The sequence below is a fragment of the Promicromonospora iranensis genome (genome assembly GCF_028994805.1).
GTDB lineage: Bacteria > Actinomycetota > Actinomycetes > Actinomycetales > Cellulomonadaceae > Promicromonospora > Promicromonospora iranensis.
This window is the reverse complement of sequence record NZ_JAJQQP010000013.1, coordinates 1-56,017: the sequence shown is the minus strand read 5'-3', so window position 1 is coordinate 56,017 and position 56,017 is coordinate 1. Positions and strand designations below refer to the sequence as shown.

Here is a 56,017-nt window from a genome sequence, read left to right as displayed (position 1 = left end):
CCGGTAGTCGGTCCGGTCAACGGGCTGCGACGGCGGCAGGACGTCCGGGTCGGTCATCGTGTGCCCTCCTGGCTCGGTGCGGTGTGCGTGATGGTGTCGAGGCGGTGTCGCCATGGCTCGGGTAGCGGCCCGACCCATTCGTGGGACGGGATCTGCCACCGGCCTTCGGTGGCGTCGGGTACGAGCAGCCAGAGGTCGGTGCGGCCGTCGGGTCCCACGGTCGCGGCCACCCGCACCAGCCCGCCGAGATCCCACTCGGTGGCGATGAGGACTTCCTGGTCCGGGTCCGGTGGTGTGCTCATGGCGTCTCCTTCGCGCGGTCGGTGGTGGTGCGCAGCAGCCGGGGCTCGGCGTCGGCTGTGTGGCCGGCGTCGGGCATCGCCTGATCGTCAGCACAGACGGCCTGCAGCCGCTCGGTGAGCCGGGCGACCCACGCCTTGGCCTCGGCTGGCGGTACGTGGACGGAAACCATGGGTGAGTTGCCCCAGTCGCCGGAGCATGGGAGCAGAACCTCCGGCGGCGCCCATGCGTGGCAGCCGGGCGTGTGGTGGTCGTAGTAGAGCGGCCCACAGCCGTGGCGTGCCCGGGTCGCGTCGAGGTCATCCAGGGATGCGGCCAGCACGCGGGCCAGTCTCCCGGCGGCCTTGCGTCGGGCGACCCATACCGGGCGGGCTGCGACGTCTCCGTCCAGCAGCTCGGACGGGAGCGGTTCGTCCGGCCACTCAATGGCCCACATCAGGGTGACCTCGCAGTGGCCGTCTCCGGTGTCGTGGGACTCGATTTCGATGTCGTCGAGGTTCACCACTCGTCGCCTCCGCCGCCCATGTTCATCACGTGTCGGCCGTCCGACGCGGTCCGCAACACCCCGACCTCTCCTGGCTGGAGCCGAGCGCCCGTAGCCCCAGCGGAGGGCGCGACAGCGCCAGCGTCCCTGCCCTCTGTCCCTCCCTTGGGGTCGGGACGGGACGGGCCGGGACGGGAGGGCGTCACGCGACGGTCGTCGTTGCCTCCTTCGTGACGGTGCCCGTTATGCGTAACGGCCTGCTTGCAGTACCGCTCGTCGCACTCGGAGTGGTCGCCGCTGTCGTGCTTGGATTTCCGGCGGCGGTACCGCTTCTGACGCTCGTTGCGCACGTCCTGCCTGGCGCGCACGGCCGCCGCCTCCTCCTGGTCCGACCAGTCGAGCTGCCAGCCGTCCGTCGTCTCCTCCCACAGCTCGGCGGCCACCAGCTCGGCCACGTCCGCGTCGAGATCGGGGCTATCGGTCAGCCGGGGTAGCGCCCCGCGTGGCACGGCCCCGTCGGTCAGCAGCCGGTTGCACCACACCAGCGCTTCGACGTGCAGCAGCCGGGCCGAGCGCCCCACAGCGAGCAGTGCGGGGCGGTCGTTGAAGTCGTCGTCCAGGCGCGTCCACGTCATCGCGTCACCGCCCGCAGCTCGGCGGCGACGACCTGCAGGGGCCCCCACGGCGTCATCGGCGGGTCGTGGTTGATCTCGGCTGCCCACGCGGCAGCCTCACCTGGATCAGCCACCACGTCCGCGGCCCCGTACAGGACCGGCGGACCCGAGGTGACGTCGAGCAGGACGTGGCCGAGGCAGGCGGCGGCGGTGCGGTCTAGATTGGTCATCGACCCTCCCAGGTCGTTCCGTTCGGGACCGAGGCCCGCACTGCTGCGCGGGCCTCGGTCGTGCTCAGGCAGGCGACGCTGCAACCGGAGTGGCGTTGCTCTCGCCGTCCCCGTCCAGTTCGCGCTCCAGACGCTCGTTCTCCGCGACCACGGCGTCGTAGGGGAAGTGCGCCACGCCACGCACGCCGTGCGTCACGGAGGCGACCACGAGCGTTTCAGCGACCTCGCTGACCGAGAGATGGATGCCCCGATACGTGGTGGTCATCGCCTGCATGAGGGCGCGGGCAACGGCGTTGCAGTACTCGTCAGGTGTGTCCGGATTGGCCTTCTCGAATTCCTCTGCCGCCAGGTCCAGGACCTGTTGGATCTCGGGCGTGGTGCGGATCGCGCTGCCGGGCATGACGTTTCCTCCATTGGTGGTGCGAGACTCCGGTTGTTTGTGGTGGAGCGCTGGGCGTCAGGCGGCGTCCTCGACCGGGGAGACGCGTGCAGGGACGGCGAACGTGGCCCGGGCGACCTCGATCTGGTCATGCACCCGGCGGGCCACGGGTCCCCAGACACGCAGCACATCCGCGCGGTTCTCGTCGGTCCAGGTGAAGCCCTCGGTTACTCGGGCGGCCCAGGCGTCGAGCCGGGCGTTCTGGTCAATGTCGGTCATGCTGCGCCGTCGCCGACCGGTCGCAGGAGCGCGGCCCGTACCTCGGCGAGGTTGACGCGCAGGTCTCGGGTGCCGAGGCGGTAGCCGGGCACGCGGCCTTCGTTGATCCACCGCCGCAGCGTCTTGACGTTCACGCGCAGGTCCTTGGCGGCTTCGTCGGCGGGGATCAGATCGGGCGGGATGCTGGTTCGTGTCACCATCGTGGGTCCCTTCTCGGGATCGGCCTGTGCTCACCACCCCAGCACCGGCTGACCCCGACCGCCACACAGCGCCACATGGCCAAAAATGCGGCATGACCTGGGGTTACGTCGGATCACGTACCGGAATTCCGGAACGCCGAGCTCGAAATTCGGACCGCTGTACTGCCCCAGGGGTCACTGTGATGTCCACATAGCGAGACGTCCCCGTCGCAATGGCGACGAGGGCGCCACATGGGTCAGGCGGCTACTTCCACTGGATAGACAGCCGCTGGTCCGGGTCGAACCCCTTCCGCCCGCGCCCGCCGGGCAGGATGACCACGGTCATGAGCGCGGCCACCAGGTCGCGCCGCTCACCCGGGTCCGAGGTCGCCCATGTCGCTTCAGCCTCACCGTCGAGCCACCGGGCCAGCTCGTGACGTGGCCCGGCCTGCCGCTTCCGCTCGCGGGCGTCGGCAATCTCGGCGTCGATGCCCGCCAGCAGGTCGGCATACTCCTCGTCCTCGTAGGCCCCGTCCGCGTACGCACGCGCCGTCCGGCGGCGCCGCTCGGCCAACCCCTCGATCCGGGCCTGCTGGGCGGCCACCTCGGCCGGGTCGCCCGACAGCATTGCGGGGGCGTCGGGACGCGTCAGCAACGTCAACACCGCCCGCTCCACCGCCGCCTCGGCCTGGAAGGTGCGGCACGAGGTGCCGTTGCAGCGTGGGCACGAATATGACTGATAGGTCGTCTGCTTCACGAGCTGGCGCTCGGGCGTCTTGGCGCGCCGAGTCGGCGAGTCGGTGCGCACCCTCATCCGCGCGCCGCATACTCGCGTGCCGTCCTCCAGCACCCTGACCCCCTCCTGGGCGGGCTTCCCGCAGAACGTGACACCGGACAGAAAGTGCTTGATCTCGCGGTGCCGCATCCCCTCCGGCCGCCGAGGCGCCCGCGACTCGTCACCGAGGATCGTCACCACCGCTTGGTACGTCTCCTCATCGAGGATGCGCGGGAACGTCGAAGGCACCAGCCGCCCCCCGTACGCGATTCGCCCGGCGTTCAGAGGCCGCAAGACCAGGGACCGGAGCGACGCGTGGGACCACTCGGGAATCTTCTCTCCGCGCCGGTACATATCCGCCACGATGCTCGTCAGACCCTCGCCTGCGACAACCCGGCTCCCGATTTCCTCGACCACGGGGTGAGGAATACCGCGTCGAGTCGGCTTCTTCCCGCGCGTCAGTTCGCCGGCCCGCGCCTTGCGGGCAATTTCGGCCATGTGGGGTGTCGGCACGCACCGAGCATTCAGGTCCTTCTTGACGGAGTTCATCGACTCGCCAGAAGCGACACGGCGGGCAATCTCCTGCACGACGTTCGCCTCTTCCGGGTTCACCTCCACCTGACGGGCCATTCCGCGACGCCACCCGTATTTCACGCCGTTGGATGGCTCACCCAGCACCTCGACCAGATGCTTGTTGGCACGGAGGATGCGCTCGCGAATCTCGTCGGGCTCACCAGCGCCAATCGCGTAGTTGATGCGCGTAATGCGCCGTCCGGCAGCGGTAGACAGATCGATGTCGCCCGTGACGACCGTGGCAATAGTCATGCCCGTCGCGCGATGCAGCTTAATCAGTTCTTCCCACTGATCCGGGCGGCGCGTGATGCGCTGGCTGGAGTAGGCCACGAGAACATCGGCCTTGTCCTCACGAATCATGGCAAGCGCCGCGTCGTAGTCCGGACGGGGTTCATCGCTGAATTCTGAGGCCGAGATGTCGTTGTCGCAGAACTCGCCGACGACGTCCATACCGCGACGAGCGCACAGCGCGCGGCCGTCGATGAGCTGTCGGTCTACGCCGACCTCGCGCCCCTCTGGGTCGTCGGAGATGCGTGTGTAGACCACCGCCCGGAGGCGCCGTGGAGCTGCCGGGTCGAGGTTGTCGCGGTGCGGGGTCATGCCCCCATCCTATTCCCCCTCTACAGTTATCGCTCATGCTTGCGGCACAGGGCGTGCAGGTTCTGGGCGCGGGTCTGCCCGGGTAGGCGGTCGTGCGTCCCGCTGCCGGCCGCGCTCCGATGGTGGTGGTCGAAGGGTTTGATGTGGTCGAGGTCGCAGCGGACCGCTGGAGTCTCGCAGCCCGGGAAGGTGCAGGTCTCGTCGCGGGTCTGGACCGCGGTGCGCAGGATCTTGCCGGGTTGGTAGGTGGTCGTGGAGTAGTCGGTCAGGATCCCGGTCGTGGGGTCGGTCAGCAGGCGTCGCCAGGTCGCGTCGGCCGCGATGATCCGGGCGGTCTCGGCGGGGACCGGTCCGTAACCGTCCAGGTGCCCGGGAGCGTCGTCCAGGCCGAGCAGGGCGCTGGCCGGGACGGTGACCCGGACCACGGGCCGGGCCGGGACGACCCGCACCGGTCGCACGACCTCCTGCACGATCTGCTGCACGGGCGCCCGACCCCCACACGTACACACCGGCGCCTGCTCGCCCCTAACGGCCTCGGTGTCGGCCTCGGTGCCAGTGCCAGAGGCTGCGTCGGGGTCCGTGCCGGCGTCGGTGAACCGGTCGGCGGGTAGGAGGCGGCCGGTGACGATCCCGGTCAGACAGTCCGCACGCAGCTGGCTCAGGGTCCGCTCCTCACCAGCGGCATGACGCAGCTGGTGGGCCAGGTCGTCGACCACGCCCCACACCGCTGCGGCATCCGTCGCGGGCAGGTACGCGGACAGCCAGCCCATGTCGTTCTCCGCCCGGTCCACCTGCACGCTCCGGCGCTGCGCCTCGGCCCGGGCGGTGGCCGCGGCACCGTGCAGGTTCTTCGCGAACGCGAGCATCCGGGCCTGCAACCACTTCCATGTCCGCCGCGGCGCCTGCGGCAGGAACCGGTCGATCGCCTCCGCCCGCTGCGCGACCGTCAGCTGGGTCGCGGAGCGCAGCAGGGTGTGGGCCTTACGGGTATCGATCCGCCCTGCGACCAACGCCGCGATCACCGACGGGTGCTGAATCCCGGACTCGGCACGGGTGACCACCTCGGTGGCTTCTCGTTCGGTGACCACCAGCTCGCTGGTGACCTGCCCGACCAGACTGTTGTGCGCCAACGGGTGCGTCTCCCTCCCGGCACGTTCAGCCACCACCCGGGCCTGCATACCCGCAGCCCACGACTGCAACCGCCCGCACGCCGCCACCAGATCACCCAGCGCATCATCCGACAGCTGCGCCAACGCACCCGAACCAGCACCAGCACCCGGAGCCGGAGCCGGAGCCGGAGCTACACCCGAGTCCTCAGCGACGAGCACACCACCATCCAGGCCACCGTCCAGGTTCCCGTCCAGATCGATCGCCTCCGCGACCACCCGCGCCAACCGCACCCCGGGCGCACCGGACAACGCCAGACGCAGAAAGTCCTCCGGCCACAACACCACCGGCACGGCATCAGGCGGCCAACCCGGTGGCATGTCCGGCGGCATGTCCGGCAGCCAATCCGGCGGCATGTCCGGCGGCGTGTTGACGGGCGCACCCTCATCCAGGAGTGCACCGGACACGCGGTCTTCGAACGGTCCCTCGTGCATACCAGCTCACCTCCACGTAGTTCATGACTCAAGAAGAGTAGTTGGCGCCTGCCATCGACTCGGACGTTTGTTCGATCCTAGGTCGAGCCAGTGACATGCGCGCATTCTTCTGCCCTCTGCGTAAGAACGCGCGAGCACCGCAGTTCGCCTCTACGCAGGCACGCATGCAGCTCGGCTGATCCACGGGCAGGCATTCCCGACAGGCCGCACGGCCCACATCCCTGCGGCCCCACAGCGGCCCGCGCCAGGCCACAGCAACCCGCGCCAGGCCACAACAGCCCACAGCGATCCGCACGAGCCCGCAGAGGCTCCCGCTCAGAACGCGCGGTAGTCCGCGATCGGCAGCTTGGGCCCGCGACGCGGCGCCTTGTGCCGCCCGTCGATCATGAGCAGCCGGACCACCCGGTGCCGGTGCGGGGCATAGGGCGCCAGCAGCCGGAGCATGCCGGCGTCGTCCGTGCGCTCGCCGGACAGCGCCCAGCCGACAGCGGCGGGCAGGTGGAAGTCGCCCACCGAGACGGCGTCCGGGTCACCGAAGGCACGCTGCGCCACCTCCGCCGACGTCCACACCCCGACGCCCTGCACCTTCTGCAGTCGCGCACGGGCCTCGGCGGGCGCCATCGCGCAGGCCTCCTCGAGGCGCGGCGCCACCAGGGCGCAGCGCGCCACGGTGCGGGCACGTCCGGGGTCGACGCCGGCGCGGTGCCAGTCCCACACCGGAACTCGGGTCCACGTGCGCGCGTCCGGGACGACCCGCAGCCCGCCGCGCACGCCGTCCGGCGTCGGACCCGGTGCCGGTGTGCCGTACCGCCGGACGAGCCACTGCCACGCCCGGTGCGCCGTCACGGTCTGCACCCGCTGCTCCAGCACCGCGGGCACGAGGGCCTCCAGCACCCGGCCGCTGCGCGCCATCCGCATGCCGACGGCGGCACGGCGGTGCGCGTCGCGCACCTGGGGTGGCGGCGCGAAGTCCGTGACGTCGTCGTCCTCGCCGAGCAGCGTCGGCAGCGTCTCGGCGGCCTCCCTGGCACCGTCGCCCCACAGGTGCACCACCACCTCGTGCGGACCGGCCGGCACGAAGCGCTGCGTCACCGGGCCGGTGGGCAGGAGGGACGTCCGCCAGACCGTCCCGTCCGGCGTCCGGCGGAACGTCGGGTCCGCGGGCCCGTGCCCCAGCGGCCCGAGCGTCAGGGCGACGTCGAGCCGGCGAGGCGAGCTGTGGCGGACGGTGAGCACCGTCCCAGTGGACCATGCGGGAGCTCGCGCGCCGGAATCCGGGGCCAGATTCTCGGCCAGATTCTCGGGGCAGAGTGTCGGGCAGAGTTCCGGGCCAGACTCTCGGGCCGAGAGCGCGGACCAGGACCACCGGCCGAGGTCACGTGACCGGGTGCTCGGCCTCCACCCGCGCCACCTCGCGCACGACGGTGTCGACGAGCAAGGGGTGACCGAGCGGCCGGAAGTGTCCCGACAGCGGGAGCTCGACGTTCCGTGCGCCCGCCAGGTGGCCGGTCTCGGGGATGTGCGGGTCGAAGTGCGGGTACACGGCGGTGATGCGCTCGTTGACGAGCAGCTCGCCCGCGAGCGCCAGCAGCACCGGGTCACGCGGGTCGAACGACCGCAGCGCCCTCGAGACCATGTACCGCGCCCAGCGGGAGCCGGTGAACGGCGTGGCGATGGCGACCATGCCGAGCACCTGGTCGCTCGCCGCCGAGAGCAGCACCCGCTTGCCGATGAGCCCGCCCTTGCTGTGCGCGACGAGGACGGCGTCGCACAGCCCGGTCCGTTCGAGGTGCTCGACCACCCTGTCTGCCGCTTCCGGAACGGGCCGTGCGTTGTAGCCGAGGCCGGGCACGGCGTGGACGGGGTGCCCCGCGCGGGCGAGCGCCGTCGCCACGGGACCCAGGAACTCCCACGTCTCGTAGATGCCGGGCAAAAGCACGACGGGCGCCCGCCCGCCTGAGCGGTCCCCCGTCGCGCCCCTCTCCGCTGCGGGCGCTGCGGGCAGTGCCGGGCGCCGGACGAGGTGACGCAGCTGCCGGTCGGCGGCCCATGCGTAGTCGGCGGCCCGGACGCCAAGGCGCGCGAGCGCGCCGCCGGGCGAGCGACGTCGTTCGGTCACGCGATGCCCCGTCCCGCCGACCGCCAGGTCTGGAGCACGATCTCCGCCACGCCGTCGGGATCGGCGTCCATGGCGTGGTGCCGGCCCTGGACCGTGCGTTGCTGGCCGAACGGCGCCGCCGCCGCGAGCTCCTTGGTCCAGCGCTGGGACGCCACCGCGTCGCGCACGCCGCGGACCATCACCACCGGGACGGTGGACCGGGGCAGCACGTCCTCCAGCCGGAAGTCGACGACGTGGCGCAGCTGCCAGAGGTAGTAAGGGATGCTGCAGCGCACGAGGGCGTCGACGAGCAGCACCCCGATGGTCCGCGGCGACTCCCCGACGGCGTCGACGGCCAGGCGTGCCGCCTGGCGCGGGATGGTTCGCGCGCCGGGTACCGCCGTCGGGCCGATCAGGACGCCGGCGGACGCCACGTCGGGGTGGTCCGCGAGCAGCTGGCCCACGACCTGCGCACCCATGGAGTGCCCGACGACGACGGGTGCCGGCAGCCCGGCGTCGAGCACGTGCTCCCGCACGTACCGGGCGACGGCGCCTGCGTGCTCCGGGATCGTGACGTCGCGGCTCAGGTGCGGTGACGAACCGAAACCCGGCAGGTCGACGGCGTGGACCACGCCGTGCGCCACGAGGTGGTCGGCGAGCCGCTGGTAGGCCCGCGACGACGAGCCCACGCCGTGCACGAGCACCACCGCCCGGTCGGCCTCCCGTGGCGCGCGGACGTACCCGACGATCGTGAGATCGCCGTCGCTCGACCGGTTCATACGGTGGACACTAGCGCCGGGCATACCGCCAGCATGGGGGCACGCGGCGCCGCCCGCACGGGCTTGCCCGCACGGTCCCGCCCGCGGTGCGGCGCCGGATGCGAGCGACCCGGCCCGGTGCGACGGTGTCTCCATGCGCGTAGCCGTCGTGGGAGCCACAGGGAACGCCGGGACCGCCCTCCTGCGGGCCCTGCACCAGGAGCCGCAGGTCACGTCGGTGCTGGGCATCGCCCGACGGCTGCCCGACCGGAGCGCCGACCCGTACCGGCATGCCGAGTGGGCACCGGTCGACGTAGCGGCCGAGGACACCGAGACGGTGGTCGCGCGGCTCGCCGAGCTGTTCGCGGGCGCGGACGCCGTCGTCCACCTCGCGTGGCTGGTCCAGCCGAACCGCGAGCGCGACCTGCTGCGCCGCACCCACGTGGAGGGCACCCGCCGGGTGGGCGAGGCGGTGGTCCGCGCCGGTGTGCCGCACCTGGTCGCCGCCTCCTCGGTCGGGGCGTACTCCCCCGTCGACGACGACGAGCCGAGGCGCGAGGACTGGCCCACCCAGGGGATCGGGACGTCGCACTACAGCGTGGACAAGGCCGCGCAGGAGCGGGTGCTCGACGAGCTGGAGGCCGCGCACCCCGAGCTGGCGGTGGCCCGCCTGCGCCCGTCGCTGATCTTCCAGGCGGACGCCGCGCAGTCGGTGGTGCGGTACTTCCTGGGGCCGCTCGTGCCGGTGCAGATCCTGCGTCAGGGCCGGCTGCCGGCGCTGCCGCTGCCCACGGGCCTGCGGCTGCAGGCCACCCACGCCGACGACGTGGCGGACGCCTACCGGCGCGTGGTCGTCGAGCGGGCCAGCGGCGCGTTCAACGTGGCCGCGGACGACCTGCTCCGCGGGGCCGACCTGGCGCGCATCGTCGGCCACGGGCGGCTGGTCGAGGTGCCGCCCGCCGCCGTCCGCGCGGCGCTGGTGGCCGCGTACGACGGCCGCCTGGTGCGGGCGGACCCGGGCTGGCTCGACATGGCGATGAGCGTCCCGGTGCTCGACACGACCCGGATCAGGACGGAGCTGGGGTGGGCGCCGCGCCGGACCGCCGCGCAGGCGGTCGAGGAGCTGCTCGCCGGGATGGCGGTCGGTCAGGGCACGCGGTCTGCTCCGCTGCGCCCGGCGAGCCCCCGACCGGCCGGCGGGTCCGTCATGCCGCTGCGGCACCGCGGCGACCTGCGGATCCCGGACTCGATGGACCGGGAGCTCTTCGCCCTGTACCTCTCCGACCACCTCACCGGCGCGACGGCGGCCCTGGAGCGCATGGAGCTCATGACCCGCAGCTACCGCGACACCCCGTTCCACGCCGAGCTGGCGGAGGTGACCGAGCAGCTGCGCGGCCAGCGCGAGCTGTACCGCGACCTGATGGACGGCCTCGGCGTGCCGTTCCGTCGGCACCGCCAGGTGGCCGCGTGGTTCGCCGAGAAGTCGGGCCGCCTGAAGCTGAACGGCCGGGTCGTCCGCCGGTCGCCGATGTCGCCGGTCCTGGAGGTGGAGCTCATACGGTCCGCGATCCTGGCCAGGATCGGCGGGTGGCAGACCCTGCGCGAGCACGCCGACGATATCGGGCTGGACCCCGATCAGCTCGACGGGCTCATCGACCTCGACCACCGGCAGCTCGAGCTGTTCGACCGGTTCCACGCGTACCTGCGGCAGCGGGCGTTCCGCGGCCGGCCGCTCGCTCAGCCCTCGGAGCGGTAGCCGTTCACCTTGTGCGTCCCGTCGCACCAGGGCGCGATCGCGGTACCTCCGCAGCGGCACAGCGCCACGGTGGCCCGACGGCGCGGGACGGGCTCGCCGTCCGGCCCCAGGATCGTCGCCGGGCCGCGGACCAGCAGCGGCCCGTCGGGGCACGCGGTGACGGTGACGTCCGCGGGGTGTGCCGTCCGTGTCTCGTCCGACGTCGTCATGCCGGCTCCCTCCAGGTTGGGTCAGGTCGGGTTGGTCGGGTTGGGTCGGGTTCCGGCCCCGGGGCCTGCGCTCTGTGCCCGGGCCCCGGGCCGGGCGCCGCTCAGGCTCGGTGGTCGGCCTGGCGGTCTGCGCGATGGTCGGCCCGGCTGCCCGCGCGGTCCCCGGCCTCCGTGCGGTCGCCGTCACCCCGCTCGTCATCGGCCGACCGCTGGGCCGCGAGACGCAGCTCCCGGCCACGCTCGACCTCCTTGAGACGCTTTGCCTCCCGCTTCTCGCTCGCACGGGCGTCCTTGGGCGGCAGCTGCACCGTCTCCTCGGCGGCGATACCGCCCTGGAGCTCCCGGCCGCGCTCGAGCTCGGCGTCCAGCTCGGCGCCGAAGAGCAGGGCGAGATTCGTGATCCAGAGCCAGAGGAGGAACACGATGATGCCGGCCAGCGAGCCGTATGTGGCGTCGTAGTTCGAGAACGTCGCGACGTACAGACCGAACGCGGCGGACGCAAGGATCCACACCAGGATCGCGACGAACGCGCCCACGCTGAGCCAGCGCATCTTGGGCTGTCGCACGTTCGGGGTGACGTGGTAGAGGATCGCCACGAGCACCACGACCAGCAGCAGTACCACCGGCCACTTGGCGATGCTCCAGACCGTCACCGCCGTCGAGCCCAGGCCGACGGCGTCGCCGACCGCCTGCGCGACCGGCCCGCTGAGCGCGAGCGCCGCCACGATCAGCGCGGCGATGACGACGGCCACCAGGGTGACCAGCAGCATCACCGGGCGGAGCTTCCACACGGGTCGCCCCTCGTCGATCTCGTAGACCCGGTTCATCGCTCGCCCGAAGGCGCCGACGTACCCGGACGCCGACCACAGGGCCAGTGCGACACCGAGGATCAGAGCGAACCCGGCCCGGCCGCCGCCCCCGGCGGCGTTCTCCACGAGCGGCTGCACCACCGCCAGCACGTCCGGCGGCAGGACGCCGTCCATCGTGCCGATGACGCGCTCGACCGCCTGTCCCCCGTTGCTCACGAGCCCGAGCACCGAGACCAGCGCCAGCAGTGCGGGTGCCGCGGCGAGCACGGCGAAGTACGTCAACCCCGCGGCCAGGTCGGTGCACTGGTCGCGCGAGAACTGGCGGACGCTGTTGCGCAGCACGTATGTCCACGTCCTGCCGTGCAGCGCCGGCGGTGTGTCCGGCTTGCGCCGGTCGTCGGGCGCCGGCACATCGGTGCGGTCCGCCGCGCCGGACCGGTCGTCGTTGATGTCGCTCATGTCATCTCCCCAGGACGAGGTCGGCGCAGGCCGGCAGAACCGGCGCAGGGTCGACCGGACAGGCAGTCGGCCGGTGCCGGCCGGCAGTTGCCGGCCGGCACCGGCCAACGGCAGGTCAGCCGTTGCCGGCCGCTCGTGAGCGGACGTCGTCAGCGGCCTCCCGACCGTGCTGGCCGACCGACTGCGCCGCGTCCTTCGCGGCGTCCCGGACGCCCTCCACGCTCTCCTTCGCCGGCTCCTCGAGGTCGTGCGCGACGTCGCTCGCCGTCGACTTGATGTCGTCGACGAGCGGTCCGGCCTTCTCCTTCGCCGCCGTCGCCGCGCGCTGCTCGGTACGGGTGGAGGGGATGAGGGACGCGAGCGCGAACCCGACCCCGAAGGCGACCAGGCCGACGGCCAGCGGGTTGCCCTCCGTCCGCTCCCGCACCGCGCGCGGGGCCGAGCGAACGGAGTCCGCCGCGGACGAGGCGCTGTGCCGGGCGGAGTCGGCGACCGATGCCGCCTTCTCGCGTCCCTTGTCCGCCATGTCGTGGCTCGTGTCGCCCGCGGAGTCCATGGTGTGGTGCGCCTTGCCCATCACCCGCTCCTTGACGTCGGTCACGCGGGACTTCACCTTCTCCTTCTGCCGCTCCGCGATGTGGCTGGGAGTCACTCGGTCGCCGAGCGTGTCGACGTCATGGCTCAGCTCCTCGCGCGTGCGCTCGATGTTCTCCCGGATCTCGTTGGGATCGCTGGTGCTCATGAGTTCCTCTCCTCGTGTCCTCGCAGTGCGTCGGGGATCTTCTTGACCGAGTCAGCGGTCTGCGGCAGCCCCTCGACCGACTTGAGCTCGCTGCGCCCGCGCATCGCGAGCACCGCGGCGATCACGGCCCAGACGCCGGCCACGACCAGCGCCGACCAGCCACCGCCCATGACCGAGCCCAGCGCCCACCACAGGGCGAGCGACAGGAACAGCAGGACCATGTGGCCCGCCACGCCGGCGCCGCCGAACATCCCGGCGCCCTTCCCCGCACGCTTGGCGGACTGCGCGGCCTCGGCCTTCGCGAGCTCGACCTCCTGGCGGATCAGCGCCGAGAGGTCGCGGCTGACCTCACCGACGAGCTCTCCCACGCTTCTGTCGTCACGGCCGGGAGCGGCCCCCGGTGCTGCGCTGGACGGTGCTGCGCTGGAAGCAGCGAACGGGTCACGGGTGCTCGACATCTCGCTCACCTCCGGTGGTCTGCGGTCGGACGCCGTCGGCCGTCGGGGGCGGGAACGCCGGCGGCGTCTCGCCCGCGGACGACGGCACCTGCGGGTCCTGCGGCAGGTTGCTGTTCGCGAGGGCCGGGAACGCACCGCTCCGCCCGATGTCCGGCTCACCGCCCTGCGCGCCCGATCCGACCGGGCCTGCGCCCGTGCCGCTCAGGCCGCCTGCGTTCGTCGGAGCACCAGCCGTGGGTCGGGACCGGTCGACGTCACGCCGGGCCTCACCGGCACCACGACCGCCGCCTCCACTGCCGTCCCCGCCACCGGGGGCGTCCTTCGCACCGCGCAGGAGCCGCCCGACGAGCAGGCCGGCGCCCGCCGCCATCAGGATGAACATGCCCGGCCGGCGCCTGGCGAAGTCCTCGACCTCGTGCAGGACGTCGCTCGGCTCCCGCTCCTCGAACCACTGCGCGACCTGACCGGTGGCCGCCCCGGCGCGCTGCACCAGGTCGGTCGCGTAGCCCGGGTCGTCGCTGCCGCTGGACATCTGGCCCAGCTCGTCGCCGAGGGCGCGCAGCCCACCCGCGAGGTGCTCCTGCTGCGAAGCCACCTGGGAGCTCAGCTCGGTCCGCGTACGGTCAACCAGCCCGCGCGTGCGGTCGGTCGCCTCGTGGGCGACGTCGCGCGCACGCTCCTTCGCCTCGTGCATCGTCTCGCGGCCTGCCTCGCCGGCCTGTGACGCTGCCGCGCTGGCACGTTCCTTGACGCCGGTCGACTCCGTGCCGGCGTTGCTCTCTTCGCGGCCGGGTGACCAGGATCGCGAACCGGCCCCCGTGCCGTACGGAATGTCCGTTCCACTCATGTCGGACTCCTGTCGTCGTCCTCCCCGCCCGGATTCCTTCCGGGCGGGGCGAGCACGAGCCTCGGTGGCTCGTGCTCCACCGGTGCGGCCTCTTCCTGACCTCGGCCCCAACGTAAGACGGCAGGTGGCACTCGCAACCCGACGCACAAACCGCCATGCATCCCGGCGCTCGTCCGGCACCCGTCCGGCACCTGTCCGACGCGGGTCCCGGCGCTGCACGCCTCGCGAGTCGGCCGCTTCCGGCGCACGATAGGCGCGGCGTCGAGGAGAGGCGCGGCCGGTGCACGATCAGGAGCCTCCACATGACCACGACCCCAGTGCGGGACCACACGTCCACGAACGACGCCGGCCGGCGTGCCGCGCGCACCGCCGTCCGGCTTCCGCTCCCCCGTCCGCGGGGCGCGGTGAGCTCCGCGCTCCTCGCCGCGCTCACGGCCGGGCCCCCCTCCGACGACTGCGACGAGACGCGCGCCCGGCTCGCGCCCCTGCGGGCGGCGGTCGCCGACACCCTGCACCCCGACACCCTGCTGCCCGACACCCTGCACTCCGACACCCTGGGCGACGGCGTCGTGGACGGCGGCATCCTGCACGACGGGGACCTGCAGCTCGCTCTCACCGTCCTGTACGAGCTGCACCACCGCGGCGTGGACCGAGTCGACGACGCATGGGAGTGGGAGCCGTCGCTCCTGGCCGTGCGCCGGTCGCTCGAGGGCCCGTTCGAGGCTGCCGTCCGGGCGCGGGCCGGGCGGACCGAGTGCGACGCGACGGACGCCGCCGGCATCGCCCGGCGGCTGTTCGAGCTGGCCGAGGCCGACGACAGCCCCAGCATGGCGCGGTACGTCGCCAAGCACGCCGACGCCGAGCAGGCCCGTGAGTTCCTGGCCCTGCGCTCGATCTACCAGCTGATGGAGGCCGACCCCCACACCTGGGCGATCCCGCGGCTGTACGGCGCACCCAAGGCCGCGCTGGTGGAGATCCAGGCCGACGAGTACGGCGGCGGCCAGTCCGGCTCCCTGCACTCCGAGCTCTTCGCGACCACCATGCGCCGCGCCGGCCTCGACGACACCTACGGCAGGTACCTCGACGCCGCGCCGACGCCGGTGCTCGCCTCGCTGAACACCATGTCGCTGTTCGCGGTGCACCGCCGGCTCCGGGGTGCGATCGTCGGGCACCTGGCCGCGTACGAGATCACGTCGTCGGTCCCCAGCCGCCTGTACGGCAACGGGTTCCGGCGTCTCGGGCACGACGCCGACACCACGCGGTACTTCGACGAGCACGTGGAGGCCGACTCGGTCCACGAGCAGATCGCCGCGCGCGACCTCGCGGGCCGGCTCGTCGAGCAGGAGCCAGGGCTCCGCGACGACGTCCTCCTCGGGGCCGCCGCGTGCCTGGCCATCGAGGGCGACCTCGGCGCGTACGCGCTCAGCCGCTGGGAGCAGGGCTCCACCGCACTGCTCGAACCGCTCGACAGGGCCCCTGAGCAGGCATGACGCGAGCCCGAATGACGTCGATCTCACCTCTCGACTGTCCGAATCGTCCCTGCTGATCTATAGTCAGAGACTCGGAGTCATGAAGCGGCTCCCGGTCCGAATCGGATCTGGGAGGTTCACATGTCAGCCCTCACACAAGCCCAGGCAGCACTCGCGGACGGCGTCGGAGGCGACGGCGAAGCCCCATCACCCGGGTTCTCGGCAGGAGACCTGTCCCGCGCCCTCGGCCTCGGGACCAACCTGCTCGTGGGCCGTTACAGCGTCGAGCTCGCCTCGGGCGACTGGTGGTGGTCCGACGAGGTCTACACCATGCACGGATGGAAGCGGGACGAGGTCGAGCCTGGTCTCGAGGCGCTCCGCTCACGCAAGCACCCCGACGACCGGAGCCGCGTGGTCCGGGCGGCCGGGGAGGCCCTCCGGCTCGGCAGGCCCTTCGCCTGCGCGCACCGGATCGTGGACCGCAGCGGCCGGACCCGCTCGGTGGTCGTGACCGGCCAGGGTTCGCAGAGCGCCCGGAGCCGGTCGCCCCAGCTGGTCGGCTACGTCGTCGACGTGACGCCGGTCCAGAAGGAGGCGCTGGAGCGCAAGTCGGACGGCGCGGTGAACCGCGCGTTCGTCAGCCAGGCCGTGATCGAGCAGGTCAAGGGCGTCATCGTCGCAGTACGCGGCGTGGACGAGGCAGCAGCCACCGATCTCCTGGTCACTGCGGCCAAGGGTGCCGGCGTGTCCCTGCGGCTGGCGGCCGACCAGGTGATGGCGGCGCTGCGTGCCCAGGAGAACGGCGTCGTCGTCACCCCGGACGCGCTGACGCAGGCCCTGGAAGGCGTCAAGCCCGTCGGCCGACCGCGGGGTCACGACCCCCTGCTGACCCGGCGGCCGCGCAAGCGCCTGGAGAAGTAAACACCATCGACAGGGCCGGCGACAGCGCCACCAGGAGCAGCCCGGCCCGCGGCGCCAGCAGGAGCGCCGCCGACGCGTCCCACGTGTCGGCGGCGCGCCCCGCCAGTGCCGCCGCGAGCGCCGACCCGGCCGCGCTGGCGGAGTTGTTCCAGGTGAAGGCCTGGGTGAGCGCCGCGGGCCGGACCGTCTTCTCGGTCAGCACGGCCAGCAGCACGAGGGCCGGCGGTATCGCGGCCTCCGTGAGGACCACACCGACACCGAGCCAGGCCGCGGTGGGCGCGAGCGGAAGCAGGGCCGCCGTCGCCGTCAGGTAGGTGGTGGCGAGGACGAGCTGACGACGGGCCGGGGTGCTGTGCTGGCGCAGCCCGTAGAGCCAGCCGGCGAGCAGCCCGCTGAGGCTGGCGGCGGCGATGATCGGCGTCGCGACGGCGGGGGTGCCGTGGCCGACGGCGAAGGCGGTGACCGCCACGCCCATGGTGCCGAAGTAGAGGCCGATCGCGAGGTTGAGCAGCGCCAGGAGGAGGAAGGCCGGCCGCCGCAGGGTGGACGATTCGCGCGGCGCTCCCGCGACGCGCCGTTCGGTCGGGGGCGGGGCGGTGCGTCGCTGGGCGGCCAGGGCCGCGCCCCCGCCGAGGACGAGCGCCGCGGCGATAGCGGTGGCCAGGGCCGGGTGGCCGGCCGCGCCGAGCGCGGTCACCAGGACCGGTCCGACGAGGAAGGCCGTGGCGTTGGCGAGCGACTCCAGGGAGAAGGCGCTGGGCAGCTCGTCGGCGCGTTCGTGGCGGAGCAGGTGCGCCCAGCGGGCGGAGGACAGCGCGCCGAGCTGGGGCACGGCCGCGCCCGCGCAGGTGGCGGCCACGACGGCGGCGGCCGGCGTCGTCGACACGAGCAGGCCGACGACGGCGGCGCCGTGCCCGAGGAGGTAGAACGGCAGGACGCGGGTCTGGCCGAACCGGTCGACCAGCCGGGCCAGGTGCGGCCCGACGAGGGCCTCGGCCAGGGCGAACCCGGCGGTGGCGAGGCCCGCCGTGGCGTAGGAGCCGGTGCGGTCGTGCAGCAGCCAGACGAGGCCGAGGCCGGTCATGGCGATGCCGATGCGGCCGAGGGCAGCGGTGAGACAGAAGGCGGCGGCGCCGGGGGTGCGCAGCAGGAGGCCGTAGCCGGTGGCGGCTCGGGGCATGAGGTGTCCTCATCGCCGCACGGCGGGACGGGCCACCCGGGGTCGCCGGCGCCTACGTGCTAGGTGCGACCCGTGGCCCGCCGGGGGACATCCAGGACTGCGGTAGGGCGGGGCACGCGCCCCCTCCGCCGCCCCCGTCACCGGGCGGAACAGCTCTGCGGTCCAGGACAAGGCGGACCTGGACGACTGCACCGAAGATAGCAGGACGTCCGTCAGCCGCGCCGCCGCGAGATGGTCCGCCCGAGCCAGACCAGCGGGTCGTAGCGCTGGTCGGCCACGCGCTCCTTCATCGGGATCAGCGCGTTGTCGGTGATCTTGATGCCTTCCGGGCAGACGTCGGTGCAGCACTTGGTGATGTTGCACCGGCCGAGCCCGTGCTCCTCCTGTGCGGCGGGCACCCGGTCCGCGACGTCGAGCGGGTGCATCTCCAGCTCGGCGATCCGCATGAGGAACCGCGGGCCGGCGAACGACTCCTTGTTCTCCTCGTGGTCACGCACCACGTGACAGGTGTCCTGGCACAGGTAGCACTCGATGCACTTGCGGAACTCCTGCGACCGGTTGACGTCGACCTGCGCCATCCGGTACTCCCCCGGCGCCAGGTCGGCCGGTGGCGTGAACGACGGGATCTCGCGGGCCTTCGCGTAGTTGAACGACACGTCGGTGACGAGGTCCCGGATCACCGGGAACGTCCGCATGGGGGTCACGGTCACCACGTCGTCGCGCTCGAACACCGACATCCGGGTCATGCACAGCAGGCGCGGCTTCCCGTTGATCTCGGCCGAGCACGACCCGCACTTGCCCGCCTTGCAGTTCCACCGCACCGCGAGGTCGGGTGTCTGCGTGGCCTGCAGCCGGTGGAGGACGTCGAGCACCACCTCGCCCTCGTTGACCTCCACCCGGAAGTCGGCGAGCGCGCCGCCGTCGGCGTCCCCGCGCCAGATCCGGAACGTGCCCGTGTAGCTCATGCGGTGCCTCCCACTGGATCTGCCGGGCGCCCAGGATCTGCCGGGCGCCCGGGGTGCTCCGCCAGCTCGGCGTCCGTGTAGTACTTCTCGAGCTCGGCGAGGTCGAACAGTGCGAGCAGGTCCGCGCGCATCGGCACCCGTTCGGCGGGCTCGACGACGACGCGCGGCACCACCTGTTCGGTCTCCAGACCGTCAGCACCGTCGCGGGCGCAGCGGGTCACCAGCACCCGGTGGCGCCACTCGGGGTCGAGCCCGGGGTGGTCCTCGCGGGTGTGCCCGCCACGGCTCTCGGTGCGCAGCAGGGCCGAGGCCGCCACCGCCTCGCTGACCATGAGCATGTTGCGCAGGTCGAGCGCCAGGTGCCAGCCGGGGTTGTACTGGCGGTGCCCCTCGACGAACACCTGCCGCACCCGGGCGCGCAGCTCGCCGAGGCGCCGCTGCGCGTCGGCGACCTCCGACTCCGTGCGGATGATGCCGACCAGGTCGTTCATCATCCGCTGCAGCTCGGCGTGCAGGGTGTACGGGTTCTCGGCCCGGCCCGTGTCGTCCGCCCTGTCCTCCGGCGCGTCGAACGGGGCGAGCGTCAGCACGGCGGCCGCGTCGACGTCCTCGGCGCGCACGGCAGGACGACGCTCCAGGCCGACGACGTAGTCCGCCGCGCCGAGCCCCGCACGCCGGCCGAACACCAGCAGGTCGGAGAGCGAGTTGCCGCCGAGGCGGTTCGAGCCGTGCATCCCGCCCGCGCACTCCCCGGCCGCGAACAGCCCCGGCACCCGGGACTGCCCGCTGTCCGGGTCCACCTGGATGCCGCCCATCACGTAGTGGCACGTCGGGCCGACCTCCATCGGCTCGGCGGTGATGTCGACGTCGGCCAGCTCCTTGAACTGGTGGTACATCGACGGCAGGCGCCGCTTGATCTCCTCAGGCTTCATGCGGCTCGCGATGTCGAGGTACACGCCGCCGTGCGGGGAGCCGCGCCCTTCCTTGACCTCCGTGTTGATCGCGCGGGCCACCTCGTCGCGGGGCAGCAGGTCGGGCGTGCGGCGGTTGTTCTCCTGGTCCTCGTACCAGCGGTCCGCCTCGTCCTCGGTCTGGGCGTACTGCCCCTTGAACACGTCGGGCACGTAGTCGAACATGAAGCGCTTGCCGTCCGAGTTCTTCAGCACCCCGCCGTCGCCCCGCACGCCCTCGGTGACGAGGATGCCCTTGACGCTGGGCGGCCAGACCATGCCGGTCGGGTGGAACTGGACGAACTCCATGTCCACCAGGTCGGCGCCGGCGCGGAGCGCGAGGGCGTGGCCGTCCCCCGTGTACTCCCACGAGTTCGACGTGACCTGGAACGACTTGCCGATCCCGCCCGTGGCCAGCACCACCGCCGGCGCCGAGAAGACGACGAGCCGGCCCGACTCCCGCCAGTAGCCGAGCGCCCCGGCGACCGCGCCGTCAGGGCCCGCGGCCGGGTCCTTCAGGAGCTCCGTGACCGTGCACTCGGCGAACACCCGCAGGCGGGCCTCGTAGTCGCCGGTCTCGGCGAAGTCGTCCTGCTGCAGCGCGACGATGCGCTGCTGCATGGTGCGGAGCAGCTCGAGCCCGGTCCGGTCGCCGACGTGCGCGAGCCGCGGGTAGGTGTGCCCGCCGAAGTGGCGCTGGCTGATGCGCCCGTCCTTCGTGCGGTCGAACAGCGCGCCGTACGTCTCCAGCTCCCAGACCCGGTCGGGCGCCTCCTGCGCGTGCAGCTCCGCCATCCGCCAGTTGTTCAGGAACTTCCCGCCGCGCATGGTGTCGCGGAAGTGCACCTGCCACGAGTCGTTCTCGTTGGCGTTGCCCATGGCCGCGGCACACCCGCCCTCGGCCATCACCGTGTGCGCCTTGCCGAACAGCGACTTGCAGACGATCGCCGTCCTCAGCCCGCGTTCGCGCGCCTCGATGGCGGCCCGCAGCCCGGCGCCCCCGGCGCCGATGACGAGGACGTCGTAGTCGTGCCGTTCGATCTCCGTCAAGGCTGGGCTCCTGTCCAGTTATCCGACCAGGCGCAGGTCGGTGATGGTCCCGCTCGCGACGAGCGCGACGTAGAGGTCGGTCAGGATCAGCGTGCCGAGCGTGATCCACGCGAACGTCGCGTGCCGCGTGTTGAGCGCGGACACCCAGGTCCACAGGCGGTAGCGCACGGGATGCTTCGAGAAGTGCGTGAGGCGGCCGCCCATCACGTGCCGGCACGAGTGGCACGACGCCGTGTAGCACCACAGCAGCACGACGTTCACGAGCAGCACCAGGTTGCCCACGCCGACGACGAACCCGTCCGTCGGATGCCGGAACGCCACGATCGCGTCGTAGGTGTTGATGACCGCGATGACCAGCGCGGCATAGAAGAAGTACCGGTGGACGTTCTGCAGGACCAGCGGGAAGCGGGTCTCGCCGTGGTACGTCGCGTGCGGCTCCGGCACCGCGCACGCCGCGGGGGCGAGGGCGAACGACCGGTAGTACGCCTTGCGGTAGTAGTAGCAGGTCAGCCGGAACAGCAGCAGGAACGGCAGGCTGAGCGCCGCGTACGGGATCAGCGGGTGGTCCGGGAGGAACATCCCGAAGTGCGCCGCCCCCGGCTCCGACGCGCACCCGAGCGACACGCACGGCGAGTAGAACGGCGTGAGGTAGCGCTCGTCGGCGAAGAAGTACTTCTGCTGGAAGGTCCGCACCGTCGCGTACCCGATGAAGATCAGCAGGCCGACCGTGGTCGCCAGCGGTGGCAGCCACCACCGGTCCGACCGCAGGGTCCGCGCCTCGATCGCGGCGCGCCCCGGGCTGTCGACGCCGCGCCCGCCGACGCCGCGCCCGTCGGTGTCACGCGCGGTCGTCGTCACGACCGGTCGCCGTGGTAGCCGCCGAGCCCTTCGTCGTCGGCATCGCTGAACATCGCCTCGTCCAGCGGGGTGTCGGGCACGACGACGTGCTCGGGCACGCGGCCCGGCGTCGTCAGCTGCCGCAGGGGCTCCGCCGACGCGAGCTCTGCCGCGTCGATCTCCAGCCGCTCGAGGTCGTTCATGAGCCGACGCACCTCCGGCGCGTCACCGAAGGCGCTGCGCACCCCGGACACGCTCTGGCGCAGCTGCTCGATCGAACGGCGCAGCGTCACAAATTCGGTGTTCGCCATTCAGCACCTCCTGTGGCGACGCCCCTCACCACGGTGTGAGGTGCGTCACCCCAGACTCTGCCCTGAATGCGGCGACGAGGCAAGGGCGGCTCGCGCGCTACGGGTACTCGAGCCACCGATCGCCGACGGCGGCGCCGGGCGGGCGCGCGGCCCAGCCCGTCGCGACGATGACGTCGCGCGCGACGTCCGTGACGGCGCGCCCGCCGGTCGGCACCCGGACGACCGACGACGGCGCGGTCGCCTCGAGGTGCCGGGCCATGGAGCCGCTGCGCGCCACGTGGGCGTCGAGCTGGCTCCCGATCTCGCGCGTCCCGAGGCGCCGCCGTGCGGTCTCGTCATCGGCCGTCAGGAGCACGGCGACGATCCGGGGCGCACCAGCCATGGCCCGGCCGATCAGGCCGGGCTCCAGGACGGAGACGGTGTTCGTGTAGACCAGCCTGCGATAGCCCAGGGCGGCGTAGTTGCCCCAGATCGCCGCAAGGTTCGCCTCGGTCATCGCGGAGCGGTGCGGGTCGTCGGGCGGAGCGGGAAACGCCTGGTCGAGGTTGTCGCCCTCGATCAGGCAGTGGGCGACGCGCGAGGCCCGCAGCTGCGCGGAGACCTCCCAGCCGACAGTGGTCTTGCCGACACCGGAGCGGCCACCGATCAGCAGTGCCTCGAAGGCGGGATCGTTCGGGATGCGTGGTCTCCTTGATGGCGAGCTGTCTGTGGCCGGATGCTGGCACGTGACCTCAAGCCGGCGCCAGGGATTTGCCATGCCCGGTCCTAGGCCCTGGGCGCCCGTGCACGAGTCGCCGTACCGGCCCTTCGAGGGGTCGACCAGCACGAGCGGGTTGCCGAACGGGTCGGCGACGACCAGCGCCGCCACGGCGTCGGACACAGACGGATCGACCACGCTCGCGCTCGGCGCAGGGCTCGTGGTCGGCCGGTCGCCGCCGTCGTCCCCCGTGAGAAGGTGGTCGCGGCTCCTGCCGCGGTGTCCGCCGAAGCGGCGGCGCGAGACGCAGGTGCCCCGACGGAGGCAGAGCGTGAAGAGCCCTGACATGTCCCGCGCTGCTCGGCTCGCCGCCTACGGCGCCGCGTCCACGGCACTCTCGCTGTGCGGTGACCGCGAGCTGCGCGAGCTCGTGGACGCCGGCACACCGATCGGTACCGGGATCGGCGGCAGGACGATCCTGCTGGAGGTCGAAGGAACCCCGGTCTTCGTCAAGCAGGTGCGCCTCACCGACCGTGAGCTCCGGCCCGAGCACGTCCGCTCCACGGCGAACGTGTTCGAGCTGCCGGACTTCTGCCACTACGGCGTCGGCACCATCGGCGGCCCGGGGTTCGGAGCCTGGCGGGAGCTGGCCGTGCAGATCATGACGACGGGCTGGGTGATCGCGGGAGACCACGAGGGCTTCCCCCTGATGTACCACTGGCGGGTGCTCCCGGACGCCGGCCAGCCGCTTCCCGACGAGCTGGCCGACGTGGATCATGCTGTGGCGTACTGGGGAGGCGGGCCGGAGATACGTCACCGGATCGAGGCGCTGCAGCAGTCCACGACGAGCATCATGCTGTTCCTGGAGTACATCCCGCAGAACCTGCACGACTGGCTGGGCGTCCAGGTCGGGGCCGGCGACGAGGCCGCCGAGCGGGCCTGCGCCATGGTGGACAGCGAGCTGGCAGCGGGCATCTCGTTCATGAACGCCCGCGGGCTGCTGCACTTCGACGTCCACTTCCAGAACATCCTGACCGACGGCCGACGGCTCTACCTCGCCGACTACGGACTCGCGATCTCCACCCGCTTCGAGCTCACCGAGGGCGAGTCCGCCTTCTTCGACGCACACCGCGGCTACGACCGGCACTACGCCGCCACCCACCTGGTGAACTGGCTGGCCGTCGCTCTGTACGGGTACGGCCCGGAGGAACGCAGAGCGTTCGTGCGCTCCTGCGCGCAGGGGGCGGTACCAGAGGGCGCTCCGGCGGCCCTCGCAGCAGGTCTCCTCCGTGACGCGCCGGTCGCTGCGGTGATGGGAGACTTCTACCGCGAGTTCCAGCGGGTGAGCCGGGAAGCCTCGTACCCGCTGGCCGGCGAGGGCGTGCCGGTCACCTAGCGCGTGCCATCTAGACGCCCCGCACGACGGCGACGACGACGGGGAGGGACCGTGACGGACGATCCTCAGCCCGTGAGCCGGCCTGACGGCGGGGACGCGGCCTGCTGGCTCTCCGAGGTCTGCCCGGACTGCGGGGCGCTCAACGAGGACCCCGCCGGACGGTGCTGGCGCTGCGGCGCCGACCGCACCGAGGACGACACTCCCCCCGCCCCCGGCGGTTGACGCTGTGGTCACCGGGTCACCGGGTCACCGGGTCACCGGGTCACCGGCGACGGCCCTGGCGCGACACCCCGTCCATGCCCCAGCGCACGGCCCGGACGGCGGCTCCCCCGGCGGGACCACCGAGCGCCCGGCTGAACCGCGTGCCGACGTCGAGCTGGTCACGCGCCCACACGGGCAGCAGCGCGACGGCCCCCGCCGCGAGCAGGCGGTAGGGACCGCGCACCGGCCAGGGCAGCGGGGGCTCACGCAGCAGGAAGCGTGCGGTGTCGAGGGCAGCGGGCGTGGCCTCCAGCTCGCCACGGTAGGACTCCAGCCGGTCGGCCAGCTCACGCACCGTCTCGGGCACGTCCCTGGCACCGAGAGCGCGCGCGACACGGCCGGACTGGGCGACGTACTCGTCCGCCTCGTCCGGGTCGAGCGGCCGGACGCCGTAGCGCTGGTGCGCCGCCAGGAACGAGTCCGCCTCCGCGACGTGCACCCACGTGAGCAGGTGCGGGTCGCTCGCCCGGTACGGGCGGCCGTCCGGCGCCCTGCCCCGCACCCGGGCGTGGACGGCGCGCACCCGGTCGATCATCTCCTCGGCGTGCTCCGCCGTCGCGAACGTCGTGTACGCGAGGAACGTGGACGTGCGGGCGAGGCGCCCCCACGGGTCGCCCCGGTAGCCGGAGTGGCCGGCGACGCCCGCCATCGCGAGCGGGTGCAGCGACTGCAGCAGCAGCGCCCGCAGACCGCCGACGAAGGTCGCCGAGTCGCCGTGCACCCGCTGGATCGGGCTGTCGGGCGGGAACCAGCGGGGTCCGGGCGTGAGGTGGATCCGGTCGCGCGCCTCGTACCCGCCCGGCCCGGCGACCCGCAGGAAGAGCGCGTCACCCACCCGGGCACGCAGACGCTCGACGGGGTTCGCGACAACCGGCATACCACCAGTATCCGCCCGCCGGAGGCGGTGCTCAGACCAGCTCGCGCTCCCGGGCCGCCGTCGGCTCGCTGACCACGGGGTCCGCGTCGGCTCCGGCGACGGCGGGGCGCCGGCTCGGCGCCGTCCGGCCGTGCGTGGCGTACAGGACGAGCCCGACGAAGGTGAGCCCGCCCACGAGGTTCCCGATCACCGTCGGGATCTCGTTCCAGACCAGGTAGTCCATGATCGTGAAGTCGGCGCCGAGCAGGAGACCGGACGGGAACAGGAACATGTTCACGATCGAGTGCTCGAACCCCATGTAGAAGAACAGCATGATGGGCATCCACATCGCGGCCACCTTGCCGGTCACGCTGGTCGAGATCATCGCGAAGACCACGCCGGTGGACACCATCCAGTTGCACAGCACGCCGCGGACGAACAGCGTCAGCATGCCGGCAGCCCCGTGGTCGGCGTACCCGACGGTCCGGCCCTCGCCGATCTCGCCGATCGCCAGACCCACCTCGCTGGGCTCGGTCGAGAAGCCGTAGGTGAAGTAGATGGCCATCAGGACGGCCACCATGATCGCGCCGGCCAGGTTCCCCACGAACACCAGGCCCCAGTTGCGCAGCACCGCACGGACCGTGACCCCGGGCCGCTTGGCCAGCCACGCCAGGGGCGCGAGCGTGAAGACGCCGGTGAGCAGGTCGAACCCGAGCAGGTAGAGCATGACGAACCCGACGGGGAACAGGATCGCGCCGAGCAGGGGCTCCCCCGTCTGGGTGGACACCGTGACGGCGAACGCCGCGGCGATCGTGAGCAGGGCCGCACCCATGAACGACCTGATCAGGGTGTCCCGGGTCGACAGGTGCACCTTCGCCTCCCCCGCGTCGATCATGCGGGTCACGAGGTCCGCGGGCTTCACGTGGGTCATGGTTCTCCCAGGTCGGTCAGAGGGCGGGTCGGTGGTCAGAGGCGCCACCATGCGGTGGCGCCCCCTGACACGGAGACTCGCGAAGGCCCGTTTCGCGCCGCGTGCCGCGGCGTTACGTTCGGGGCGCTTTTTTCTCACGGCCCGCTGCCCGACGCCGAGAGCCCCGCCGCAGGGCTCAGCCGACGCCGATGTGCGGCATCTGGTCGAGGCGCTGCAGGATCACGCCCTCGCGGAGCGCCCAGGGGCAGATCTCCAGCTCGGTCAGGTCGAAGACGTCCATGCACGCCTCCGCGACGAGTGCGCCCGGCACGATCTGGTGAGCCCGGCTCGGCGAGACCCCCGGCAGCTTGGCCAGGTCGTCGAGCCCTGTGCGGGTCAGCTCGTCGACCCGGTCACGGAGCGCCTCGAGCGACAGCACCCGACGCACGAGCGGCCCCTCCGCCGCGGGGGCGGCCCCGCAGATGCGCGCGAGCGAACGAAACGTCTTGGACGTCGCGGCGGCGCGGTCGGGCCGTCCGGCGCGCAGCAGCGTCCCGGCGTTCTGCGCGATCTCGGCACGGAGGTCACGGCGCAGGGCATGCAGCGCCTCGGCGTCCGGCACGACGGCGAAGTGCGTGCGGGCCAGGCGCGCCGCCCCGAGCGGGAGCGACCACGCGGCGTCGGGCGCCTCGTCCGAGCCGCCCGCGATCTCCAGGGAGCCGCCGCCGATGTCGAACACGGCGAGCCGGCCGGCCGACCAGCCGAACCACCGGCGCACCGCCAGGAACGTCAGCCGGGCCTCGTCCTCGCCGCTCAGCACCTCCAGCCGCACCCCGGTGCGTTCCTGCACGGTCTTGAGCACCGTGTCGGAGTTCACGGCGTCGCGGACCGCCGACGTCGCGAACGCCAGCGTCTCCGCGCAGCCCCGCTCCTCGGCGACGCGCACGGCCTGTGCGGTGAACTCCACGAGGGCGTCGACACCGGCCGGGCTGACGCCGCCGTCGTCGTCCAGGTGCTCGGCGAGCCGCAGCGGCTGCTTGTGCGAGGACGCGGGCAGGGGCGCCGCGCCACCATGGGCGTCGACCACCAGCAGATGTCCCGTGTTGGACCCGATATCGAGAACGCCCAGACGCATGGAGCAGACGCTACCCCGGGTCGGGCCGGCGGCCCGTCAGCCGACCCAGAATCAGTCGACGCAGAACTCGTTGCCCTCGATGTCCTGCAGCGTGATGCAGGACTCGTTCTCCTCGTCAGCGAGCTGGGTGAGCACGTGGGTCGCGCCGAGCGCGATCAGCCGCGCGGCCTCGGCCTCGAGCACGGCGAGGCGCTCGTCACCCACGAGCCCGGTGCCCACCCGCACGTCGAGGTGCACGCGGTTCTTGACGATCTTGGCCTCCGGGACCCGCTGGAAGTAGAGCCGCGGGCCCACACCGGTGGGGTCCTGGCAGCCGAACCAGGAGTCCCGCTCCTCGGCGGGCAGCGAGCCGTTGTAGTCGTCCCAGGTGGCGAACCCTTCCGGCGGCGGCGGTACGACGTACCCCAGTACCTCGCACCAGAACCGGGCGACCCGCTCCGGCTCCGCGCAGTCGAACGTGACCTGGAACTTCTTGACCGACGACATGCGCAACACCGTAACCGGGCATGCCGGTCAGGGCCCACCTGATATCGGCGCCCGCCGGACGCCGCTACGCCCTGGCCGGCGCACGTTCCCCGGCGCCCGGCACGGTGCTGCCCGTCTCCATCCGGAGAGCGGCGACCAGCTCGGTGCCGAGCGCACCGAGGACCAGGGCGACGACGAGCACCGCCTTGTGCGGGCGGCAGAGGTCAGCCGCTCGACCCTGCACCGCTACTTCACCGACCGGCAGGCGCTCATGGACAGGGCGCGCGACGAGGGGGCCGTCGCCCCCGAGATCCCGACCACCTGGGCGGTCACGGTCTTCTACGCGCTGCTCTGCAGCGCCGCGGAGGTCAGCAACCAGGACCTGCCCCGCCACGTCGCCGCCGCCCTCGCGATGCAGTCCTTCCGGCGGGCGTCGCGCCCTGAGCGCGACGCCGCACCGGTCCGGGCCGGCCGTCGGGCTCAGTGCGGCGCGTCCGAGAGCGGCACGACCGCCGGCCGCTCGCACGTGCTCTCGACCGTGACCGCTACCCCGCTCCCCGCCGACGCGAGCAGCGACGTCATGATGTCGAGCACGTGGTACGCGACGTCGCCGCTCGCGCGGACAGGGACGCCCGGCGGCGTGACCGCGAGGTCGGCGACACCGTAGCCGCGTCCTGCGTCGCGGTACCCCGCGCCGGGCGGCAGGGTCCGCCAGGCGCCACCGAGCTCGTGGAGCTGCACGTCACCGTCGAACCTGTTGGGGTCCGGGACGACCAGCGAACCGGCCTGGCCGTGGACCTCGATCTCGGAGGCGCGGGTGGCGACCGAGTCGAAGCTCATCACGAGGGTCGACAGCGCGCCGGACGCGTGGCGGAGCACGCCGGTCACGTGCGTGTCGACGTCGACCGGGATGACGGCCCCCTGGCGGGGCCCGGACCCGATGGTGCGCGTCCCGCGGGTGTGGCTCGCGGTGCCGACGACGGAGGCGACCGGGCCGAGCAGCGTGACGAGCGTGGTCACGTAGTACGGGCCCATGTCGAGCAGCGGGCCTCCGCCGGGCTGGTAGTAGAAGTCGGGGTTCGGGTGCCAGCGCTCGTGGCCGGGCGTCATCATCGTCGCGGTCGCCGCGACCGGCTCGCCGATCGCACCGCCGTCGATCGCCGCCCGCGCCGTCTGCACGCCGGCGCCGAGCACCGTGTCGGGCGCGCAGCCCACGCGCACGCCTGCCGCACGGCCCGCGGCGAGGACGGCGCGCGCCTCCTCGAGCGTGGCCGCGAGCGGCTTCTCGCCGTAGACGTCCTTGCCCGCGGCGATCGCCTGCAGCGCGATCTCGGCGTGCGCGGCCGGGACCGTGAGGTTGAGGACCAGGTCCACCTCCGGGTCCGTGGTCAGCTCGTCGACCGTCAGCGCACGGACGCCCTGCTCCGCGGCGACCGCCGCGGCGCGGGTCGCGTCGAGGTCGGCGACCGCCACGAGCCGCACCACGCCGGGCCACGCCGTGCCGAGCCGTGCGAACGTGGACAGGTACTGGCCGGAGATCGCCCCGAGGCCGACGATCCCCACCCTCAACGGCTGGCCCACAGGATGCCCCTCTCGATGACGGTGCGGACGTTCGGGTCCTGCACGACGGCGAGATCGTGGCCCGGCGTCGAGACGAAGACGCGGCCCTGGCCCCACTGCCGGGTCCAGATCGCCGGGCAGGTGACCGGCCGGTGCCACGGGTCGAAGTCACGCGCGGCGAGCGTCGTGGTCGCGAGCACGTCGTTGTAGTCGTCGGACAGCACCCAGTACTGCTCGGTCGTCAGCTCGAAGCCGGAGATCCCGGCGACGATCGGGTGGTCGGCCCGCTCGGGGACGATGTCGACCGTGTGGCGCACGAAGTTGTCGGAGGCGTCGCCGGCCAGCTCGTCCGGGACGGCCCGGGGCGGGTGGGCCGCGAACTGCCCACCGATCAGCTGGAGGTAGTCCGCGCTGCTCCGGTACGAGTCGGCGATGCCGCCGTGCCACCCGGCCAGGCCCGTGCCGTTCCGCACGGCGGTGATCAGACCGCGGAGCTCGTCGCCCTCGATGGTGCTCATCGTGTTGGTCTGGACGACGACGTCGACCCCGGCCAGGTAGTCAGCGTCGGCGTAGACCGCCGTCGCGTCCTCGACCCGTACGTCGTACCCGTGCTCCTGGAGGAACAGGAGGAATGAGTCGGTGGTCTCGACGGGCTGGTGCCCGTCCCATCCCCCGCGCACGACCAGGGCGCGCTTCGTCGTCGAAGTAGTCATGTGGTGCTCGCTCCAAACATTGCGCAACATTGAGCCCGGCAGGGTGCCGCACCCCTTTGATACAGCACCACTCTGGCTCGATCAAGATCCAGAATGTTGCGCAACTTTCGCCGCCATGACTATGGTCACGGCATGCAGCAGACCCGCAGGACGACGCTCGCGGACGTGGCGAAGGCGGCCGGGACCACGGTGCCCACGGTGTCGAAGGTGCTGAGCGGCCGCTCCGACGTCTCGGCAGAGACCCGCTCGCGAGTCATGGGCATCGTCGCGGAGCTCGGCTATCGCGGGCGGTCCGGCCGGGACACGGCCACGCGCGGGGCGCACTCTCCGTTCGTCGACCTGGTGCTCAGCGGTGTCGAGGGCACCTGGGCGAACCGTGCGCTCAGCGGCGTCGAGCACGCCGCCGAGGAGGCGGGCGTCGACGTCGTCGTCTCGGTGGCCCGTCCGCCGGACGACGCGTGGCTGACCAGGCTGCTGGCCCGCCGGCTGCGCGGCGCGGTGCTGGCCCTCGTCGACACCACGAGCGAACAGCTCGCGACGCTGGCCGCCGCGCGGGTGCCCATCGTGCTGCTCGACCCCGTGTCGCAGCCGCCGAGCACCGTCGCGAGCGTCGGGGCCACCAACTGGGCGGGAGGGCGCGCCGCCGCGGAACACCTGCTCTCGCTCGGCCACCGGCGCTTCGCCGTGCTGGCCGGACGGCGCACGCACCTCTACAGCCAGGCGCGCATCGACGGGTTCCGCTCGGCCGTGGCGCAGGCCGGCGTCGAGCTTCCCGAAGGACGGGTGGCGCACACCGACTGGCAGCGTGCGAGCTCCGCCGAGCAGGCCACGCGGCTGTTGCGGGACACCCCGACGCCGACGGCGATCTTCGCCTGCTCCGACACCATGGCGCTCGGCGTGTACGACGCGGCGGCCACCCTGGGCCTCCGCATCCCCGAGGACGTCAGCGTCGTGGGCTTCGACGACTCCCCCGAGGCGCAGTGGGTGGGTCCCGCGCTGACCACCGTGCACCAGCCCATCGCCGAGATGGGCTCGGCGGCGCTCCGGATGCTGCTGCGGATCAGCGCCGACCAGCCGTCCGTCGCGCCGCGGGAGGAGCTCGCCACCACGCTCGTCGTGCGCGGGTCCACGGCCGCCGTCGCGGGTACCTGAACGGCGGGTGCGGCCCGGCTCAGCGCTCCCCGACGGGCGCCAGCCGGACCAGCGGGTCCGGGCTGTGCACACCACGCGGCCGGTAGCCGAGCGCGTCGGCGAGGCCCAGGTAGTCGGACAGGAGCCAGACGATGCTCAGCCACATCTCGGTGCCCTGGAGCCCGGCCACGGCGTCGGGGCCGTCGGTCGCGGGGGCGAAGGCGAACCCCGCGCCGTCGGTCCAGCTCCGCAGCGCCCGCCGCAGCTGGCCGCGCGCCCACGCCTCGCCCTCGGCGCGGCGGTGCCCGGTCTGCCGGGCGGCGAGCCAGAGGGGATGGATGACGTCGAGGACGTTGCAGGCGGTGTACCCCTCGGGCGTGGCCAGGTAGGGGTCGGCCGCGTGCTCCAGCACGGTGTCGACCGCCGCCTCCGGGTAGGGCAGCGGCAGCCCGAGCTGCGCGTACGAGCCGCGGGTGAGCCGGTAGAACCCGTTCACCGCCTGCAGCCAGCGGGGTGCGGGCTGCGGCGCGCCCCACATGCCCGTCCGGGGATCCGCCGCGGCCGACAGCCAGCCCATGAGCCCGTGGACCGGGCCGGTTCCGCCGTCGGCGAGCTCCGCCGAGAAGTCCGCGATGTTGAGGGCGCACGCCGTGGCGAGCGCGTCGACGGCGGCGCCGCTCCCCCAGGCCTGCGCGCCCCAGTCGCGTGCTTCGAGGGACCTGACGAGGTCACGCTCGGTCAGCGCGTGGACGGCCCGGACGGGGTACGGCAGGCGCCCGCCGAGCAGCCGGACCGCATAGCCGACGCTGAGGATGTGGTAGCTCGCGCTGCCGTCCATGGGGTCGAGCGGCTGTGCCGGGATGCGATCGGAGAGGCCGCTGTCGGAGAGGTCGCCCTCCGGGATCAGCCCGGTCGCCGGGTCCTGCCGCGCGGTGAGGCGTCGGACCAGGTCCGCGGCGTCGAACCCGGGCGGTGGCCCGTCGAGCAGCACGTCCGCGATCTCGACGGCGTCGGCCCACGGACGGACGGCGGGCTCCAGCAGCCCGGCCTCCGCGGCAGGCCGGTCGACGAACCGGCCGTCCTCGAAGCAGCGGGCCAGCAGGTCGCCGGCCTGCTCCCGGGCCCTGCCGGCGAACGACCGGAGCTCCGCGGCGAGGTCAGCGGTGGCGTCGGCGGCGTGCTCCCGGGCCGGGACGGCGCCCTTCTCCGTGCGACGGTCGCGGATGACCCGCGCCGGGTTGCCCGCGACGACCGCCCAGTCGGGCACGTCCTTCGTGACGACGGCGCCCGCGCCGACGATCACGTGGTCCCCGACCGTGACGCCGTCGAGGATCGTGGCGTTCGAGCCGATCCAGACGTCGTCGCCGAGCGTGATGCCCTTGCTCCACGTGCCCTGCTCGAAGATCGGCCGGTCGGTGGACATGCTGTGGTTGAACCCGAGGATCGACGTGTGCGCGCCGATGCGGACGCCGTCGCCCATCCGGATCTCGCCGCGGACCACGGCGTAGGGGTTGATCGAGCAGTCGGCGCCGATCGTCAGGTCGCCCGTCACGTAGGCGAGCGCCGCGATGTAGGTGCGGTCGCCCACCGCGAGCCGGTCGCAGAAGACCGCCGCGTTGGGCGCGATGAATACCCCTGCGCCGATCAGCGCCCCGGCGGCGACCAGCTCGCTCTGGCGGGCCTCCTGGGCCGCGCCCTCCGGGGATGTGGGGTCGTACTCCCAGGGAAGAAAGTCGATTCGTCGGACGCCCTCGGCCATGGAGTGATGCACGCCGGCAACCCTATCTTTCCCGCCCGTCCGCCCTGCCTGCCCGTCACGCGGCCGGTGCCTCGCGCGACTCCTCGGCGGCCGTCAGGAACTTCAGGAGGGCGCGCTCGTCGGCGTCCATCCAGCGGGACCCGCGGGAGGCGTTGGCGTGGGACCGCTCGATCAGGCGGTCGAGGTCGGCGCGGTCCTCGGCGAGGATCGCGGGGTGGATGTAGCTCTTGCGGCACACCGCCGGGGTGTTGTGCAGGTGGGCGGCCGTGATCCGGACGGCCTCGGCGCGCTGCGCGTCGTGCTCACGCCGGTTCGCGGGGTCGAGGCGGCGCAGGTGGCCGAAGGCGACCGCGCTGGCTCCCCAGGTCCGGAAGGTCTTGGCCGTGTAGTCGGCAGCGGTCACCCTGCCGAGGTAGTCGTTGACGTCGCGCGACCCGATGCTCTTCACCTCGTCGCCCTCCACGTACTGCAGCAGCTGCTGACCGGGCAGCTCCCGACAGCGGCGGACGATGTTCGCCACCCGCCGGTCGTGGACGACCACGTCGTGCGGCGTGCCCGACTTGCCGCGGAAGCGGAACCGCACCTCAGCCCCCTCGATGGTGGCGTGCCGGTTCCGCAGCGTCGTCAGCCCGAACGACTCGCCGGAACGCACGTACTCGTCGTTGCCGACGCGGATCAGCGTCTCGTCGAGCAGCCGGACGACGGTCGCGACCACACGGTCCGGGCCCAGCCGCGGCGCGCGCATGTCGGCGTCGACCCGCTTGCGCAGCGTCGTGAGCCCTTCGCCGAACTGCACCAGCTCGTGGAACTTGGCGGCGTCGCGGTGCTCGCGCCACCGGCGGTGGTACAGGTACTGCTTGCGGTTCTTGGCGTCGCGCCCCGTGGCCTGGATGTGCCCCGTCGCGTCGAGGCAGATCCACACGTCGGTCCACGCGGGCGGGACGGCGAGCGAGCGGATCCGCTCGAGCGTCTCCGGGTCGGTGACCCGTGCGCCCCGGTGGTCCACGTAGCTGAACCCCTTCCCGCGCCGGCGACGGTGGATGCCGTTGTCGGCGTCGCAGCTGTGGGTCAGGCCGTCCCCGACCGTGCCCATCGCCACCTCCTCCCGCCGCTCCTCCAGCCACTATGGCCCGACGGGCGCCCGCTGGCATCCGGCGCGCCGCCACCTGACCTGCGGCGGGGTACGGTCGTGTCCGAGAGCACGACGGAAGGCAACGATGAGCACCGAGACCCCGCGACACAGCGTCACCGCGACGACCCACATCGCCGAGCCCCCCGAGCGCGTCTGGGCCGTGCTCGTGCACCCGGGCGCACGATGGATGCTGGGCGCCAACATCGAGACGGACTTCCAGCCGGGCAGCCCCATCACGTTCGAGGGCCACTTCTTCGGCCGGGTGTTCGCGGACAAGGGCACCGTCATCGCCGTCGACCGGCCGCGGCTCCTGCACTTCACGCACTTCGCGCCGCTGAACGGCCTGGAGGACGTCCCCGAGAACTACCACGAGATCCGCATCGCGCTCGAGCCCGACGACGGTGGCACGCGGGTCACCGTCGTCGAGGAGAACATCGACACCGAACGGCACGCGATCGCCGCCGAGGGGTACTGGAAGGACGCGCTCGCCACGCTCGCGCACCGCGACGACGGCACCCGCGCGACGCACCGGTAGCCCTCCTGGACGGGTCGCACACTTCACCCAGGAACTCACCCAGAAACGTGTCGTAGGATGCGCAGTGCGAGGGGAGTACTTCCCCAACATCGTCCGGTCAGTACGGCGCACCAGCGACCTCGGGCGGCGGCCTTGCGGTGCAAGGTGAAGGAGACCTCGGAGCCATCGACCGTGGAGACTCCTTGCTCACCATCACCGGTTCTTCCTCCCCTGCCCTGACCTCGATCGCCACCCCCACCATGTGGGCCGTGACCATCCTCGCCGTCCTGGCCCTGCTGGCGGTGGACTTCCTCATCACCAGGCGCCCGCACGAGGTGTCCATGCGTGAGGCCCTGGGCTGGAGCGCCTTCTACATCGCCCTCCCCCTCGCCTTCGGTGGGTGGATTTGGGCCACCTTCGGCTCGGACACCGGCGTGCAGTACCTCACCGGGTACCTCGTCGAGAAGTCGCTGTCCGTCGACAACCTGTTCGTCTTCATGCTCCTGCTCACCGCCTTCGCGGTGCCGGCGGCGCTGCAGCAGCGCGTGCTCCTGCTCGGCATCGTCGGGGCGCTCGTGCTCCGCGGGATCTTCATCGCGCTCGGGGCGGCCGTCCTGGCCAACCTCAGCTGGGCGTTCCTGCTCTTCGGCGCGATCCTGCTCGCGACGGCGGTCAAGATCCTGGTCGACCAGGTCAAGGGCGGCGCGCACGACACCGACGTCTCGCAGATGCGGTCGGTCCGGCTGATCCGCCGCTTCATGCCCGTCACCGAGGACTACCGCGGGCCCCGGCTCTCGGTCCGCGAGAACGGGCGGCGCATGCTCACCCCGCTCGCGGTGGTGGTGGTCGCCGTCTTCGCCACCGACATCGTCTTCGCGGTCGACTCGGTCCCCGCCGTCTACGGCATCACGAGCGACCCGTACCTCGTGTTCGCGACCAACGCCTTCGCCCTGCTCGGCCTGCGCGCCCTGTACTTCGTGCTCCAGGGCGCCCTCAGCAAGCTGGTGCACCTCGGGTACGGGCTCGCGACGATCCTGGCGTTCATCGGCGTCAAGCTCGTGCTGCACTGGGCCCACGGCATCTGGGCGGGCGTCCCGGAGATCCCGACGCTCGCGTCGCTCGGCGTCATCATCGGCGTCCTCGCCATCGTCACCGCGACCAGCCTGTACGCCACCCGGGACTCCAGAGACCCGGAGACGTCGGCGCACGTCGCCGAGCCGGACCACCACCCCCAGGGCGTCGACGCACGCCGCGCCGACGCCGACGCGGCGCCGAGCGGGACCGAGACGGAAGCGCGGTGAGCTGACGGGCCGCCCGGATTCACCCGGGCGGCCCGTTCGAGCCCCCCAATCACGACAAATCCGCTTTGATGGGTGGGACCAGCACCGCGTCGACGCCAAGGAGACCTCCCGATGAGCCAGGCAGCCCAGGTGGGCACCGTCTACCAGTCCAGCCAGGAGCTGCTCGACGCCGACCTGCCCTACCTGAGCGTCGCGCTGGACGCGAGCGGGTACGCGGTGCAACGCGACGTGGACGGCAACTGGTACAGCGTGTCCTCCGTCGGGCCGGCGGACCTCGCCGAGGTCTACACCCTCATCCATCTCCCCGACCGGCCCCTGCCGACCACGTACGGCTCGGTGGTCATCGCCAACAACGGCACTCCCTTCATGCGCCGCTGGGACGCGGCCACCGACGAGCGGTTCGGCACCGAGCACTGGATAGGTCCCGACGGCGCCACCGTGACCGGCGAGCACCTGCGCCGCCTCGGCATCGCACGCGCCTGGGACGCGGGATCGCCCAACGGCGTATCGAGCGTCACCGGCTCCCGCGGCCGCTCGCGCGCGGCGCAGCACTCCCCCGGACGCTGAGGACGGCCGTCAGGCAGTCCCCGGTCACGGTGCGTCGGCCGCAGTTCCGGTCAGCCCGGTAGCGCGTCCAGGAAGCCGCGCGCGACCAGTGCGACCTCGCCGCCGACCCGTACGTTGTGGAGATCGGCGGGCGTGCCCTCGGGCAGGACGTGGAGCTCGCTGGGCCGGCCGGTGAACCGCCCCTGGTGGAGCACGAGCTCCACACCGGTGGGGACCACGCCGTGCCGGGCGAGGTAGGCACCGACGCACCCCGCCGCGCTCCCCGTGGCCACGTCCTCCATGATCCCGTCGTTGTTCCAGTGCCTGCCCTCCAGGGTGTCCGGGTCGATCAGGTAGGCGTACTGGGCTCCCTGCTCGGCCAGCAGGGCCGCGAAGTCGGGCCGCACGATCCGGGCCCGGTCCAGCCCGCCGCGGACCGGGACGATCAGGTAGCGCAGGCCCGTCGAGACCACCTCCAGGGGCAGGCCGCTGCTGCCGGAGCCCGCAGCGCCCGCCGTCGGGCCAGGCAGGTCGAGCGCCTCGTAGAGCGGCGCGACGGCGTCCCCCGCAACGGTGCCCAGGAACTCGGGCCGGCCCTGGTCGATGGTGGCGTGATAGCCGACGCCGCTGCGCCGGGTGGTGGCCCGCACCTGCCGGTCCCGGAGCTCGAAGACCCACTGCCGCGGCTGCGGGTCACCGGCGCTCGCGTGCAGGACCGCGGCCGCCCCCAGCAGCGGGTGCCCCGCGAAGGGCAGCTCCTCGAACAGGTCGAAGACGCGGGCGGCGACCGTCCCGTCCGCCGACACCGGCCCCAGGAAGATCGTCTCGAAGTGCCGCAGCTCCTGCGTGATGGTCAGCAGCTGGGCATCGGTGAGGTCCAGCGCGTCCGGCAGGACCGCCAGGCTGTTGCCCGTGTAGGGGCGCGACGCGAAGACGTCGACATGGTGGTAAGCGCGAGGCGTCGGAGAAGGCACCGGGCCATACCATCACGGACCGTCACCGACCGTCACGGCCTCGGCGCGTGGTCGCTCCTGTCGGCCAGCAGGTCGCGCGTGAGCTGGTCCACGAGCTGCGCGATCTCGGGCTCGTCGCCGTCGGGCCACTCGGCGACGTAGCGCCGCAGCCGTTCCCGCTCCGCCGCCCGGATCGATTCCGCGGCGTCGTCCGCACCGGGCAGCGCGCGGACCGTGTCGCCGTCGACCTCCACGAGCCCGCGGGTGGCGAGGGAGTCCGCCACGTCCCGCACCGCTCGCTCGGAGCCGGCGGTGCGCTCGGCCATGAGCCGTACGGACCGGGTGCGCTTGAGGGAGACGCGCGTGACCATCCACGCCTCCTGCGGGGACAGGCCGACGTCCTGCGCGACGACCTCGTAGACCCGCAAGGGGTCCCTCTTACCGACGTGCCGCCACACGATCATCCGAAGCTCCTCGAGCGAGGTGCGGGATGACGGCAGGGCGAAGGACTCGCCCGCCGCGTGCCCCACGGTGGCGCCGTCGCCCGCGCGGGTGGCGGTGCGCAGCTCGACCTCGGGCAGCAGCCAGGTCAGGAGGAAGGCCAACGCTGCCACCGGCACCGCCCCCAGGAAGACGACGTGCAGCGCGCCGGCATAGGCGTCGAGGAACCAGGTCTGCACCTCGGGCGAGCACTGGGCGAGCGCCTGCGTGGAGGCCGCGAGCGCCTCGGGATCGCAGGGGCCCTGGGCGGTGTCCGGGACACCGGTCACCAGCTCGTCGGTGAGGCGGCCCGCGAAGATCGTGCCGAAGACGGCGACGCCGATGGACGCGCCGATGGTGCGGAAGTAGGTGGCGCCCGACGTCGCGGTGCCGAGGTCGCGGTAGCTGACGGCGTTCTGGACGGCGATGACGAGCACCTGGGTGACCATGCCGAGCCCGGCCCCGAGCACGAACATGCTCAGGCCTGCCTGGAGGGTCGTCGTGTCCTGGTCCATGAGGGAGAGGAGGTAGAGCCCGACGGCGGTGATCGCCGTGCCGAGGACCGGGTAGATCTTGTAGCGCCCGGTGCGGGAGATGAGCTGTCCCGACGCGATGGACGTGATGAGCAGGCCGAGCATCATCGGCGTCATCTCGAGGCCGGACTCGGTGGGGGTCGAGCCCTTGACGGTCTGCAGGTAGAGCGGCAGGTAGGTGATGGCGCCGAACATCGCGAAGCCGACGGCGAAGCCGATGACCGCCGCGACGGAGAACACCTTGTTGCGGAAGAGGCGCAGCGGCAGCACGGGCTCGGGGGCGTGCCGCTCGGCCAGGACAAAGGCGAGCAGACCCGCGATCGCCAGTGCGACCAGGGCGTAGACAGGTCCGGATCGCCACCCCCATGTGGTACCGCCCAGGCTGGTGACGAGCACGATCGCCGTCGAGACGGTCGCGAGCAGGGTGATCCCGGCGTAGTCGATGCGGGGCCTGGCGTCCGTGGTGATGCGCGGCAGGACGACGGCGACGACGAGGAGCGCGACGGCCCCGAGCGGGATGTTGATGTAGAAGACCCAGCGCCAGTCGAGGTGGTCGACGAAGAAGCCGCCGAGCAGCGGTCCGGCGACCGACGAGACGCCGAAGACCGCGCCGAACAGGCCCTGGTACCGGCCACGCTCCCGGGGTGGCACGACGTCGCCGATGATCGCCTGGGACAGCACCATCAGCCCGCCGCCGCCAACGCCCTGCACGGCGCGCCACGCGACGAGCTGGCCCATCGTCTGGGACGTGCCGGCGAGGACCGACCCGGCGAGGAAGATCACGATGCAGGTGATGAAGAGCGTCTTGCGGCCGAAGAGGTCGCCCAGCTTGCCCCAGAGCACCGTGGTGGCGGTGCTGGCGAGCAGGTACGCGGTCACGACCCAGGACAGGTGCTCCGCGCCGCCCAGGTCGGAGACGATGGTGGGCAGCGCGGTGGCGACGATGGTCTGGTCGAGGGCGGCGAGCAGCATCGCGAGCATGAGCCCGCCGAAGATCGCCCAGACCTTGCGCTGCGGCAAGGCTTGCGGTGCGGCCTCTGCGCTCTGTGCGGTCATGCGGCGCCTCCCAGCGTCCGGCGGACGGCGAGGTCCGCGCACTCCCGGCACACACACTTGCACGGGCGGTCCGGGTCGGCGCGGGGAGCCGGCGGCCGTCCCGGGGTGATCTCGGTTCGACCGGTACCGAAACGGATTGAGCCCGTGTTCCCGTGGTGCGACAGTGGGAGCCTGGAGGGAGACCACATGTCCGACTCGCTCGCCGTCGAGGCGCGAGGCCTCGTCAAGCACTTCACCAGCCGCAAGTCCGTCACCAAGGCGGTGGACGGCATCGACCTCTCGATCACCGAGGGCAGCGTCTTCGGTCTGCTCGGCCCCAACGGTGCGGGCAAGACCACGGTGGTCCGCATGCTCGCCACCCTGCTGCGGCCCGACGCCGGCACCGCGAGCGTGCTGGGCCACGACGTCGTGCGCGACGCCGACGCCGTGCGCTCCGCCGTCGGCCTGACCGGGCAGTACGCCTCCGTGGACGAGGACCTGACCGGCACCGAGAACCTGCTCATGCTCGCCCGGCTGTACGGGTTCACGCCTGCCGCGGCGAAGCGGCGGGTGCAGGGCCTGCTGGAGGCTTTCGACCTGGCCGACGCCGGGTCCCGGCAGGTCAAGACCTTCTCCGGCGGCATGCGCCGGCGCATCGACCTCGCCGCCTCCCTGGTGCTGTCCCCGCGCGTGCTGTTCCTGGACGAGCCGACCACCGGCCTGGACCCGCGCAGCCGCAACCAGGTGTGGGACATCGTCCGGGTGCTCGTGGACGACGGCGCCACCGTGCTGCTCACCACCCAGTACCTCGACGAGGCGGACCAGCTCGCGGACCGCATCGCCGTGATCGACCACGGGCGCACGATCGCCGAGGGGACCGCGAGCGAGCTCAAGCGGTCGGTCGGCGAGGGGGCCGTGCACCTGCGCGTCGCCGAGGTGGGCGACCGCGCCCGGGCCGCCGAGATCACCGAGCGGGTGCTCGGCGCCGAGGTGACCTTCGACTCGGACCCGCACGCCATCGCGGCGCGCGTGCCCGACGAGGGGGCCGACGCGGTGCCCCGGCTGCTGCCCGCCCTGGCCGAGGCGGGGATCAGCGTGCCGGAGTTCAGCCTGGGCCAGCCGAGCCTCGACGAGGTGTTCCTGGCGCTGACCGGCCAGCCCTTGCCGGACGACGCGGAGCCGGGCGAGGCCACGTCCAGCGAGGCGCGCGAGTCGACCGAGGTGTCGCGATGACCACCACCCTGCGCGACGCCGTCGCCCTCAGCGAGCGGCCCGCGCGGCCGTCGCCCGTGTCGACCACGCTGACGTTCGGCTGGCGCGCGCTGCTGAAGATCAAGCACGTGCCCGAGCAGCTGTTCGACGTGCTGGTCTCCCCCATCATCTTCACGCTGATGTTCACGTACCTGTTCGGCGGGGCGCTGGCCGGCTCCACGCAGGCGTACATCCAGTTCCTGCTGCCCGGCATCCTCGTGCAGACCATCCTGTTCGTGACGATCTACACCGGGTACACGCTGAACACCGACATCTCCAAGGGTGTGTTCGACCGGTTCCGCTCGCTGCCCATCTGGCGCCCCTCGCCCGTGGTGGGCGCGCTGCTGGGCGACACCGTGCGCTACACGATCGCCTCGGTCATCACGATCACGCTGGGGCTGATCCTCGGTTTCCGGCCCGACGGCGGGGTCCTGGGCGTGCTGCTCGGGGTGCTGCTCCTGCTGGTGTTCGCGTTCGCGCTGAGCTGGACGTTCATCATCCTCGGGCTGCTGGTCCGCTCGCCCAACGCCGTGATGGGCATCTCGATGATGGTGCTCATGCCGCTCACGTTCGCCTCGAACGTCTTCGTGGACCCGGCGACCATGCCGTCCGGCCTGCGCGCGTTCGTGGGCGTCAACCCGGTGAGCCACCTGGTCACCGCCGTGCGCGGCCTGATGGCGGGCAGGCCAGACGCCGCGGAGATCGTCTGGGTCCTGATCGCGTCCGTGGTCCTGACGGCGGTGCTCGGGCCGATCGCGATGCGGATCTACCGCACCAGGACCTGAGGCCGGTTCGTCAGCTGGCCGTCGGGTGAGATTTGCCGTGCCGTGAGGAGGAGGACAGCCCGAGTTCATGACCGGGCGGCAGCGTGATGGCCGACCGGCCGGAGGGCCGGTTCGCGATCACGACAGGAGAATTCTGTGAAATCGACTGCCACCCGATCGACTACGCGCTGGCTCCGCACGCTCGGCCTCACCGGAGGCGGGCTCGCGCTCGCACTCACCGGCACGCTGCTGCCGTCCGCCACGGCGGCACCCGGCGGCCAGACCGGCGGATCGTGGGCCGAGACCGCCTACCGCGGCAGCGTCGACGTGGTCGCCGGGCCGGACGAGGACCAGGACACCATCGACGGTGTCGTCTTCGTCGACCGCGACAAGGACTCCGTACAGGACCGGGGCGAGCGGGGCCTGCGGGGCGTGACCGTCACCAACGGCCGGGACGTCACGACGACCGACCGCACGGGCCGCTACGAGCTCCCGGCGTTCGACAACATGACGGTCTCCGTCACCCAGCCGCGTGGCTACCAGGTGCCGGTCGACGCCGACAACGTCGCGCAGTTCTTCTACCACCACCTGCCCGAAGGCTCGCCCGAGCTGCGGTACGGCGGCATCGAGCCGACCGGCCCGCTCCCGGCCGAGGTCAACTTCCCGCTCGCCCCCAGCAAGCTCACCAGCTCGGCGAAGCAGCACTGCCTCATCGGCGGTGACATCCAGACGTACGACCAGGACGAGGTCGAGTACGCCCGCAACGGCGCGTTCGCGGACCTCGCGGCACGCACCGACTACACGGGCTGCGGCGCGCTCTTCATCGGCGACGTCGTGGGCGACGACCTGTCGCTGTACCCGCAGACGCGCGAGCTGGTGAGCATGCTCAACGGCCCGGCGCGGTTCCTGCCCGGCAACCACGACCTCGACTTCGACGCCACGAGCAGCGAGCACACGTTCGACACGTACCGGGCCAAGCTCGGCCCCGAGTACTACTCCTACGACGTGGGCAAGGCGCACGTCGTCGCGCTGAACACCGTCGAGTACCCGGTGGGCACCTCCTACACCGGCTCGCTCGACGAGCGTCAGCTCGAGTGGCTGCGCAACGACCTCGCCCAGGTGCCGCAGGACCGGCTGATCGTCATCGCCGCGCACATCCCGCTCCTCGACTACGCCGACCAGGGCAGCTCCAAGCACCAGGTGGCACAGGTCAAGGAGATCTACGAGCTGCTCGAGGGCCGCGAGGCCATCGCGCTGGGCGGTCACACGCACAGCATCGAGAACCTGCGCGCGGGCGACAGCCTCCAGGGCTGGTCGGACGTCATGGGTGTCGACGAGCTGCCGTTCACGCACATCACGGCCGGCGCGATCTCGGGTGACTGGTACTCCGGCACCGTGCTGCCGGAGGGCTACCCCGCGGCGCTGCAGCGCGACGGCGGGCAGCCCGGCGTCCTGACGCTCGACCTCACCGGCACCCAGGTCAAGGAGCGCTTCACCGTCCGCGGCGCCGACGACACCCACCAGATGGCGCTCGGCGTGAACACGCCCCGCTACCGCGAGTGGTTCGCGGCCCACCGCTCCGCCGTCGGCTCGGCGCCGGAGTACACCGACCCGCTCGTCGTGTCGCGGGCCGACCTGGCGAACACCACCTGGCTGACCACGAACTTCTGGATGGGCAGCACGGGCTCGACGGTCACGGCGACGCTCGACGGCGGCGAGCCCGTCGAGGCCGTGCGCACGCAGCCGATGCAGGGCGAGGCGCAGAAGGTCGGCGCCGAGTGGTCCGACCCCGTGGCGGCGCAGCAGCAGCTGGTCCACGGCGGCAGCGTCGCGGAGCGCTCCATGCACCTGTGGCGCGTCGAGCTGCCGGCCGACCTCGCGGCCGGCACGCACACCGCCGAGGTCACCGCGACGGACGTGCACGGGCGCGAGTTCACCCAGTCGCTGACGTTCGAGGTCACCGACTGACCTGACGTCGCGCCCGGGCGGCCCGGCGGGAGGACGGCGGCAGGTCCGCGCCGTCCTCCCTCCGGGCCGTCCCCTGTCTCGTCACGATCTTCCCCGCTCCCGTCGCCGCACCTCCCGGACGGCTTCGTAGCGGTCGAGGGCCACCGCGCGCTCGTGCTTGTGGTCGACGACGGGAGACGGGTAACCGGCCGGTGGTCCGCCCGGCAACGCCCAGGGCTTGTGCACCGCCGCACCGGCGACGTCCGCGAGCTCGGGCACATAGGTGCGCACGTAGTCGCCCTGCGGGTCGAACCGTTCGCCCTGGAGCACAGGGTTGAACACCCGGAAGAAGGGTGCGGCGTCCGTGCCCGTGCCCGCCACCCACTGCCAGCCGTGCTGGTTGGACGCGAGGTCGCCGTCGACGAGCAGGCGCATGAAGTGCCGCGCACCCCACCACCACGGCAGGTGGAGGTCCTTGACGAGGAACGAGGCGGTGATCATGCGCACGCGGTTGTGCATCCAGCCCTCGGCGCGCAGCTGTCGCATCCCGGCGTCGACGACGGGAAAGCCCGTGCGGCCCTCGCGCCACGCGGCGAACAACCGGTGGGCCTCCGGGCCGCTGTCGGTGGCCAGCGCGTCGTACGCACGGTCGTAGTTGCGCCGGGCGGAGTCGGGACGCTGGTCGAGCACGTCGGCGTAGAAGTCGCGCCACGCGAGCTCCGTGCGGAACGCCTGCGCGCCCTCCGACGTGCTGTCCGCGAGGTCGGCGAGGAGCGTACGCGGGTGCACGCAGCCGTACTTCAGGTAGACCGACATCCGGGAGGTGCCGGGCTGGTCGGGCCGGTTCCGGCCGGTGGCGTAGCCGTCGAGCTGCGCGCCCAGGAACTGCTGCCACCGCTCCCGGGCCGCCGCCTCACCGGGCTCGGGGAGGTCGGCCGTCACCGCGGGTGGCGCGGGCACGGGCACCGCCTCGACCGCGACGCTCGCGGGATCGATCCAGTCGAGGTGGTCGGCGTCGGTGCTCGCCGGTGGGCGCCAGCCATGGTCGGCCCAGGCCTGTCGGAACGGGGTGAACACGCGGTATCGGCCGCCGTCCGCGGTCCGGACCCGGCCGGGTGCCACCGCGTACGGGGAGCCCGTGCGCACCAGGGACCGGCCCTGCTCGGCGAGCGCCTGCTCCACGCCGCGGTCCCGGAGCCGGCCGTATGGCCCGAAGTCCGCGGCGACATGGACGTCGTCCGCGCCAACCTGGTGGGCCACCTGCGGGACGACCTCGGTCGGGTCGCCCTCGACGACCAGGAGCCGGCCGCCCAGGCTCCGGTCGAGGTCCCGCAGGCAGCCGTAGAGGAACCACAACCGCGCGGCGCCCGACGGCGCGAGCAGCCGCCGGTCGAGCACGAACAGGGCCAGTGCGCGCGAGCCCTGTCCGGCAGCGAGGAAGGTGGGCTGATCGGCCACACGGAGGTCGCGGCGGAACCAGACCAACGCCGTGGGCGTGGTCATGACGGGTCCCTCGGATCGCGCGCTCGCCGTTCGCACCGTGATGGAAGGTTCCGGATGGTCACTGCGCCCCCTCGTTGTACCTAGCCAGGCTACCTTCTAGCGTAGGACGCAACGGTGGGGGGCGCGGGGCGGCCTTGTGGTCAGCCAGGCTGCGGCACCGGGGTCTGCTGGTAGAGCGCGAGCTTCCAGCCGTCACCCGCACGCGTGTAGACGCTCGACATCAGCGCCACGAAGGCCGGTTCCTCGTCGTCACGGTAGGCGCGCCCCCGGTAGACGAGGGCCGCGTCCCGGTCGCCGATCCGGACCAGCCGCTCGTCGGTGATCTCGTAGGTCCGCCACGGCGGCGCGTCGTTCAGGGACGCGACGACCGCCGTCCGGTCGAAGACCTGGCCGTGGGCCAGGACCATCACACCGTCCGCCGTCATGATCGACCCGTAGAAGTCACCTCCCGTCCCGTCGCACAGGGACTTCCATCCCTGGTGCTCGAGATCCAGCAGCTCGTCGATGTCCACGGTTCCTCCCTTTCATCGCGACGTCAGTCAGGAACGACGGTAGCCAAGGACGAGACGTGATGTCGCGGCCCGGCCGTCAGCGGCGCACTTCGTACGCCCGGATCACCGTCTCGTTGATCTGCGAGCCGGCCTTGCCGGGCGGGCCTGGGCAGAACTGGGCGGAACTGCGTGGACGTGGGCGGGAGCGGCTCAGCCGACGAGCATGAGCCAGCACATCCCGGCCGTGCCGAGGCTCATCGCAGCGCTCGCCACCAGGTCCGCGCAGCTCCGGGCCCTGGCCGGCTCCCGGTGACGCAGGTGCCGGACGAGGCCGACCACGAAGCAGGACCCGCCGACCGCGAGCGCCGCCGCCAGCAGTGCACCGCTGACCGCGGCCCAGCCGCCGAGCTGTGCGTGGGCCACGACGTGGGCCGCCGCGTGCCCGTGCCCGTGCCCCGGCCCCGGGGACAGCGCCGACCCGCTCGGGACGCCGGGGCTCATCGCGGCCACCGCCCAGACCATCGCCAGCATCATGGCCGCGTGCACCACCTGCGCCCGCGCACTCTCGTGGTGTGCGGTCGGCAGGCCGCCGCCCGTTCCGCCCCGGGACAGCACATCGGCGGCACGCCACCCGGCGGCAGCCGCGAAGAATCCTGCCGCCAGCGCGAAGAAGACGAGCTGGGGCAGCACCGGCAGCCGAGCCCACCACGGCCACACCATGGCGACCATGACCGCGCTCATGCCCAGGTGGAACAGGTAGCCGGTCGCGACGAGCACCTGGCGGACGGTGACGAGACGCCAGAGGGAATGCACGGTCAGCAGGGCGAAGAGACCTGTGGTCGCCCATTGCACGACCGGGTCCGACGTCATGGGCGTCCCCCGCGTGCGGAGGTCACGTGAGCGCCCGGACGGTCTCGCGCTGGTCCCATGCACCTCAGGTTCCCACGGCCCGGAGGTGGGCGGCACGGCGAGCCGCGGACCGGTCAGCAGGTCAGCGCGACGAGTAGGCGCCGGCGGCGATGTCCTCGAGGAGGGTCGGGCCGGTCGGCGCCCAGCCCAGCAGCTCCTGGGTCGGCCGAGTCGGCGATCACCGTGTTCGCCGTGTCCTTCGCCCAGTGGATCCGCGACGGTGAGGAACGCTCGCTCGCCGACATCGAACGCACGGTGCTGGCCGAGCTGCACGGCCTGGCCGGGGGCGACGCCGCGTGAGCGGATCCTCGGTGTCGTGATCTTCAGGGCGTGATCTTCAGGGCGCGACCTTCAGCGTGAGAGCAGGGCGCGCAGCTCGTCGGTCGCGTCCGTGGCGGCGAGCAGGCGGACGCCGTCGGGCAGCAGGATCAGGACACCCGAGTGTGCCCGTGCCGCGACGCGCGCCTGCTCCCACACCAGGACGAGCTGCAGGACGATCGCCTCGTAGGCATAGTGGTCGTCGCTGTGGGGCTTGCCGAACTGGCGGTGCAGCTCCTTGCCCACCTGGTAGCGGGCCTGCTCCCGCCCGAGCCCGACACCGGCGAACACCCTCACGAACGTGCTGGCGGCGAGCGCGACGCTGTCCGCACGGAGCAGTGCCTCGACGCCGGTGCCCGAGCTCTCGGTCATGGGTGCCACGGTACCGCCCAGCACCGGAGGCGGAGCCTCCTGCGGGGCATCAGTCCTGGATGAGCGCGACGACGTTGCCCGCCGGGTCGGCGATCCACCCGATCGTCGGACCCTGGGACGGGTCGGTGCTGCGAGCGACGCCCCGCTCGTCCTGGTCGAACTCGGGATAGCGGATCAGGCTCACCCCGGCCGCCTCCAGCTCCGTCACCGCCTGGTCGATGTCCGGCACCACGAGGTTGAGCACGGTGTAGGACGCCGGCGCGTGGGCCTCGCCCTTCGGGTAGACGAAGACCGACGCGTCTCCGCTGAGGTCGATCTCGAGACCACCCATCGAGTTCTCTCGCGCGGGCAGCCCGAGCGTGTCGCGGTAGAAGCGGAGAGCGGCGTCGGCGTCGTCCACCGAGAAGCCGCTGAAGCTGCGGAGCGTGGTGACCATCGTGGGTCCCTTCCGTCGGGTTCCATCGGAGCGGTTGCAGGGTCGACCGCTGGTTCCCGGAGAAGTCATCGGTCGCCGTGAGAACCGGTACCGGAGCAGGGCATCGCACGAATCCGCGCGCCGGCCCCGAGAACTGCGCGCAGCACCTTGACCGGACGAGCCGGGCTCGGGCAGAGTTCGCGATGTTAGCGCTCACAATGCCGATGACAAAGGAGTCATCCCGTGCCCCCACCCCTTGCCGTCCTGCTGCCCCGGCTGAGCCGCAGAATCCTCGCGGCCGGCGCCGCCGCCGTCCTGGCCCTCACCCTCGTGCCCGCCGCCCCGGCGTCCGCCCAGTTCATCGACGTGCCGAACCCGATCGTGCAGCAGCGTGCCGACACGGCGATCCACAAGCACACCGACGGCTACTACTACATGACGGCCTCCGTGCCGGACTACAAGCGCGTCGAGCTGCGCCGGTCACGAACTCTCGCGGGCCTCGGCTCCGCCACGCCGGTCACCGCGTTCACGGCGCCGTCCAGCGGCGCCCTGAGCGGCTGGATCTGGGCGCCCAACATCCAGTACGTCGACGGCGCCTGGTACATGTACTTCTCGGCGTCGCCCAGCACGTCACGGTTCGCCCAGCGCCTGTACTCGATACGCAACACCTCGGCGAACCCGACGACGGGCACGTGGTCGGCACCGCAGCGCATGACGACGGGGTGGGACTCGTTCCAGCTCGACCCGGCGTCGTTCACCCTGAACGGCACCCGGTACTTCGCGTGGGCGCAGGACAGCCCCAGCACGAGCTACAACAGCCACATGTACCTGGCGCGGATGACGTCGCCGACGACCATCGACACCGCATCGACCGTCGAGATCGCCCGGCCCACCCACGCGTGGGAGATGGAGGGCGTCGCGGGCGTGGTCGAGGGCCCGTCACCGATCGTGAAGAACGGTCGCGTCTTCATCGCGTACTCCGCGTCCGCCACCGACTCCCGGTACAAGCTCGGCCTGGTCTCCGCCTCGGCGTCCGCCAACCTGCTGTCCGCGTCCTCGTGGACCAAGCGGTCAACACCCGTCTTCCAGACGGCGAACGGCTCCTACGGCCCCGGTCACGGCAGCTTCACCGTCGCCGAGGACGGCGTGACGGACCTCCTCGTCTACCACGCGCGTGACTACGCGACGCCGACGCCGGACGCCCTGACGGATCCCAACCGGCACACCCGGGCCCAGCAGCTGTACTGGGCGGCGGACGGCTACCCCTTCTTCGGCCAGCCCCAGGCGACCGGCTCGGGGCAACCCGGGATCCGTGGGCGGCACAGCGACAAGTGCGTCGACGACTACGACTGGAACACGGCCGACGGCGCGCCGGTCAGGCTCTACACCTGCAGCACCGCCGCGGCCCAGAAGTGGGAGCTCAGCTACGTCGGCGGGCACTACCGCATCAAGAACCTCCATGCGGGCAAGTGCCTGGACAACCTGAACGGCTCGGCGGCGCTCAACGCCGACGTCGGCCTCTGGACCTGCAACGGCGGCACCAACCAGGACTGGTCGATCATCGACCGGGGCACCGGCTGGTTCTCCCTCCGCAACCGGACCAGCGGACTCTGCCTGGACAACTACGAGTGGGACACCGCGAACGGCGCACGCCTGTCGATGTACACCTGCAACGGCACCGACGCCCAGCTCTGGCGCCGGGGCTGACCTCGCGGGCACCGGTCGGCGTCCGTCGACCGGTGCCTGCGCCCCAATTTTCCAGTTCACCCGCTCTGTGACACAACCTTCCGCATGCTCCGCCCGTCTTACGTGGCATGGGGAACAACGCAGCGATCCACCCGGTCATCCTCGGTGGCGACGCCGGTGCCTACAGCCTCGCCCGCGCCTTCCACGAGCGGCACGGCGTCCGGTCGACCGTCGTGTCCATCCGCCCGACGCCCAACGTCGCGCACTCCACCATCATCGACAACGTCGTCGAACCACGACTCGACGACCCGAGCGTCATGGTCGAGCTGATCCGACGGGTCGCCGCGGCCACTCCCGGCCCGGTCATCGCGCTCACCTGCGTGGACTGGTACGTGCGGGCGCTCGCGGAGCATCGCGCGCGCCTGGAGGACGTCGCGGTCGTCCCGTACCCGTCCGTCGATCTGCTCGATCACGTCATGGACAAGCGGCGGTTCTCCGAGCTGTGCCACGAGATCGGCGTCCCGCACCCGCGTACGGAGGTGCGCGACGGCGGGGAGCCCGTCGGCGACCTCGACCTGAGCTATCCGGTGATCGCCAAGCCCGGCGACAACACGGCGTGGCAGCAGGTCTCGTTCCGCGGCAAGGCCAAGGTGCACCTGGTGCGGGACCGCGACGAGCTGGCCGCGCTCCTGCGGGCGGCCGGGGGCGCGGGCTACCGGCGGCCGATGATCATCCAGGAGTACGTTCCCGGCGACGACTCGCAGATGCGGATCATGACCACGTACTCCGACCGGACGGGCAGCGTGCGCATGGCATGGGGCGGTCACGTGCTGCTCGAGGAGCACACGCCCGGGACGCTGGGGAACCCGGCCGCGATCCTCACCGGTCCGCTCCCGCAGGTCGAGGCCGACGCCCGCCGGCTCGTGGAGCATCTGGGCTGGACCGGGTTCGCGAACTTCGACGTGAAGGTGGACCCGCGGACCGGCGTCGGGCACTTCCTGGAGCTGAACCCGCGCACCGGACGGTCGAACTACTACCTGACCGCGAGCGGGCTGAACCCCGCCGCCTTCTGGATGGCCGACCACCTCACCGGGCGCTGGCCGCTCATGGAGCCGTCGGAGGTGCTGTACCGGATCGTCCCGGGCTTCCTCCTGGACAAGTACGTGGGGGACGACGCGGTGCGCGCCGCCGTGCGTCGCGCCCGCGTCGTGCACCCGCTGAAGTACCGGCGGGACCTCTCGCCCCGCCGCGACACCTGGGTGCGGCTCGCCGAGCTGAACCAGGTGCGCAAGTTCGCGCAGTACCACCCGGTGCAGGACCCGGGTGCGGCGCCCGAGGAGCCCGGGCCGCCCAGGTCGGTGGAGACGGTCTCGGCCGAGGAGCGCGAGGTTGCCTGACGTCGGCACGCCCGGCGCCGGGGCATCGGCCGGCTCCTCGACCGGGGCCTCGGGCGCGCTCGTCGGCGTGCTGGGCGGGGTCGGGCCGCTCGCAACGGTCCTGTTCATGGAGCGTGTCGTCCGCATCACCGAGGCCGCGCGCGACCAGGACCACGTCGACATGATCGTGCTGCAGCACGCGACCGTCCCCGACCGCACGGCGTTCGTGCTGGGACGTTCCGCCGACGACCCGGGGCCCGTGCTCGCCGCCGATGCACGGCGGCTCGCCGGGGCCGGGGCGGACTTCCTCGTGCTGCCGTGCAACACGGCGCATGCTTTCGCCGGCACGATCGGCGCGGCGACGCCGGTCCCGCTGCTGTCCGCGGTCGACGTGACGGTGTCCGCGGTGCTGTCGCACGACGTCTGGACCGGCCGCCTCAGCGGGCCGCGGCCGGAGGCGGTCGGGCTCCTCGCGACGGAGGGGACCATCGCGTCGGGCGTCTACCTGGACGCCTTCAACGCCCGCGGCATCAAGACCCTCGTGCCGGACGTCGCCGACCAGGCGACGGTGACGTCCCTGATCTACGACGACGTGAAGGCGGGCCGCGGCGGAGACCTGAGCGCGCTGGACGAGGCCATCGCCGGTCTGCGCCTCCGTGGTGCGGACGCGATCGTCCTGGGCTGCACGGAGCTGTCCGTCGCGGCGGAGGCGACACCTCCCGATCGCCTGCCCGACGTCGTTCTCGTGGACGCGCTCGACGAGCTCGCCCGGGCGACGGTGCTGCGTGCGGGACGCCGGCTCCGTGCGGGGCTCTCCTGACCCGGGCCGCCAGGACCTCGCCCTCCTTGGTGCGCCGTCGCGCACCTGTGCTCGCTCCATGGCGCGCCATCCGGAGCAGAGACCCGCGCTCGTCCTCGACCTGGTCGCGCCGGGCTGCTCGGACATGCCTGCATGGGCGCCGTCGCGGCCGCCGGGGACTGTGATCTGGGACGCGGCTGGCGATTCGACCCCTCCTGGTCGGGCACCGGGCTCGAGTTGGGGTAGTATTTCCGTCGGCCCCAAGGGGCCAAAACCGGTAGTGTCGAGCATGCTCGAAACACCACCGCGGGCTGTGGCGCAGCTTGGTAGCGCACTTGACTGGGGGTCAAGGGGTCGCAGGTTCAAATCCTGTCAGCCCGACAGATCAGGCCCGGGATTCCAACGAATCCCGGGCCTGAAGGGTTTCCGAGACTTGAACCGCTCTCCATTTACTCTCCACATTGAGCACTCCGGCGCAGGGGGGCCTGACCCTGCTTCTTGGACACGCTGATTCCAGCATCTGCTGGGGAAGCGAGATGATCAGGAACTATGGCCAGGAAGAACTACTCCGAGGAGTTTCGTCGCCAGGCCGTGGACTTGTATGAGTCCACGCCGGGTGCCACGGTCCGCGGTATCGCCGAGGACCTCGGTATCGTGCGCGGCACGTTGCAAGACTGGCTCGATACGTACGGGACGGGCAAGAAGACCGCGCCGGACGGCACACGGACCTCGAGCCCGCTGCGGTCCACCACGGCGCGTTCCAGTGGGGTGCCGGCCAGTGCCACGGCGCCTGCGGATGAGACACCGGAGCAGAAGATCGCCCGGCTCGAGGCGGAGAACGCAGCCTTGCGGGCGGAGACGACGAAGCTGGCCACCGAGCGGGAGATCCTGCAGAAAGCGGCGAAGTATTTCGCCGGGGAGACGCGCTGGTGAGTCGCTTCCAGTTCGTTGCCGACAACTGCAACACCTTCGAGGTGAAGCGACTGTGCGAGCTCGTCGAGATCGAGCGTTCGTCCTACTACGCCTGGAAGGTGTCCTCGCCCGTGCGGGCCGAACGCGCTGCCGCGGACGCGGCCCTGGCCGCACGGATCCGCGGGGTCCACGCAGCTGACAACACCGTCGGCGCACCACGAGTGACCGCAGAGCTCAACGACGGCGCCTCGGCCGGGGAGCGGGTCAACCACAACGGGTCGCACGGGTGATGCGCGCTGCCGGTATCGCCGGCTACGTCAAGAGACGCAAGGTCCGCACCACCGTGCCTGAACCGGCCGACCAGGTCGTGCCGGACCTGCTGCAGCGGGACTTCACCGCTCAGGCACCGAACCAGCGTTACGTCGGCGACATCGCCTACCTACCGATCAGTCCGGCCGCGGGCGGCGGGAACCTGTACCTGGCCACCGTGATCGACTGCTACAGCCGACGCCTGGTCGGCTGGGCGATCGCCGACCACATGCGCACCGAGCTCGTCACCGACGCGCTCAAAGCCGCCGCTGCGACCCGTGGATCGCTGACCGGGGCGGTCTTCCACAGCGATCACGGGTCGGTCTACACCTCCAAGGCCTACGCCGACCTCTGCACGGCCCTGGGCGTGAGGCAGTCCATGGGAGCGGTGGGCACCTCGGCCGACAACGCTCTCGCGGAGTCGTTCAACGCGACCCTCAAACGCGAGGTCCTGCAGGACGCGGCCTGCTGGCCGGACGAGGCCACCTGCCGCCGTGAGGTGTTCCGCTGGATCCTTCGCTACAACAACCGCCGCCGACACTCCTGGTGCGACTACACCAGCCCCGTCGGCTACGAGAACAGCACAGCAGCCACTACGCTCACCACCGCGGCATAAACCAACCCCGTGTCCACGAACCGGGGTCAGGGCCCCTCCGGCGCAGGTGAGCCGTCCCCCGCACCCAGCTTGGTTCGGGTTCTGCCGTGTCCTGTCGGGTTCGACAGCAGACCAGCATCGAACAAGCAGCCCTCCCTCCACTACAGGGTCTCTCGACCCGTACCCACCCCCGTCGCCCGGCTGGTGATGTGTGATGGCTAGGTGTTGCGGGTCATGACGTTGGTGACGCGGGGTCGGGTGTGAGGAAGGGGTAGGCCTGGCGGCAGGATGGAAGTGCGACCAACCGTCCTAGCCGAGGAAGACCTACCCCTTCATGACCCACGCTAACGCCCCGCTGACCCCTGCCGGCCGCCTGCGCCTGGTCCAGCGCTGCCAGTCGCGTCCGATCGCTCATGTCGCTGCCGAGGCCGGTGTCTCACGCGCCTGCCTGTCGAAGTGGAAGAACCGGTAGGACCGACTCGGTGAGGCCGGCCTGCACGACCGCGCCAGCGTCCCGCACACCTCGCCCACACAGACCCCGCTCGAGGTCGTGGACCGGATCGAGGCGCTGCGCCGCGAACGGAAGTGGTCCGCGGCCCGGATCGCGCTCGAGCTCACCAGCGAGGGCCACCAGGTCTCGGCGCGCACCGTGGGCCGCTGGTTCGACCGTCTCGGGATCAACCGGCGCCGCCACCTGGACACCGGTGGGGAATCGAACCGGCGGCCGCGGCGGATCATCGCCCGCTACCCGGGCCACATGGTCCACCTGGACGTCAAGAAGGTCGGACGCATCCCGGACGGCGGCGGATGGCGGGCCCACGGGCGCGGATCGGACCAGCACAAGGCCGCCCAACGCGCCAAGACCCGTGACGCCAAGACCCGTGACGCCAAGACCCGTGGCACCCGAGCTGGGTACGTCTACCTGCACTCCGCCGTGGACGGGTTCTCCCGCCTGGCCTACACCGAGCACCTCACGGACGAGAAGGCCGCCACCACCATTGCGTTCTTCGCCCGTGCCCGGGCGTTCTTCGCCGCCCACGGCATCAACCGGATCGTGCGGGTCGTGACCGACAACGGTGCGAACTACCGCGCCAGCGTCTTCGGGCGCACCGTGGGCGCGTTCGCCTCCCGGCATCAGCGCACCCGCCCCTACACGCCCCGCCACAACGGGAAGGTCGAGCGCTACCAACGGATCCTGGCCGAGGAGTTCCTCTACGCCCGCACCTGGACCTCAGAGACCGAACGCGCGAACGCGCTCGGGATCTGGAACGTCCACTACAACTACCATCGGCCCCACACCGCCGTCGGGAACCAGCCCCCAGCCGTGAAACTCACGACCGGCGTCACCAACGTCATGACCAGCAACACCCTAGACAGAAGGGGTCAGTCCTGGGCGTCGCGCAGGTCGGCGCCGAGCACCGAGAGGTTCTGTCCGATGTCATCGAGGGCGGCTGCGGCGTCACCGCTCACCGCCTCCTCGGCCTGCTCAAGCTGCGCCGTGGCCTGGTCCACCTGCTGCTCCGCGTCGGCAACGGCCTGCTGGCCCTCCGCGGACGCGTCCTGCTCGGCCTTCTCCAATGCGGCCTGCGCGTCGTCGATCGCCTGGTCGGCCTCGGCCACGGCTACCTCGGTCTCGGCCCTCGCCTCGGCATCGAGGTTCTCGAACGTCGCGTGAGCGTCGGCGATCGACTGCCTCGCCTGGTCGACGACACCCCGCGCCTCGCCCGAGACGTCCTTCACCTGGTCGGCGGTGTCATCGATGTCCTGGCCCGAGCACGCGGCGAGCGTGCCACCCAGGCCAAGGGTGAGGCCGGTGGCAAGGGCAAGGGAAGCCAGACGGCGGGCGACGGGGACGTGCTGCCAGCTCGCGGGGGTGCGGTTCACGCTGTCCTCCTCAGTACGGGTATGGCAGTCCGATAAGTACGGGTATGGCAGTTCGAACACGGTGACACTACATGCGCCGAGTCGCATCTGTGCTGGTTTGCACGGCTGGTTCCTCGGTCCACGACCTCGCGCGCCCGTCGCGAGACCGGCCCGCGCCGGGCAGAGTCGGAGTCCCGGGAACGAGGGCGCGTGCCCGCCCGGCACGTCCGGACGATGCGAAGCACTCAGGTGGCCGTGGGCCGGCACCTCGTCGTCGTGTTCGACGAGGGCGATAGCTTCTTCACCGCACTGGCGGGGTCCTGCCGCGACCACAGAATCCGGCCAGGGCGTGATCCCCGACGTCCTGGGCACCTGCGACCGGATCGAGAACCCGAACGCGCCGGTCTGGTCGAAGGTGCACCTAGAAACCGCCAAGGCGCACAGGTAGGGGACGCTCGCGTGGGGCAAGTCCACCGGCACGGTCGCACCGCGCGGCGCGCACGCGGCCGTCGACCAGCCCCGGCCCAACAGGACCTTCATCGCCACGGACGCCTTGACTCATCGCGACCGGTTCGCGGGGATCGTCTACGCCCGACGACCTACAGGCCTACCTGCAGTACGCGGTACACAATCGCCGCCACCACGTCTGGCCCACCCCCGACCAGAGACGCCCCTCCCCCACTCAGTTCCGCCCGCGCAACAGCCCCAATCTCGATGACCACCACCCCATCGGCCCGTGACATCCGTCAATTGCTCCAGCACGTGGCCCGCAGTCCGGCATGGCGGCGGCCTGCGACCTCGCCATCACGTCACACGTGCCGCTAAGAGGCTAGGTAGCCAGCTTGAGGCACGGGTAGGGATGTCCGACGCCTCTCGGAGGCTGGCGTGGATCGCAGAGGTCGATGAACTGAGAGCCCTATTCAGCGCGAGAGTCGGTAGGACTCCAGGTTGGTGATCATATGGATGATGCTTGGTAGTTCGGCCAGCCGGCCGCGGTAGCCGGCTGAGAGGATCTTCCACTGTTTGAGTAGGGCGATCGCGCGTTCGACCGGTGCTCGGAGGCTGGCGATGTGCTGGTTCCAGGCCTTGTCCTGGGTGCTGCGCGGGATGCCGGTGGTCTTCTTGCGCGGCGTCAGGCGGGTGTGCTTGACGTAGGCGGTGTCGGCCAGCACCGCGACCACGCGCTGGGCCCGGGCGGTGGTGATCTGGTCGGCCCATCCGACCTCGTCCAGGGCCCGCGAGTCGTGCCGGGAGCCGCGTACCGGTACGGAGACGTCGGCCAGCGTTCCGTCCCGGA

At 72.0% G+C, this 56,017-nt stretch carries 57 protein-coding genes, 1 tRNA gene and 2 pseudogenes (1 of these 60 cut by a window edge); 18 read left to right on the top strand and 42 right to left on the bottom strand.

Features of this window, described 5'->3' with window-relative positions:
- The 13 genes from LUM46_RS20890 to LUM46_RS20830 all read right to left on the bottom strand — a co-directional run.
- Positions 1-57: the beginning of a hypothetical protein gene (locus tag LUM46_RS20890; protein WP_274996629.1), read on the bottom strand. The gene continues 267 nt to the left of window position 1, outside the view; the window shows 57 of its 324 coding nt (coding positions 1-57); it begins with the start codon at positions 55-57; the stop codon falls past the left edge of the window.
- A complete protein-coding gene (locus LUM46_RS20885; protein WP_274996627.1) occupies positions 54-302 on the bottom strand; it encodes a hypothetical protein in 249 nt (82 codons plus the stop codon). Before LUM46_RS20885 ends, LUM46_RS20890 begins: the two co-directional genes overlap by 4 nt.
- Positions 299-802 carry a hypothetical protein gene (locus LUM46_RS20880; protein WP_274996626.1) on the bottom strand — a complete coding sequence of 168 codons (504 nt, stop codon included), beginning with the start codon at positions 800-802 and terminating at the stop codon, positions 299-301. The genes LUM46_RS20885 and LUM46_RS20880 overlap by 4 nt, the downstream gene beginning before the upstream one ends.
- Positions 799-1,419 carry a hypothetical protein gene (locus LUM46_RS20875; protein WP_274996624.1) on the bottom strand — a complete coding sequence of 207 codons (621 nt, stop codon included), beginning with the start codon at positions 1,417-1,419 and terminating at the stop codon, positions 799-801. Before LUM46_RS20875 ends, LUM46_RS20880 begins: the two co-directional genes overlap by 4 nt.
- Positions 1,416-1,628: a hypothetical protein gene (locus LUM46_RS20870; protein ID WP_274996623.1), complete on the bottom strand. Its 213-nt coding sequence runs from the start codon at positions 1,626-1,628 to the stop codon at positions 1,416-1,418. Before LUM46_RS20870 ends, LUM46_RS20875 begins: the two co-directional genes overlap by 4 nt.
- Positions 1,629-1,692: 64 nt before the next feature.
- The gene (locus tag LUM46_RS20865; RefSeq protein ID WP_274996622.1) at positions 1,693-2,028 is read right to left on the bottom strand and encodes a hypothetical protein; all 336 of its coding nucleotides are present in this window, start codon (positions 2,026-2,028) and stop codon (positions 1,693-1,695) included.
- A gap of 57 nt (positions 2,029-2,085) precedes the next feature.
- Positions 2,086-2,286, bottom strand: a complete 201-nt coding sequence (locus tag LUM46_RS20860) for a hypothetical protein (protein ID WP_274996621.1) — start codon at positions 2,284-2,286, stop codon at positions 2,086-2,088.
- Positions 2,283-2,486, bottom strand: a complete 204-nt coding sequence (locus LUM46_RS20855) for a helix-turn-helix domain-containing protein (RefSeq protein ID WP_274996620.1) — start codon at positions 2,484-2,486, stop codon at positions 2,283-2,285. Before LUM46_RS20855 ends, LUM46_RS20860 begins: the two co-directional genes overlap by 4 nt.
- 244 nt (positions 2,487-2,730) lie before the next feature.
- A complete protein-coding gene (locus LUM46_RS20850; protein WP_274996619.1) occupies positions 2,731-4,413 on the bottom strand; it encodes a recombinase family protein in 1,683 nt (560 codons plus the stop codon).
- 26 nt (positions 4,414-4,439) lie between these two features.
- Positions 4,440-6,014 (bottom strand): HNH endonuclease signature motif containing protein, encoded by a 1,575-nt coding sequence (locus LUM46_RS20845; protein ID WP_274996618.1) that lies wholly within the window; start codon positions 6,012-6,014, stop codon positions 4,440-4,442.
- Between the two features lie 315 nt (positions 6,015-6,329).
- Positions 6,330-7,250 (bottom strand): DNA-3-methyladenine glycosylase family protein, encoded by a 921-nt coding sequence (locus LUM46_RS20840; protein WP_274996617.1) that lies wholly within the window; start codon positions 7,248-7,250, stop codon positions 6,330-6,332.
- A gap of 139 nt (positions 7,251-7,389) precedes the next feature.
- Complete coding sequence (locus LUM46_RS20835; RefSeq protein ID WP_274996616.1) at positions 7,390-8,133, bottom strand: esterase/lipase family protein; 744 nt, start codon at positions 8,131-8,133, stop codon at positions 7,390-7,392.
- A complete protein-coding gene (locus LUM46_RS20830) occupies positions 8,130-8,891 on the bottom strand; it encodes an alpha/beta fold hydrolase (protein WP_274996615.1) in 762 nt (253 codons plus the stop codon). Before LUM46_RS20830 ends, LUM46_RS20835 begins: the two co-directional genes overlap by 4 nt.
- Positions 8,892-9,024: 133 nt before the next feature.
- Between LUM46_RS20830 and LUM46_RS20825 the strand changes: the two genes are divergently transcribed.
- Positions 9,025-10,626 (top strand): NAD-dependent epimerase/dehydratase family protein, encoded by a 1,602-nt coding sequence (locus tag LUM46_RS20825; protein WP_274996614.1) that lies wholly within the window; start codon positions 9,025-9,027, stop codon positions 10,624-10,626.
- Here LUM46_RS20825 and LUM46_RS20820 read toward each other — a convergent pair.
- The 5 genes from LUM46_RS20820 to LUM46_RS20800 form a co-directional block, all read right to left on the bottom strand.
- A complete protein-coding gene (locus LUM46_RS20820; protein ID WP_274996613.1) occupies positions 10,608-10,835 on the bottom strand; it encodes a CDGSH iron-sulfur domain-containing protein in 228 nt (75 codons plus the stop codon). The genes LUM46_RS20825 and LUM46_RS20820 overlap by 19 nt on opposite strands.
- A 101-nt stretch (positions 10,836-10,936) precedes the next feature.
- Positions 10,937-12,103: a YihY/virulence factor BrkB family protein gene (locus LUM46_RS20815; protein WP_274996612.1), complete on the bottom strand. Its 1,167-nt coding sequence runs from the start codon at positions 12,101-12,103 to the stop codon at positions 10,937-10,939.
- Positions 12,104-12,218: 115 nt separating this feature from the next.
- Entirely contained in the window at positions 12,219-12,845 is a 627-nt protein-coding gene (locus tag LUM46_RS20810; protein ID WP_274996611.1) for a DUF3618 domain-containing protein, read from the bottom strand.
- On the bottom strand, positions 12,842-13,303 hold the full coding sequence (locus LUM46_RS20805) for a phage holin family protein (RefSeq protein WP_274996610.1): 462 nt from the start codon (positions 13,301-13,303) through the stop codon (positions 12,842-12,844). The genes LUM46_RS20810 and LUM46_RS20805 overlap by 4 nt, the downstream gene beginning before the upstream one ends.
- Positions 13,287-14,150, bottom strand: a complete 864-nt coding sequence (locus LUM46_RS20800; protein WP_274996609.1) for a hypothetical protein — start codon at positions 14,148-14,150, stop codon at positions 13,287-13,289. Before LUM46_RS20800 ends, LUM46_RS20805 begins: the two co-directional genes overlap by 17 nt.
- Before the next feature lie 302 nt (positions 14,151-14,452).
- Here LUM46_RS20800 and LUM46_RS20795 point away from each other — a divergent pair, with 302 nt between their 5' ends.
- Together LUM46_RS20795 and LUM46_RS20790 are read left to right on the top strand one after the other, a co-directional pair.
- Positions 14,453-15,640, top strand: a complete 1,188-nt coding sequence (locus LUM46_RS20795) for an iron-containing redox enzyme family protein (protein WP_274996607.1) — start codon at positions 14,453-14,455, stop codon at positions 15,638-15,640.
- A 120-nt stretch (positions 15,641-15,760) separates the two neighbouring features.
- The gene (locus LUM46_RS20790; RefSeq protein ID WP_274996605.1) at positions 15,761-16,540 is read left to right on the top strand and encodes a PAS and ANTAR domain-containing protein; all 780 of its coding nucleotides are present in this window, start codon (positions 15,761-15,763) and stop codon (positions 16,538-16,540) included.
- Here the strand turns inward: LUM46_RS20790 and LUM46_RS20785 are convergent.
- From LUM46_RS20785 to LUM46_RS20760, 6 genes are all read right to left on the bottom strand, one after another.
- Positions 16,467-17,720, bottom strand: a complete 1,254-nt coding sequence (locus tag LUM46_RS20785) for an MFS transporter (RefSeq protein ID WP_274996604.1) — start codon at positions 17,718-17,720, stop codon at positions 16,467-16,469. The two genes, LUM46_RS20790 and LUM46_RS20785, sit on opposite strands and share 74 nt — an antisense overlap.
- 212 nt (positions 17,721-17,932) lie before the next feature.
- A complete protein-coding gene (locus LUM46_RS20780) occupies positions 17,933-18,685 on the bottom strand; it encodes a succinate dehydrogenase/fumarate reductase iron-sulfur subunit (protein WP_274996603.1) in 753 nt (250 codons plus the stop codon).
- Complete coding sequence (locus LUM46_RS20775) at positions 18,682-20,685, bottom strand: fumarate reductase/succinate dehydrogenase flavoprotein subunit (RefSeq protein ID WP_274996601.1); 2,004 nt, start codon at positions 20,683-20,685, stop codon at positions 18,682-18,684. Before LUM46_RS20775 ends, LUM46_RS20780 begins: the two co-directional genes overlap by 4 nt.
- A gap of 18 nt (positions 20,686-20,703) precedes the next feature.
- Positions 20,704-21,543, bottom strand: a complete 840-nt coding sequence (locus LUM46_RS20770; RefSeq protein WP_274996600.1) for a hypothetical protein — start codon at positions 21,541-21,543, stop codon at positions 20,704-20,706.
- Positions 21,540-21,833, bottom strand: a complete 294-nt coding sequence (locus LUM46_RS20765) for a hypothetical protein (RefSeq protein ID WP_274996599.1) — start codon at positions 21,831-21,833, stop codon at positions 21,540-21,542. The genes LUM46_RS20770 and LUM46_RS20765 overlap by 4 nt, the downstream gene beginning before the upstream one ends.
- 97 nt (positions 21,834-21,930) lie before the next feature.
- Positions 21,931-22,878, bottom strand: a complete 948-nt coding sequence (locus tag LUM46_RS20760) for a P-loop NTPase family protein (protein WP_274996598.1) — start codon at positions 22,876-22,878, stop codon at positions 21,931-21,933.
- On the opposite strand from LUM46_RS20760, the gene LUM46_RS20755 reads away from it, so the two are divergent.
- Both LUM46_RS20755 and LUM46_RS20750 read left to right on the top strand, forming a co-directional pair.
- Positions 22,862-23,926, top strand: coding sequence for a protein kinase family protein (locus LUM46_RS20755; protein WP_274996596.1), 1,065 nt, complete (start codon positions 22,862-22,864; stop codon positions 23,924-23,926). The genes LUM46_RS20760 and LUM46_RS20755 overlap by 17 nt on opposite strands.
- Positions 23,927-23,977: 51 nt before the next feature.
- Positions 23,978-24,148 carry a hypothetical protein gene (locus tag LUM46_RS20750; RefSeq protein WP_274996594.1) on the top strand — a complete coding sequence of 57 codons (171 nt, stop codon included), beginning with the start codon at positions 23,978-23,980 and terminating at the stop codon, positions 24,146-24,148.
- Between the two features lie 40 nt (positions 24,149-24,188).
- Here LUM46_RS20750 and LUM46_RS20745 read toward each other — a convergent pair whose 3' ends face one another.
- The 7 genes from LUM46_RS20745 to LUM46_RS20715 all read right to left on the bottom strand — a co-directional run bounded on the left by LUM46_RS20745 (position 24,189) and on the right by LUM46_RS20715 (position 29,826).
- Positions 24,189-25,064: an oxygenase MpaB family protein gene (locus LUM46_RS20745; protein WP_274996592.1), complete on the bottom strand. Its 876-nt coding sequence runs from the start codon at positions 25,062-25,064 to the stop codon at positions 24,189-24,191.
- Between the two features lie 31 nt (positions 25,065-25,095).
- A complete protein-coding gene (locus tag LUM46_RS20740) occupies positions 25,096-25,974 on the bottom strand; it encodes a formate/nitrite transporter family protein (protein WP_274996590.1) in 879 nt (292 codons plus the stop codon).
- A 175-nt stretch (positions 25,975-26,149) separates the two neighbouring features.
- The gene (locus LUM46_RS20735) at positions 26,150-27,088 is read right to left on the bottom strand and encodes a Ppx/GppA phosphatase family protein (protein ID WP_274996589.1); all 939 of its coding nucleotides are present in this window, start codon (positions 27,086-27,088) and stop codon (positions 26,150-26,152) included.
- Positions 27,089-27,139: 51 nt separating this feature from the next.
- Positions 27,140-27,574 carry a VOC family protein gene (locus LUM46_RS20730; RefSeq protein WP_274996587.1) on the bottom strand — a complete coding sequence of 145 codons (435 nt, stop codon included), beginning with the start codon at positions 27,572-27,574 and terminating at the stop codon, positions 27,140-27,142.
- Positions 27,575-27,638: 64 nt separating this feature from the next.
- Positions 27,639-27,797 carry a hypothetical protein gene (locus LUM46_RS20725; protein WP_274996586.1) on the bottom strand — a complete coding sequence of 53 codons (159 nt, stop codon included), beginning with the start codon at positions 27,795-27,797 and terminating at the stop codon, positions 27,639-27,641.
- A gap of 236 nt (positions 27,798-28,033) precedes the next feature.
- Positions 28,034-29,134 (bottom strand): Gfo/Idh/MocA family protein, encoded by a 1,101-nt coding sequence (locus LUM46_RS20720; protein ID WP_274996584.1) that lies wholly within the window; start codon positions 29,132-29,134, stop codon positions 28,034-28,036.
- The gene (locus tag LUM46_RS20715) at positions 29,119-29,826 is read right to left on the bottom strand and encodes a ThuA domain-containing protein (RefSeq protein WP_274996583.1); all 708 of its coding nucleotides are present in this window, start codon (positions 29,824-29,826) and stop codon (positions 29,119-29,121) included. Before LUM46_RS20715 ends, LUM46_RS20720 begins: the two co-directional genes overlap by 16 nt.
- Positions 29,827-29,958: 132 nt before the next feature.
- Here LUM46_RS20715 and LUM46_RS20710 point away from each other — a divergent pair, with 132 nt between their 5' ends.
- Positions 29,959-30,978 (top strand): LacI family DNA-binding transcriptional regulator, encoded by a 1,020-nt coding sequence (locus LUM46_RS20710; RefSeq protein WP_274996581.1) that lies wholly within the window; start codon positions 29,959-29,961, stop codon positions 30,976-30,978.
- A 19-nt stretch (positions 30,979-30,997) separates the two neighbouring features.
- Here the strand turns inward: LUM46_RS20710 and LUM46_RS20705 are convergent, their stop codons facing one another.
- Positions 30,998-32,728, bottom strand: coding sequence for an acyltransferase (locus tag LUM46_RS20705; RefSeq protein ID WP_274996580.1), 1,731 nt, complete (start codon positions 32,726-32,728; stop codon positions 30,998-31,000).
- A gap of 43 nt (positions 32,729-32,771) precedes the next feature.
- Positions 32,772-33,809, bottom strand: a complete 1,038-nt coding sequence (locus LUM46_RS20700; RefSeq protein ID WP_274996578.1) for a DNA topoisomerase IB — start codon at positions 33,807-33,809, stop codon at positions 32,772-32,774.
- Between the two features lie 124 nt (positions 33,810-33,933).
- Here LUM46_RS20700 and LUM46_RS20695 point away from each other — a divergent pair, with 124 nt between their 5' ends.
- The 3 genes from LUM46_RS20695 to LUM46_RS20685 all read left to right on the top strand — a co-directional run bounded on the left by LUM46_RS20695 (position 33,934) and on the right by LUM46_RS20685 (position 36,230).
- Positions 33,934-34,383, top strand: a complete 450-nt coding sequence (locus LUM46_RS20695; protein WP_274996575.1) for an SRPBCC family protein — start codon at positions 33,934-33,936, stop codon at positions 34,381-34,383.
- 239 nt (positions 34,384-34,622) lie between these two features.
- Positions 34,623-35,663, top strand: a complete 1,041-nt coding sequence (locus tag LUM46_RS20690; protein WP_274996793.1) for a TerC family protein — start codon at positions 34,623-34,625, stop codon at positions 35,661-35,663.
- A gap of 111 nt (positions 35,664-35,774) precedes the next feature.
- A complete protein-coding gene (locus tag LUM46_RS20685; RefSeq protein ID WP_274996573.1) occupies positions 35,775-36,230 on the top strand; it encodes a hypothetical protein in 456 nt (151 codons plus the stop codon).
- Between the two features lie 50 nt (positions 36,231-36,280).
- Here the strand turns inward: LUM46_RS20685 and LUM46_RS20680 are convergent, their stop codons facing one another.
- Together LUM46_RS20680 and LUM46_RS20675 are read right to left on the bottom strand one after the other, a co-directional pair.
- The gene (locus LUM46_RS20680) at positions 36,281-37,183 is read right to left on the bottom strand and encodes a PhzF family phenazine biosynthesis protein (protein ID WP_274996571.1); all 903 of its coding nucleotides are present in this window, start codon (positions 37,181-37,183) and stop codon (positions 36,281-36,283) included.
- Between the two features lie 32 nt (positions 37,184-37,215).
- Positions 37,216-39,273: an MDR family MFS transporter gene (locus tag LUM46_RS20675; protein ID WP_274996570.1), complete on the bottom strand. Its 2,058-nt coding sequence runs from the start codon at positions 39,271-39,273 to the stop codon at positions 37,216-37,218.
- A gap of 144 nt (positions 39,274-39,417) precedes the next feature.
- On the opposite strand from LUM46_RS20675, the gene LUM46_RS20670 reads away from it, so the two are divergent.
- The 3 genes from LUM46_RS20670 to LUM46_RS20660 all read left to right on the top strand — a co-directional run bounded on the left by LUM46_RS20670 (position 39,418) and on the right by LUM46_RS20660 (position 43,193).
- Complete coding sequence (locus LUM46_RS20670) at positions 39,418-40,443, top strand: ATP-binding cassette domain-containing protein (protein WP_274996569.1); 1,026 nt, start codon at positions 39,418-39,420, stop codon at positions 40,441-40,443.
- Positions 40,440-41,246 (top strand): ABC transporter permease, encoded by an 807-nt coding sequence (locus LUM46_RS20665; protein ID WP_274996568.1) that lies wholly within the window; start codon positions 40,440-40,442, stop codon positions 41,244-41,246. Before LUM46_RS20670 ends, LUM46_RS20665 begins: the two co-directional genes overlap by 4 nt.
- A 135-nt stretch (positions 41,247-41,381) precedes the next feature.
- Positions 41,382-43,193 carry a calcineurin-like phosphoesterase family protein gene (locus LUM46_RS20660; RefSeq protein WP_274996567.1) on the top strand — a complete coding sequence of 604 codons (1,812 nt, stop codon included), beginning with the start codon at positions 41,382-41,384 and terminating at the stop codon, positions 43,191-43,193.
- Positions 43,194-43,274: 81 nt separating this feature from the next.
- Here the strand turns inward: LUM46_RS20660 and LUM46_RS20655 are convergent, their stop codons facing one another.
- From LUM46_RS20655 to LUM46_RS20635, 5 genes are all read right to left on the bottom strand, one after another.
- The gene (locus LUM46_RS20655) at positions 43,275-44,675 is read right to left on the bottom strand and encodes a cryptochrome/photolyase family protein (RefSeq protein ID WP_274996566.1); all 1,401 of its coding nucleotides are present in this window, start codon (positions 44,673-44,675) and stop codon (positions 43,275-43,277) included.
- A gap of 140 nt (positions 44,676-44,815) precedes the next feature.
- Positions 44,816-45,187 (bottom strand): nuclear transport factor 2 family protein, encoded by a 372-nt coding sequence (locus LUM46_RS20650; RefSeq protein ID WP_274996565.1) that lies wholly within the window; start codon positions 45,185-45,187, stop codon positions 44,816-44,818.
- A gap of 189 nt (positions 45,188-45,376) precedes the next feature.
- The gene (locus LUM46_RS20645; RefSeq protein ID WP_274996564.1) at positions 45,377-46,036 is read right to left on the bottom strand and encodes a DUF5134 domain-containing protein; all 660 of its coding nucleotides are present in this window, start codon (positions 46,034-46,036) and stop codon (positions 45,377-45,379) included.
- Between the two features lie 390 nt (positions 46,037-46,426).
- A complete protein-coding gene (locus tag LUM46_RS20640) occupies positions 46,427-46,765 on the bottom strand; it encodes a hypothetical protein (RefSeq protein ID WP_274996562.1) in 339 nt (112 codons plus the stop codon).
- A gap of 49 nt (positions 46,766-46,814) precedes the next feature.
- Positions 46,815-47,201 (bottom strand): VOC family protein, encoded by a 387-nt coding sequence (locus LUM46_RS20635; RefSeq protein WP_274996561.1) that lies wholly within the window; start codon positions 47,199-47,201, stop codon positions 46,815-46,817.
- A gap of 222 nt (positions 47,202-47,423) precedes the next feature.
- Between LUM46_RS20635 and LUM46_RS20630 the strand changes: the two genes are divergently transcribed.
- The 6 genes and pseudogenes from LUM46_RS20630 to LUM46_RS20605 form a co-directional block, all read left to right on the top strand.
- Positions 47,424-48,887, top strand: coding sequence for a family 43 glycosylhydrolase (locus LUM46_RS20630; protein WP_274996560.1), 1,464 nt, complete (start codon positions 47,424-47,426; stop codon positions 48,885-48,887).
- 107 nt (positions 48,888-48,994) lie between these two features.
- Positions 48,995-50,263, top strand: coding sequence for a carboxylate--amine ligase (locus LUM46_RS20625; RefSeq protein ID WP_274996558.1), 1,269 nt, complete (start codon positions 48,995-48,997; stop codon positions 50,261-50,263).
- Positions 50,256-51,062, top strand: a complete 807-nt coding sequence (cuyB, locus tag LUM46_RS20620) for a cysteate racemase (RefSeq protein WP_274996557.1) — start codon at positions 50,256-50,258, stop codon at positions 51,060-51,062. Before LUM46_RS20625 ends, cuyB begins: the two co-directional genes overlap by 8 nt.
- 286 nt (positions 51,063-51,348) lie before the next feature.
- A tRNA-Pro gene (locus tag LUM46_RS20615) sits at positions 51,349-51,422 on the top strand.
- Between the two features lie 168 nt (positions 51,423-51,590).
- Positions 51,591-52,878 (top strand): annotated as a pseudogene (locus LUM46_RS20610) (IS3 family transposase).
- A gap of 313 nt (positions 52,879-53,191) precedes the next feature.
- Positions 53,192-54,223 (top strand): annotated as a pseudogene (locus tag LUM46_RS20605) (IS481 family transposase); the annotation flags it as partial.
- Between the two features lie 17 nt (positions 54,224-54,240).
- Here LUM46_RS20605 and LUM46_RS20600 read toward each other — a convergent pair.
- Entirely contained in the window at positions 54,241-54,741 is a 501-nt protein-coding gene (locus LUM46_RS20600; protein WP_274996556.1) for a hypothetical protein, read from the bottom strand.
- A gap of 899 nt (positions 54,742-55,640) precedes the next feature.
- A partial coding sequence (locus tag LUM46_RS20595) for a transposase family protein (RefSeq protein ID WP_274996555.1) occupies positions 55,641-56,017 on the bottom strand: 377 nt, incomplete at its 5' end.

Coding starts and splice junctions, on each gene's coding strand:
- LUM46_RS20885 (WP_274996627.1), bottom strand. CDS start 302: ATGAGCACACCACCGGACCCGGACCAGGAAGTCCTCATCGCCACCGAG.
- LUM46_RS20875 (WP_274996624.1), bottom strand. CDS start 1,419: ATGACGTGGACGCGCCTGGACGACGACTTCAACGACCGCCCCGCACTG.
- LUM46_RS20870 (WP_274996623.1), bottom strand. CDS start 1,628: ATGACCAATCTAGACCGCACCGCCGCCGCCTGCCTCGGCCACGTCCTG.
- LUM46_RS20865 (WP_274996622.1), bottom strand. CDS start 2,028: ATGCCCGGCAGCGCGATCCGCACCACGCCCGAGATCCAACAGGTCCTG.
- LUM46_RS20860 (WP_274996621.1), bottom strand. CDS start 2,286: ATGACCGACATTGACCAGAACGCCCGGCTCGACGCCTGGGCCGCCCGA.
- LUM46_RS20855 (WP_274996620.1), bottom strand. CDS start 2,486: ATGGTGACACGAACCAGCATCCCGCCCGATCTGATCCCCGCCGACGAA.
- LUM46_RS20850 (WP_274996619.1), bottom strand. CDS start 4,413: ATGACCCCGCACCGCGACAACCTCGACCCGGCAGCTCCACGGCGCCTC.
- LUM46_RS20845 (WP_274996618.1), bottom strand. CDS start 6,014: ATGCACGAGGGACCGTTCGAAGACCGCGTGTCCGGTGCACTCCTGGAT.
- LUM46_RS20830 (WP_274996615.1), bottom strand. CDS start 8,891: ATGAACCGGTCGAGCGACGGCGATCTCACGATCGTCGGGTACGTCCGC.
- LUM46_RS20825 (WP_274996614.1), top strand. CDS start 9,025: ATGCGCGTAGCCGTCGTGGGAGCCACAGGGAACGCCGGGACCGCCCTC.
- LUM46_RS20820 (WP_274996613.1), bottom strand. CDS start 10,835: ATGACGACGTCGGACGAGACACGGACGGCACACCCCGCGGACGTCACC.
- LUM46_RS20815 (WP_274996612.1), bottom strand. CDS start 12,103: ATGAGCGACATCAACGACGACCGGTCCGGCGCGGCGGACCGCACCGAT.
- LUM46_RS20810 (WP_274996611.1), bottom strand. CDS start 12,845: ATGAGCACCAGCGATCCCAACGAGATCCGGGAGAACATCGAGCGCACG.
- LUM46_RS20805 (WP_274996610.1), bottom strand. CDS start 13,303: ATGTCGAGCACCCGTGACCCGTTCGCTGCTTCCAGCGCAGCACCGTCC.
- LUM46_RS20800 (WP_274996609.1), bottom strand. CDS start 14,150: ATGAGTGGAACGGACATTCCGTACGGCACGGGGGCCGGTTCGCGATCC.
- LUM46_RS20795 (WP_274996607.1), top strand. CDS start 14,453: ATGACCACGACCCCAGTGCGGGACCACACGTCCACGAACGACGCCGGC.
- LUM46_RS20790 (WP_274996605.1), top strand. CDS start 15,761: ATGTCAGCCCTCACACAAGCCCAGGCAGCACTCGCGGACGGCGTCGGA.
- LUM46_RS20785 (WP_274996604.1), bottom strand. CDS start 17,720: ATGCCCCGAGCCGCCACCGGCTACGGCCTCCTGCTGCGCACCCCCGGC.
- LUM46_RS20780 (WP_274996603.1), bottom strand. CDS start 18,685: ATGAGCTACACGGGCACGTTCCGGATCTGGCGCGGGGACGCCGACGGC.
- LUM46_RS20765 (WP_274996599.1), bottom strand. CDS start 21,833: ATGGCGAACACCGAATTTGTGACGCTGCGCCGTTCGATCGAGCAGCTG.
- LUM46_RS20760 (WP_274996598.1), bottom strand. CDS start 22,878: ATGTCAGGGCTCTTCACGCTCTGCCTCCGTCGGGGCACCTGCGTCTCG.
- LUM46_RS20745 (WP_274996592.1), bottom strand. CDS start 25,064: ATGCCGGTTGTCGCGAACCCCGTCGAGCGTCTGCGTGCCCGGGTGGGT.
- LUM46_RS20740 (WP_274996590.1), bottom strand. CDS start 25,974: ATGACCCACGTGAAGCCCGCGGACCTCGTGACCCGCATGATCGACGCG.
- LUM46_RS20735 (WP_274996589.1), bottom strand. CDS start 27,088: ATGCGTCTGGGCGTTCTCGATATCGGGTCCAACACGGGACATCTGCTG.
- LUM46_RS20730 (WP_274996587.1), bottom strand. CDS start 27,574: ATGTCGTCGGTCAAGAAGTTCCAGGTCACGTTCGACTGCGCGGAGCCG.
- LUM46_RS20715 (WP_274996583.1), bottom strand. CDS start 29,826: ATGACTACTTCGACGACGAAGCGCGCCCTGGTCGTGCGCGGGGGATGG.
- LUM46_RS20710 (WP_274996581.1), top strand. CDS start 29,959: ATGCAGCAGACCCGCAGGACGACGCTCGCGGACGTGGCGAAGGCGGCC.
- LUM46_RS20700 (WP_274996578.1), bottom strand. CDS start 33,809: ATGGGCACGGTCGGGGACGGCCTGACCCACAGCTGCGACGCCGACAAC.
- LUM46_RS20695 (WP_274996575.1), top strand. CDS start 33,934: ATGAGCACCGAGACCCCGCGACACAGCGTCACCGCGACGACCCACATC.
- LUM46_RS20690 (WP_274996793.1), top strand. CDS start 34,623: ATGTGGGCCGTGACCATCCTCGCCGTCCTGGCCCTGCTGGCGGTGGAC.
- LUM46_RS20685 (WP_274996573.1), top strand. CDS start 35,775: ATGAGCCAGGCAGCCCAGGTGGGCACCGTCTACCAGTCCAGCCAGGAG.
- LUM46_RS20670 (WP_274996569.1), top strand. CDS start 39,418: ATGTCCGACTCGCTCGCCGTCGAGGCGCGAGGCCTCGTCAAGCACTTC.
- LUM46_RS20665 (WP_274996568.1), top strand. CDS start 40,440: ATGACCACCACCCTGCGCGACGCCGTCGCCCTCAGCGAGCGGCCCGCG.
- LUM46_RS20655 (WP_274996566.1), bottom strand. CDS start 44,675: ATGACCACGCCCACGGCGTTGGTCTGGTTCCGCCGCGACCTCCGTGTG.
- LUM46_RS20645 (WP_274996564.1), bottom strand. CDS start 46,036: ATGACGTCGGACCCGGTCGTGCAATGGGCGACCACAGGTCTCTTCGCC.
- LUM46_RS20640 (WP_274996562.1), bottom strand. CDS start 46,765: ATGACCGAGAGCTCGGGCACCGGCGTCGAGGCACTGCTCCGTGCGGAC.
- LUM46_RS20635 (WP_274996561.1), bottom strand. CDS start 47,201: ATGGTCACCACGCTCCGCAGCTTCAGCGGCTTCTCGGTGGACGACGCC.
- LUM46_RS20625 (WP_274996558.1), top strand. CDS start 48,995: ATGGGGAACAACGCAGCGATCCACCCGGTCATCCTCGGTGGCGACGCC.